Annotated in this window: 57 protein-coding genes, 1 pseudogene and 1 riboswitch (2 of these 59 running past the window's edge); of the genes and pseudogenes, 28 read left to right on the forward strand and 30 right to left on the reverse strand. The window is 72.0% G+C overall.

Features of this window, described 5'->3' with window-relative positions:
- Window positions 1-497, reverse strand: the beginning of a protein-coding gene (locus tag ACZ4TV_RS07435) for a glucosyl-3-phosphoglycerate synthase (RefSeq protein WP_468132248.1). It extends 562 nt beyond the left edge of the window; only the first 497 of its 1,059 coding nucleotides appear in the window; it begins with the start codon at window positions 495-497; the stop codon falls past the left edge of the window.
- A gap of 186 nt (window positions 498-683) precedes the next feature.
- Window positions 684-839, forward strand: a riboswitch (SAM riboswitch).
- A gap of 17 nt (window positions 840-856) precedes the next feature.
- Here ACZ4TV_RS07435 and thrC point away from each other — a divergent pair.
- The 6 genes from thrC (at window position 857) to ACZ4TV_RS07465 (ending at window position 6,102) form a co-directional block, all read left to right on the forward strand.
- Window positions 857-2,170: a threonine synthase gene (thrC, locus tag ACZ4TV_RS07440; RefSeq protein ID WP_468131690.1), complete on the forward strand. Its 1,314-nt coding sequence runs from the start codon at window positions 857-859 to the stop codon at window positions 2,168-2,170.
- A 37-nt stretch (window positions 2,171-2,207) separates the two neighbouring features.
- The gene (locus ACZ4TV_RS07445) at window positions 2,208-2,486 is read left to right on the forward strand and encodes a MoaD/ThiS family protein (protein WP_468131692.1); all 279 of its coding nucleotides are present in this window, start codon (window positions 2,208-2,210) and stop codon (window positions 2,484-2,486) included.
- A 378-nt stretch (window positions 2,487-2,864) separates the two neighbouring features.
- The gene (locus ACZ4TV_RS07450) at window positions 2,865-3,071 is read left to right on the forward strand and encodes a cold-shock protein (protein ID WP_030009783.1); all 207 of its coding nucleotides are present in this window, start codon (window positions 2,865-2,867) and stop codon (window positions 3,069-3,071) included.
- 313 nt (window positions 3,072-3,384) lie between these two features.
- Window positions 3,385-5,007, forward strand: coding sequence for a chaperonin GroEL (gene groL, locus ACZ4TV_RS07455; protein WP_468131694.1), 1,623 nt, complete (start codon window positions 3,385-3,387; stop codon window positions 5,005-5,007).
- 112 nt (window positions 5,008-5,119) lie between these two features.
- Entirely contained in the window at window positions 5,120-5,485 is a 366-nt protein-coding gene (locus tag ACZ4TV_RS07460) for a type II toxin-antitoxin system VapC family toxin (protein ID WP_468131696.1), read from the forward strand.
- Window positions 5,486-5,502: 17 nt separating this feature from the next.
- Window positions 5,503-6,102 carry a phosphoribosylanthranilate isomerase gene (locus ACZ4TV_RS07465; protein ID WP_468131698.1) on the forward strand — a complete coding sequence of 200 codons (600 nt, stop codon included), beginning with the start codon at window positions 5,503-5,505 and terminating at the stop codon, window positions 6,100-6,102.
- A gap of 27 nt (window positions 6,103-6,129) precedes the next feature.
- Here the strand turns inward: ACZ4TV_RS07465 and ACZ4TV_RS07470 are convergent, their stop codons facing one another.
- Complete coding sequence (locus ACZ4TV_RS07470) at window positions 6,130-6,492, reverse strand: protease inhibitor I9 family protein (protein ID WP_468131700.1); 363 nt, start codon at window positions 6,490-6,492, stop codon at window positions 6,130-6,132.
- 375 nt (window positions 6,493-6,867) lie between these two features.
- Here ACZ4TV_RS07470 and ACZ4TV_RS07475 point away from each other — a divergent pair, with 375 nt between their 5' ends.
- A complete protein-coding gene (locus ACZ4TV_RS07475) occupies window positions 6,868-8,046 on the forward strand; it encodes a S8 family peptidase (protein WP_468131702.1) in 1,179 nt (392 codons plus the stop codon).
- 69 nt (window positions 8,047-8,115) lie between these two features.
- Here ACZ4TV_RS07475 and ACZ4TV_RS07480 read toward each other — a convergent pair whose 3' ends face one another.
- The 3 genes from ACZ4TV_RS07480 to ACZ4TV_RS07490 form a co-directional block, all read right to left on the reverse strand.
- Window positions 8,116-8,514, reverse strand: a complete 399-nt coding sequence (locus ACZ4TV_RS07480) for a hypothetical protein (RefSeq protein ID WP_468131704.1) — start codon at window positions 8,512-8,514, stop codon at window positions 8,116-8,118.
- A gap of 213 nt (window positions 8,515-8,727) precedes the next feature.
- Window positions 8,728-8,982: a DUF397 domain-containing protein gene (locus ACZ4TV_RS07485; RefSeq protein ID WP_468131706.1), complete on the reverse strand. Its 255-nt coding sequence runs from the start codon at window positions 8,980-8,982 to the stop codon at window positions 8,728-8,730.
- Complete coding sequence (locus ACZ4TV_RS07490) at window positions 8,966-9,802, reverse strand: helix-turn-helix domain-containing protein (RefSeq protein WP_468131708.1); 837 nt, start codon at window positions 9,800-9,802, stop codon at window positions 8,966-8,968. Before ACZ4TV_RS07490 ends, ACZ4TV_RS07485 begins: the two co-directional genes overlap by 17 nt.
- Before the next feature lie 112 nt (window positions 9,803-9,914).
- On the opposite strand from ACZ4TV_RS07490, the gene ACZ4TV_RS07495 reads away from it, so the two are divergent.
- Window positions 9,915-10,133 (forward strand): hypothetical protein, encoded by a 219-nt coding sequence (locus tag ACZ4TV_RS07495; protein ID WP_468131710.1) that lies wholly within the window; start codon window positions 9,915-9,917, stop codon window positions 10,131-10,133.
- Entirely contained in the window at window positions 10,130-10,789 is a 660-nt protein-coding gene (locus ACZ4TV_RS07500; RefSeq protein ID WP_468131712.1) for a hypothetical protein, read from the forward strand. The genes ACZ4TV_RS07495 and ACZ4TV_RS07500 overlap by 4 nt, the downstream gene beginning before the upstream one ends.
- Window positions 10,790-10,952: 163 nt before the next feature.
- Here ACZ4TV_RS07500 and ACZ4TV_RS07505 read toward each other — a convergent pair whose 3' ends face one another.
- The 4 genes and pseudogenes from ACZ4TV_RS07505 to murQ form a co-directional block, all read right to left on the reverse strand.
- Window positions 10,953-11,558, reverse strand: a complete 606-nt coding sequence (locus ACZ4TV_RS07505; protein WP_468131714.1) for a GNAT family N-acetyltransferase — start codon at window positions 11,556-11,558, stop codon at window positions 10,953-10,955.
- Window positions 11,559-11,570: 12 nt separating this feature from the next.
- Window positions 11,571-11,816: pseudogene (locus ACZ4TV_RS07510) on the reverse strand (DNA-binding protein); the annotation flags it as partial.
- Window positions 11,817-11,851: 35 nt separating this feature from the next.
- On the reverse strand, window positions 11,852-13,345 hold the full coding sequence (locus tag ACZ4TV_RS07515; protein ID WP_468131716.1) for a PTS transporter subunit EIIC: 1,494 nt from the start codon (window positions 13,343-13,345) through the stop codon (window positions 11,852-11,854).
- 72 nt (window positions 13,346-13,417) lie between these two features.
- Complete coding sequence (gene murQ, locus ACZ4TV_RS07520) at window positions 13,418-14,353, reverse strand: N-acetylmuramic acid 6-phosphate etherase (protein ID WP_468131718.1); 936 nt, start codon at window positions 14,351-14,353, stop codon at window positions 13,418-13,420.
- Between the two features lie 490 nt (window positions 14,354-14,843).
- Between murQ and ACZ4TV_RS07525 the strand changes: the two genes are divergently transcribed.
- Together ACZ4TV_RS07525 and ACZ4TV_RS07530 are read left to right on the forward strand one after the other, a co-directional pair.
- Window positions 14,844-15,218 carry a hypothetical protein gene (locus ACZ4TV_RS07525; protein ID WP_468131720.1) on the forward strand — a complete coding sequence of 125 codons (375 nt, stop codon included), beginning with the start codon at window positions 14,844-14,846 and terminating at the stop codon, window positions 15,216-15,218.
- A 7-nt stretch (window positions 15,219-15,225) separates the two neighbouring features.
- A complete protein-coding gene (locus tag ACZ4TV_RS07530) occupies window positions 15,226-15,492 on the forward strand; it encodes a DUF4031 domain-containing protein (RefSeq protein ID WP_468131722.1) in 267 nt (88 codons plus the stop codon).
- 49 nt (window positions 15,493-15,541) lie between these two features.
- Here ACZ4TV_RS07530 and ACZ4TV_RS07535 read toward each other — a convergent pair whose 3' ends face one another.
- Both ACZ4TV_RS07535 and ACZ4TV_RS07540 read right to left on the reverse strand, forming a co-directional pair.
- Window positions 15,542-16,771, reverse strand: a complete 1,230-nt coding sequence (locus ACZ4TV_RS07535; protein WP_468132250.1) for a Cmx/CmrA family chloramphenicol efflux MFS transporter — start codon at window positions 16,769-16,771, stop codon at window positions 15,542-15,544.
- A gap of 121 nt (window positions 16,772-16,892) precedes the next feature.
- Window positions 16,893-17,567, reverse strand: a complete 675-nt coding sequence (locus tag ACZ4TV_RS07540; protein ID WP_468131724.1) for an HD domain-containing protein — start codon at window positions 17,565-17,567, stop codon at window positions 16,893-16,895.
- A 134-nt stretch (window positions 17,568-17,701) separates the two neighbouring features.
- Between ACZ4TV_RS07540 and ACZ4TV_RS07545 the strand changes: the two genes are divergently transcribed.
- Window positions 17,702-18,388 (forward strand): copper homeostasis protein CutC, encoded by a 687-nt coding sequence (locus ACZ4TV_RS07545; RefSeq protein WP_468131726.1) that lies wholly within the window; start codon window positions 17,702-17,704, stop codon window positions 18,386-18,388.
- A gap of 185 nt (window positions 18,389-18,573) precedes the next feature.
- Here ACZ4TV_RS07545 and ACZ4TV_RS07550 read toward each other — a convergent pair whose 3' ends face one another.
- On the reverse strand, window positions 18,574-20,547 hold the full coding sequence (locus ACZ4TV_RS07550) for a HelD family protein (RefSeq protein WP_468132252.1): 1,974 nt from the start codon (window positions 20,545-20,547) through the stop codon (window positions 18,574-18,576).
- Window positions 20,548-21,009: 462 nt separating this feature from the next.
- Between ACZ4TV_RS07550 and ACZ4TV_RS07555 the strand changes: the two genes are divergently transcribed.
- Together ACZ4TV_RS07555 and ACZ4TV_RS07560 are read left to right on the forward strand one after the other, a co-directional pair.
- Window positions 21,010-21,195, forward strand: a complete 186-nt coding sequence (locus ACZ4TV_RS07555; RefSeq protein WP_468131728.1) for a hypothetical protein — start codon at window positions 21,010-21,012, stop codon at window positions 21,193-21,195.
- Window positions 21,196-21,260: 65 nt separating this feature from the next.
- Window positions 21,261-22,091 carry a glycosyltransferase family 87 protein gene (locus ACZ4TV_RS07560; protein ID WP_468131730.1) on the forward strand — a complete coding sequence of 277 codons (831 nt, stop codon included), beginning with the start codon at window positions 21,261-21,263 and terminating at the stop codon, window positions 22,089-22,091.
- Here ACZ4TV_RS07560 and ACZ4TV_RS07565 read toward each other — a convergent pair.
- From ACZ4TV_RS07565 to ACZ4TV_RS07575, 3 genes are all read right to left on the reverse strand, one after another.
- The gene (locus ACZ4TV_RS07565) at window positions 21,993-22,274 is read right to left on the reverse strand and encodes a hypothetical protein (RefSeq protein WP_468131732.1); all 282 of its coding nucleotides are present in this window, start codon (window positions 22,272-22,274) and stop codon (window positions 21,993-21,995) included. The two genes, ACZ4TV_RS07560 and ACZ4TV_RS07565, sit on opposite strands and share 99 nt — an antisense overlap.
- Before the next feature lie 32 nt (window positions 22,275-22,306).
- Window positions 22,307-23,950: a DNA repair helicase XPB gene (locus ACZ4TV_RS07570; RefSeq protein ID WP_468131734.1), complete on the reverse strand. Its 1,644-nt coding sequence runs from the start codon at window positions 23,948-23,950 to the stop codon at window positions 22,307-22,309.
- 309 nt (window positions 23,951-24,259) lie between these two features.
- The gene (locus ACZ4TV_RS07575; protein WP_468131736.1) at window positions 24,260-26,761 is read right to left on the reverse strand and encodes a helicase-associated domain-containing protein; all 2,502 of its coding nucleotides are present in this window, start codon (window positions 26,759-26,761) and stop codon (window positions 24,260-24,262) included.
- A gap of 86 nt (window positions 26,762-26,847) precedes the next feature.
- Between ACZ4TV_RS07575 and ACZ4TV_RS07580 the strand changes: the two genes are divergently transcribed.
- The gene (locus tag ACZ4TV_RS07580; protein ID WP_468131738.1) at window positions 26,848-27,894 is read left to right on the forward strand and encodes a hypothetical protein; all 1,047 of its coding nucleotides are present in this window, start codon (window positions 26,848-26,850) and stop codon (window positions 27,892-27,894) included.
- Window positions 27,895-28,030: 136 nt separating this feature from the next.
- Here the strand turns inward: ACZ4TV_RS07580 and ACZ4TV_RS07585 are convergent, their stop codons facing one another.
- Both ACZ4TV_RS07585 and ACZ4TV_RS07590 read right to left on the reverse strand, forming a co-directional pair.
- Window positions 28,031-28,894 carry a hypothetical protein gene (locus ACZ4TV_RS07585; RefSeq protein WP_468131740.1) on the reverse strand — a complete coding sequence of 288 codons (864 nt, stop codon included), beginning with the start codon at window positions 28,892-28,894 and terminating at the stop codon, window positions 28,031-28,033.
- 10 nt (window positions 28,895-28,904) lie between these two features.
- The gene (locus ACZ4TV_RS07590) at window positions 28,905-29,405 is read right to left on the reverse strand and encodes a SigE family RNA polymerase sigma factor (RefSeq protein WP_468131742.1); all 501 of its coding nucleotides are present in this window, start codon (window positions 29,403-29,405) and stop codon (window positions 28,905-28,907) included.
- 190 nt (window positions 29,406-29,595) lie between these two features.
- On the opposite strand from ACZ4TV_RS07590, the gene ACZ4TV_RS07595 reads away from it, so the two are divergent.
- On the forward strand, window positions 29,596-30,216 hold the full coding sequence (locus ACZ4TV_RS07595) for an HAD family hydrolase (protein ID WP_468131744.1): 621 nt from the start codon (window positions 29,596-29,598) through the stop codon (window positions 30,214-30,216).
- 31 nt (window positions 30,217-30,247) lie between these two features.
- On the opposite strand, the gene ACZ4TV_RS07600 is transcribed toward ACZ4TV_RS07595, so the two are convergent.
- A complete protein-coding gene (locus ACZ4TV_RS07600) occupies window positions 30,248-30,499 on the reverse strand; it encodes a hypothetical protein (RefSeq protein ID WP_468131746.1) in 252 nt (83 codons plus the stop codon).
- A 179-nt stretch (window positions 30,500-30,678) separates the two neighbouring features.
- On the opposite strand from ACZ4TV_RS07600, the gene ACZ4TV_RS07605 reads away from it, so the two are divergent.
- A complete protein-coding gene (locus ACZ4TV_RS07605; RefSeq protein WP_322975534.1) occupies window positions 30,679-31,062 on the forward strand; it encodes a cold-shock protein in 384 nt (127 codons plus the stop codon).
- Window positions 31,063-31,182: 120 nt separating this feature from the next.
- On the opposite strand, the gene ACZ4TV_RS07610 is transcribed toward ACZ4TV_RS07605, so the two are convergent.
- The 4 genes from ACZ4TV_RS07610 to ACZ4TV_RS07625 all read right to left on the reverse strand — a co-directional run bounded on the left by ACZ4TV_RS07610 (window position 31,183) and on the right by ACZ4TV_RS07625 (window position 34,804).
- Entirely contained in the window at window positions 31,183-32,034 is an 852-nt protein-coding gene (locus tag ACZ4TV_RS07610) for a 1,4-dihydroxy-6-naphthoate synthase (protein ID WP_468131749.1), read from the reverse strand.
- Window positions 32,021-32,767 (reverse strand): futalosine hydrolase, encoded by a 747-nt coding sequence (locus tag ACZ4TV_RS07615; protein ID WP_468131751.1) that lies wholly within the window; start codon window positions 32,765-32,767, stop codon window positions 32,021-32,023. The genes ACZ4TV_RS07610 and ACZ4TV_RS07615 overlap by 14 nt, the downstream gene beginning before the upstream one ends.
- A gap of 13 nt (window positions 32,768-32,780) precedes the next feature.
- Window positions 32,781-33,269, reverse strand: a complete 489-nt coding sequence (locus ACZ4TV_RS07620; protein ID WP_468131753.1) for a DUF2771 domain-containing protein — start codon at window positions 33,267-33,269, stop codon at window positions 32,781-32,783.
- Window positions 33,270-33,433: 164 nt separating this feature from the next.
- The gene (locus ACZ4TV_RS07625) at window positions 33,434-34,804 is read right to left on the reverse strand and encodes an MFS transporter (RefSeq protein WP_468131755.1); all 1,371 of its coding nucleotides are present in this window, start codon (window positions 34,802-34,804) and stop codon (window positions 33,434-33,436) included.
- Between the two features lie 327 nt (window positions 34,805-35,131).
- On the opposite strand from ACZ4TV_RS07625, the gene ACZ4TV_RS07630 reads away from it, so the two are divergent.
- Entirely contained in the window at window positions 35,132-36,049 is a 918-nt protein-coding gene (locus tag ACZ4TV_RS07630) for a DUF3027 domain-containing protein (protein ID WP_468131757.1), read from the forward strand.
- Between the two features lie 107 nt (window positions 36,050-36,156).
- Here ACZ4TV_RS07630 and ACZ4TV_RS07635 read toward each other — a convergent pair whose 3' ends face one another.
- On the reverse strand, window positions 36,157-37,200 hold the full coding sequence (locus ACZ4TV_RS07635) for a WD40 repeat domain-containing protein (RefSeq protein WP_468131759.1): 1,044 nt from the start codon (window positions 37,198-37,200) through the stop codon (window positions 36,157-36,159).
- A 76-nt stretch (window positions 37,201-37,276) separates the two neighbouring features.
- Between ACZ4TV_RS07635 and ACZ4TV_RS07640 the strand changes: the two genes are divergently transcribed.
- Together ACZ4TV_RS07640 and ACZ4TV_RS07645 are read left to right on the forward strand one after the other, a co-directional pair.
- Window positions 37,277-37,978, forward strand: a complete 702-nt coding sequence (locus ACZ4TV_RS07640) for a GDSL-type esterase/lipase family protein (RefSeq protein ID WP_468131761.1) — start codon at window positions 37,277-37,279, stop codon at window positions 37,976-37,978.
- Between the two features lie 60 nt (window positions 37,979-38,038).
- On the forward strand, window positions 38,039-39,028 hold the full coding sequence (locus tag ACZ4TV_RS07645) for an aldo/keto reductase (protein WP_468131763.1): 990 nt from the start codon (window positions 38,039-38,041) through the stop codon (window positions 39,026-39,028).
- A gap of 181 nt (window positions 39,029-39,209) precedes the next feature.
- Here the strand turns inward: ACZ4TV_RS07645 and ACZ4TV_RS07650 are convergent, their stop codons facing one another.
- Window positions 39,210-39,359 (reverse strand): hypothetical protein, encoded by a 150-nt coding sequence (locus tag ACZ4TV_RS07650; RefSeq protein ID WP_468131765.1) that lies wholly within the window; start codon window positions 39,357-39,359, stop codon window positions 39,210-39,212.
- Window positions 39,360-39,576: 217 nt separating this feature from the next.
- Entirely contained in the window at window positions 39,577-39,867 is a 291-nt protein-coding gene (locus ACZ4TV_RS07655) for a hypothetical protein (protein ID WP_468131767.1), read from the reverse strand.
- A gap of 139 nt (window positions 39,868-40,006) precedes the next feature.
- Between ACZ4TV_RS07655 and ACZ4TV_RS07660 the strand changes: the two genes are divergently transcribed.
- Window positions 40,007-40,999 carry a helix-turn-helix transcriptional regulator gene (locus tag ACZ4TV_RS07660; protein ID WP_468131769.1) on the forward strand — a complete coding sequence of 331 codons (993 nt, stop codon included), beginning with the start codon at window positions 40,007-40,009 and terminating at the stop codon, window positions 40,997-40,999.
- 398 nt (window positions 41,000-41,397) lie between these two features.
- Window positions 41,398-42,861 (forward strand): FG-GAP-like repeat-containing protein, encoded by a 1,464-nt coding sequence (locus ACZ4TV_RS07665; protein ID WP_468131771.1) that lies wholly within the window; start codon window positions 41,398-41,400, stop codon window positions 42,859-42,861.
- 56 nt (window positions 42,862-42,917) lie between these two features.
- Here ACZ4TV_RS07665 and thpR read toward each other — a convergent pair whose 3' ends face one another.
- From thpR to ACZ4TV_RS07680, 3 genes are all read right to left on the reverse strand, one after another.
- Complete coding sequence (gene thpR, locus ACZ4TV_RS07670; RefSeq protein WP_468131773.1) at window positions 42,918-43,481, reverse strand: RNA 2',3'-cyclic phosphodiesterase; 564 nt, start codon at window positions 43,479-43,481, stop codon at window positions 42,918-42,920.
- A 130-nt stretch (window positions 43,482-43,611) separates the two neighbouring features.
- A complete protein-coding gene (locus ACZ4TV_RS07675) occupies window positions 43,612-44,970 on the reverse strand; it encodes an MFS transporter (RefSeq protein WP_468131775.1) in 1,359 nt (452 codons plus the stop codon).
- A gap of 25 nt (window positions 44,971-44,995) precedes the next feature.
- On the reverse strand, window positions 44,996-45,433 hold the full coding sequence (locus ACZ4TV_RS07680; protein WP_319728456.1) for a MarR family winged helix-turn-helix transcriptional regulator: 438 nt from the start codon (window positions 45,431-45,433) through the stop codon (window positions 44,996-44,998).
- A 129-nt stretch (window positions 45,434-45,562) separates the two neighbouring features.
- Here ACZ4TV_RS07680 and ACZ4TV_RS07685 point away from each other — a divergent pair, with 129 nt between their 5' ends.
- Window positions 45,563-45,748 carry a ribbon-helix-helix protein, CopG family gene (locus ACZ4TV_RS07685; RefSeq protein ID WP_468131778.1) on the forward strand — a complete coding sequence of 62 codons (186 nt, stop codon included), beginning with the start codon at window positions 45,563-45,565 and terminating at the stop codon, window positions 45,746-45,748.
- Window positions 45,749-45,796: 48 nt separating this feature from the next.
- On the opposite strand, the gene ACZ4TV_RS07690 is transcribed toward ACZ4TV_RS07685, so the two are convergent.
- Window positions 45,797-47,278: an NCS2 family permease gene (locus ACZ4TV_RS07690; RefSeq protein ID WP_468131780.1), complete on the reverse strand. Its 1,482-nt coding sequence runs from the start codon at window positions 47,276-47,278 to the stop codon at window positions 45,797-45,799.
- A gap of 175 nt (window positions 47,279-47,453) precedes the next feature.
- Here ACZ4TV_RS07690 and ACZ4TV_RS07695 point away from each other — a divergent pair, with 175 nt between their 5' ends.
- From ACZ4TV_RS07695 to ACZ4TV_RS07705, 3 genes are all read left to right on the forward strand, one after another.
- Entirely contained in the window at window positions 47,454-47,750 is a 297-nt protein-coding gene (locus tag ACZ4TV_RS07695) for a DUF2530 domain-containing protein (protein ID WP_468131782.1), read from the forward strand.
- 135 nt (window positions 47,751-47,885) lie between these two features.
- Entirely contained in the window at window positions 47,886-50,351 is a 2,466-nt protein-coding gene (locus ACZ4TV_RS07700; RefSeq protein WP_468131784.1) for an HAD-IC family P-type ATPase, read from the forward strand.
- Between the two features lie 92 nt (window positions 50,352-50,443).
- Window positions 50,444-52,111 (forward strand): FG-GAP repeat domain-containing protein, encoded by a 1,668-nt coding sequence (locus ACZ4TV_RS07705; RefSeq protein WP_468131786.1) that lies wholly within the window; start codon window positions 50,444-50,446, stop codon window positions 52,109-52,111.
- Window positions 52,112-52,182: 71 nt separating this feature from the next.
- On the opposite strand, the gene ACZ4TV_RS07710 is transcribed toward ACZ4TV_RS07705, so the two are convergent.
- On the reverse strand, window positions 52,183-52,596 hold the full coding sequence (locus ACZ4TV_RS07710) for a nuclear transport factor 2 family protein (RefSeq protein WP_468131788.1): 414 nt from the start codon (window positions 52,594-52,596) through the stop codon (window positions 52,183-52,185).
- 121 nt (window positions 52,597-52,717) lie between these two features.
- Between ACZ4TV_RS07710 and ACZ4TV_RS07715 the strand changes: the two genes are divergently transcribed.
- Together ACZ4TV_RS07715 and ACZ4TV_RS07720 are read left to right on the forward strand one after the other, a co-directional pair.
- On the forward strand, window positions 52,718-53,290 hold the full coding sequence (locus ACZ4TV_RS07715) for a PadR family transcriptional regulator (RefSeq protein ID WP_468131789.1): 573 nt from the start codon (window positions 52,718-52,720) through the stop codon (window positions 53,288-53,290).
- On the forward strand, window positions 53,274-53,704 hold the 5' portion of the coding sequence (locus tag ACZ4TV_RS07720) for an SGNH/GDSL hydrolase family protein (RefSeq protein ID WP_468131790.1). 364 nt of this gene lie beyond the right edge of the window; the window shows 431 of its 795 coding nt (coding positions 1-431); it begins with the start codon at window positions 53,274-53,276; its stop codon lies beyond the right edge, outside the window. Before ACZ4TV_RS07715 ends, ACZ4TV_RS07720 begins: the two co-directional genes overlap by 17 nt.

Below are 53,704 nucleotides of genomic sequence, written 5' to 3' on the forward strand. Positions count from 1 at the left end.
GTACCGAGCGGGCGGTCGTACATCGCCTTGACGAACTGCACGTCCGGTTCCGTCAGCAGCGGCCCGACGATCCCCGAGACGAAGGCGGCCGAGAAGTCCCGCAGGTCGGCGTCGACGAAGCAGACGATGTCCCCGGTCGTGGCTAGCAGCGAGCGCCACAGCACCTCGCCCTTGCCGGGCAGCGCCGGGATCCTCGGGAGTATCTCGTCGCGGTGCACCACCCGGGCGCCGGCTTTCGCCGCGACCTCCGCGGTCCGGTCGGTCGAGCCCGAGTCGATCACGACCAGTTCGTCCACCAGGGGGACGGGCAGCCCCTCGATCAGCTCACGCCGGATCACCTCGACGATCGCGCCGACCGTCGCCTCCTCGTCGAGCGCGGGCAGCACCACGCTGACCGTGGTACCGGCCGCCCGTTTCCGGTCGAGCAGCTGGTCGAGCGGTCGGTCGGCGGCGGACCAGGAGCGGTCGGCCAGCCATCGCTCCACCTCTTCCAGCACCCTCAGTACTCCCTGCTCGTCGGCAATATCTGCCGTTATGTGATCCATCTCGCGGTTCGGACGCCTGTCTCACCCGCCCGGGCCTTCAGTTACAGTCTTGAACAACGCGAAGGACCGCCGCATGCCGGGGGCCCTTCGCGCACAAACGCCCGGGTGCGCCACAGAGCGCGTCGCCCGGTGCCATACCGCTCATCCAGAGGGGCAGAGGGACACGGCCCGTTGAAGCCCCGGCAACCCTCCAGTCGGTTCTCGCGATCGCGCACCAGCGACGTAGCGAGGTCCCCGGCTAGGGAAGGTGCCAATTCCGTCTCATGGCGAAGTGCGCCATGGGGAAGATGAGGAGAAAGGGCCTCGCCATCATGGCTGCACAGACTGTCGACACCGACACCGTCACCGCCACCTCTGCCGGAACCGGAACCGGAACTGTCGATCTCGGACCCGCCACCGGACTTTCCTGTCGCGAGTGCGGCACCCGCTTCGAGCTCGGCCCCATCTTCGCGTGCGCCGAGTGTTTCGGACCGCTGGAAGTCGCCTACGACCTCCCGACCGGCGACGCCGAGGCCCTGCGCGCCGCGATCGAGGCCGGCCCCAACAACATCTGGCGCTACGCGCCGCTGCTGCCCGTCCCCGCGGACGTGGCCTCCAAGCCGAGCCTGAACCCGGGCTTCACCAAGCTCGTGGACGCGGCCAACCTGGCCAAGGAGCTCGGCGTCAGCGGCAAGCTCTACGTCAAGGACGACTCCGGCAACCCGACGCACTCCTTCAAGGACCGCGTCGTGGCCATCGCAGTCGAGGCCGCCCGCGCCTTCGGCTTCACCACCCTGTCCTGCTCCTCGACCGGCAACCTGGCCGGCGCCGTCGGCGCCGCGGCCGCCCGGGCCGGCTTCCGCTCCTGCGTGTTCATCCCGCACGATCTGGAGCAGGGCAAGGTCGTCATGGCCGGCGTGTACGGCGGCGACCTGGTCGGCATCGAGGGCAACTACGACGACGTCAACCGCTTCTGCTCCGAGCTCATCGGCGACCCGCTGGGCGAGGGCTGGGGCTTCGTCAACGTCAACCTCCGCCCGTACTACGGCGAGGGCTCCAAGACCCTCGCGTACGAGATCTGCGAGCAGCTCGGCTGGCAGCTGCCCGACCAGATCGTGATCCCGATCGCGTCCGGCTCGCAGCTGACGAAGATCGACAAGGGTCTGCAGGAGCTCGTGAAGCTCGGCCTCGTCGAGGACAAGCCGTACAAGATCTTCGGTGCCCAGGCCGAGGGCTGCTCCCCGGTGTCGACCGCCTTCAAGGCCGGTCACGACGTGGTCCGCCCGCAGAAGCCGAACACCATCGCCAAGTCGCTGGCCATCGGCAACCCGGCGGACGGCCCGTACGTCCTGGACATCGCCCGCCGCACCGGCGGCTTCGTCGAGGACGTCAACGACGAGCAGGTCGTCGAGGCGATCAAGATCCTCGCGCAGACCGAGGGCATCTTCGCCGAGACCGCGGGCGGCGTGACCGTCGGCGTGACGAAGAAGCTCATCGAGAACGGGCAGCTCGACCCGACGCTGACCACCGTCATCCTCAACACCGGTGACGGCCTCAAGACCCTGGAGGCGGTGGCCGCGGACAGCGGCCAGACCGCCACCATCCGCCCGAGCCTGGACGCGTTCCGCGCCGCCGGCCTGGCCTGACCATCTCCTCCTGCTCTACCGGAAAGGCAGTAGCGCCATGAGCGTCAACGTCCGCATCCCCACCATCCTGCGCACCTACACCGGCGGTCAGGCCGAGGTCCCGGCCGAGGGCGCGACCCTCGCCGAGGTCATCGAGTCCCTGGAGAAGAACCACCCGGGCATCGCCGCGCGCGTCCTGGACGACCAGGGCAAGCTGCGCCGCTTCGTGAACGTGTACGTCAACGACGACGACGTGCGCTTCGAGGGCGGGCTGCAGGCGGCGACGCCGGCCGGCGCCGGCGTCTCGATCATCCCGGCAGTCGCGGGCGGCTGCTGAGTAAAACCGAAATTGCCCCCTCCGCTAAAAGCGGAGGGGGCAATTCTGCTTGATTGGGCACGGTACAGTTGGGGAAGTCCCCTCCGCTGTTCTTGCCCGCCGCATATGAACGGGCCGCGTGAGGGTCGACATCGGGCCAATGTGCAAGCGCGGTATGGGGCTTTGGCGAGATATGTCAGGCCCGAGTTGCCCGGGAATATTCCAAATTTTCACTCTATTTCAATGTTTCTCGGTGTCCTGAATTCTCGTCGGATTGACCTGTTGCAGACAGCACCCGCGCAGATACATTCAGCCTCGGTCGACGCGTTCCGGCGCAAGTTCTGACCCGGGAGCGCGAAGTGCGTTCCTGCGCAAGGGCCAGTAATAGGGGAGTTAGGCATGGCTCAGGGCACCGTCAAGTGGTTCAACGCGGAGAAGGGCTACGGCTTCATCGCGGTCGACGGTGGTGCGGATGTGTTCGTCCACTACAGCGCCATCCAGATGGACGGGTACCGCACCCTTGAAGAGGGTCAGCGGGTCGAGTTCGAGATCTCGCAGGGCCAGAAGGGTCCGCAGGCGGACATGGTCAAGCTCGCGCTCGGCTAGTCCTGGAGCGATCGACCACCGACGCACAGTGTTCATTGACCTACGAGGGGCCCACATCCTGGACACGGGATGGGGGCCCCTCGTACGTCTGCCCAGTCCAGCCGGGCCGTTGCCCCGAGCCGCTTGCACTCGGAGGGGTCGAGTGCTAATCATTGGCGTTAGCACTCTCCCGGTGAGAGTGCTTAAAAACGAGGACCGGGCCGGTGAGGCCCGCAGGGTCCGGCGGGAAGGAACCGCCGGGCACGCAGGCCGTCCGTCGCGGGCGCGGGCGCGGTCCGGAGCAATCCACCCCTGTCCGGGAGGACCACTTCAGATGGCCAAGATCATTGCGTTCGACGAGGAGGCCCGGCGCGGTCTCGAGCGTGGGATGAACCAGCTCGCCGACGCCGTCAAGGTCACCCTTGGCCCCAAGGGTCGCAACGTCGTCCTTGAGAAGAAGTGGGGCGCCCCCACGATCACCAACGATGGTGTCTCCATCGCCAAGGAGATCGAGCTCGAGGACCCGTACGAGAAGATCGGCGCCGAGCTGGTCAAGGAAGTCGCCAAGAAGACGGACGACGTCGCGGGCGACGGTACGACCACCGCCACCGTGCTGGCCCAGGCTCTCGTCCGCGAGGGCCTGCGCAACGTGGCCGCCGGCGCCAACCCGATGGCCCTCAAGCGTGGCATCGAGAAGGCCGTCGAGGCCGTCTCCGGCGCCCTGCTGGAGCAGGCGAAGGATGTCGAGACCAAGGAGCAGATCGCTTCCACGGCCTCCATCTCCGCCGCTGACACCCAGATCGGCGAGCTCATCGCCGAGGCCATGGACAAGGTCGGCAAGGAAGGCGTCATCACCGTCGAGGAGTCCCAGACCTTCGGTCTGGAGCTTGAGCTCACCGAGGGCATGCGCTTCGACAAGGGCTACATCTCGGCGTACTTCGCCACCGACATGGAGCGTATGGAGGCGTCGCTCGACGACCCGTACATCCTGATCGTCAACTCCAAGATCGGCTCGGTCAAGGACCTGCTGCCGCTCCTGGAGAAGGTCATGCAGTCCGGCAAGCCGCTGCTGATCATCGCCGAGGACGTCGAGGGCGAGGCCCTGTCGACCCTGGTCGTCAACAAGATCCGCGGCACCTTCAAGTCCGTCGCCGTCAAGGCCCCGGGCTTCGGCGACCGTCGCAAGGCCATGCTCGGCGACATCGCCATCCTCACCGGTGGCACGGTCATCTCCGAGGAGGTCGGCCTCAAGCTGGAGAACGCCGGTCTCGACCTGCTCGGCCGCGCCCGCAAGGTCGTCATCACCAAGGACGAGACCACCATCGTCGACGGTGCCGGTGACAGCGACCAGGTCGCCGGTCGCGTGAACCAGATCCGCGCCGAGATCGAGAACTCCGACTCGGACTACGACCGCGAGAAGCTCCAGGAGCGCCTCGCGAAGCTGGCCGGCGGCGTGGCCGTCATCAAGGCCGGCGCCGCGACCGAGGTCGAGCTCAAGGAGCGCAAGCACCGCATCGAGGACGCCGTTCGCAACGCGAAGGCGGCCGTCGAGGAGGGCATCGTCGCCGGTGGTGGCGTGGCCCTGCTCCAGGCCTCCTCGGTCTTCGAGAAGCTCGACCTCTCGGGTGACGAGGCGACCGGCGCCAACGCCGTGAAGCTCGCGCTGGAGGCCCCGCTCAAGCAGATCGCCGTCAACGGTGGTCTCGAGGGTGGCGTCGTCGTGGAGAAGGTCCGCAACCTGACCGTCGGCTGGGGCCTGAACGCCGCGACCGGCGAGTACGTCGACATGATCGCCGAGGGCATCATCGACCCGGCGAAGGTCACCCGCTCTGCCCTGCAGAACGCGGCGTCCATCGCGGCCCTCTTCCTCACCACCGAGGCCGTCATCGCCGACAAGCCCGAGAAGGCCGGCGCCGGTGCCCCGGGCGGCATGCCGGGCGGTGACATGGACTTCTGATCGCCCCAGGGCTCCGGCCCCGGCTCGATCGGCTGTTCTCGAACGAGGGCGGCACTCCCCGGCAAGGGGGGTGCCGCCCTCGGGCGTTTCCGCTTCCGTTCCCCTCAGGATCGTGAAGCTGGTCCACGCCGAATCCGAGTCGCAGGCACTGCGCGACTGGCTCGACGAGAGAGCCGAGACCGGATGGGTCAGCTCGGTCCTGGCGGAGGTGGAGTCCTTCCGGGCGTTGGCCCGCCATGCGCCGCAGGCCGCCGTGCGGCTCCATCTCGTCCTGGACCTGATCGATCTGATCGACCTCGATCCCGGCATCCGCATCCTGGCTCAGACCGTTCCGCCGGCAGCCGTGCGCGGCCTCGATGCCGTCCATCTGGCGACGGCGCTCGGCATCGGCGCGCGACTGACCTCGTTCGTCACGTACGACAAGCGCCTGGCCGACGCTGCCCGCGATGCGGGACTGACCGTCGACATGCCCGCCTGACCTGCTTGACTGCTGGTATGGCTGACGTGTTCATCAAGATCTGCGGTCTGCGGACCGCCCAGGACGTCGACGTGGCCGTGGCGGCCGGGGCCGACGCCGTCGGCTTCGTCTTCGCCCCCGGCAGCCCGCGTACGGTCGACGCCGCCACCGCGCGGGAGCTGGCCGCGCGGGTGCCGGACGGGGTGCTCACCGTCGGGGTGTTCCGGGGACAGCCGGTGGACGAGGTGCGCCGGTTCACCGAGGAGAGCGGCGTACGGGGCGTGCAGCTGCACGGCGAGGAGGGCCCCGAGGACTTCGCGGCGCTGCGCGCGGACGGCCGGACGCTGCTGCGGGCCACCGCCGAGCACGTGCGGCGCTGCGGCGAGTACGGCGAGGACCTGCTGCTGCTCGACGCCCCCGACCCGGGCTCCGGCAAGCCGTGGAACTGGGGAGCGGCGGATTTCACCGCGCCCGAGGGGCGGTGGCTGCTCGCGGGCGGGCTGAACCCGGGCAACGTGCGCCGGGCCCTCGAAGCCACCGGGGCGTGGGGCGTGGACGTCTCCAGCGGGGTGGAGCGGGAGCGCGGGGTGAAGTCCCCCGACCTGATCCGCGCCTTCATCGGGGCGGCGCGGGGCTAGCTCGTCCGCTCGTCCGCTCCTGCGGCCTCAGGAGGTTCCGAAGCCGGGGCCGGCGGCCCGGCCGTCCTCCTCGATGGCCTCCACGCCCGGCATCGCGTGCAGCGCCGCGACCTGGGCCGGGGAGAGCCGCGCGGCGAAGCCATGCAGGGCGGTGCGGAAGACGTGCACCGGCGCGACCCCGACCAGGTGCGCCACATCGGCCGGGTCGAGGTCCCTGCGGACGGTGACGATGTACGTGGGGTGATCGGCCGGAGCGCTGTGGGCTACGGGCTCCCGCGCGGTGGCAGGGGTGGCGGCGGTGGCCGCGGACGCGGGCAGTGCGGCGACGGCGGCCAGCACGGCGGCTACGGCTACGGCTGTGGGCAGGGCCCGGCTCAGGCTGTTGCGCATGGGCCGAGGTCATCACGCACGCCCGGCCCGGTCAACGACGTCCGCAGGTGTGGCGGGTGCACGGGAGCGCCCTTCGCCGTGCGCCCCCTGATGTGGGGGCGGGCCGTACGGGTGATCTTGCCGTCCGTCCCGGTCGCGTACGGACACGGGCCGGGCGGCGACACCACCTCGGCGGGGGACGGGGTTAACCCTTTCTGCAGCGTGCGGGGAACGCCGTGTTGACGGGCCAATCGGACGATCGGCCAGGCGGGGGCGGTGGTTCAAGCCGCGCGAGGTGGCACCCGATGGAAGGGAAGCCGTCACCCGCCGAGGCACGTGCCGTCACGGGGGCGGCTCCCCCATGTCGCGCGTCACGCCCTCCAGGGAGTCCCTTTCATGCGCCTGTTCGCACGTCTGGCCACCGCCGCCCTCCTCACCGTCACCCCGGTCGTGGCCGGCTCGGCTTCCGCCGCCGCCCCGGAACCGACCCCGGCCCCGCTGCTCACCGCCGCCAACCCGGTGCCCGGCAAGTACATCGTGACCCTGGACAAGGGGGTGGACGCGGCCAAGCTCGCGACGGCGCTGAAGCTGAAGCCGAGCTTCGTCTACGGCTCCGCGATGAACGGCTTCGCCGTGGGCCTGAGCCCGGTCCAGCTGGACCTCGTACGCAAGAGCCTCGGCGTGCAGATGGTGGAGGAGGACGCCTCGGTCCAATCCGTACCGAAGCAGACCTCCCAGGGGATGCGGGCTCCGTCGAAATCGTGGGGCCTGGACCGGATCGACCAGAAGAGCCTGCCGCTGAACAACGACTTCAGCACGTCCGGCAACGGCGCCGGCGTGACCGCGTACATCCTCGACACCGGCATCGACTACGTCCACGACGAGTTCGGCGGGCGGGCCACGTTCGGTTTTGACGCCGTCGGGGACGGGCGCAGGGGCCAGGACTGTCAGGGCCACGGCACGCACGTCGCGGGCACGGTGGCGGGCAGGACGTACGGGGTGGCCCGCAAGGCGAACCTGGTCAGCGTCCGCGTCCTCGGCTGCGACGGCCGCGGCACGTGGTCGGGCATCATCGCGGGCATGGACTGGGTGGCCAGGAACGCCAAGCAGCCGGCGGTGATGAACGGCTCCCTGGGCGGCGACAGGTCGGAAGCGGTCAACAACGCCGCGACGGCGCTCTCCGACGCGGGCGTACTGCCGGTCATCGCGGCGGGCAACTCCGCGGTCGACGCCTGCAACATCTCGCCGGCGTCCGCCGCGCGCGTGGTGACGGTCGGCGCGACCAACCGGTGGGACGAGGAGACGGACTTCTCCAACTACGGCCAGTGCGTCTCCCTCTACGCACCGGGCCAAGCCATCGTCTCGGCCAAGCTCGGTGGCGGCAGCGTGGCGCTCGACGGCACGTCGATGGCCGCGCCGCACGTCGCCGGTGTCGCCGCCCTCTACAAGCAGGCGCACCCGTCCGCGGACCCGGCGGAGATCAACGACTTCCTCGACGACGAGTCCACCAAGGACATGCTGAACAGCGTCAGCAAGTCCTCCCCGAACAAGCTGCTGTTCAGCGCCGGTCTCTGACCCGCAGGGTCGCGGCGAAGACGGCCCGGGCCCGCGCGTGGCACACCACGTGCGGGCCTCGTCCTCTTCCTAGCAGAACTGCTCCAACGCGGCCTTCGCGCCCGCGTTGTAACCCTTCACGAAGTTCGGGTCCAGGGGTACGACGCCCTGCGGCGGGGCATCCGCCTTGCAGTCGGCCTTGGTGTCGGCGAGCCCCTTGCGGTAACCCGCGGCGTACTGGGCCTGGGCCTCCTGCTCTTCGGCCTCCTTGACCGTGCCGCACTTGACCGGGCTCCCACCCTCCTGCTGCGCGGTCACGGGGCCGACCGGGATGAAGCCGCTGGTGGTGGCCACGCCGTCGTCATCCGCCACGCTGGTGGCGGTGAACTGCTGCTCGGGGGTGCCGCCCTTGATGATCACCTTCACTCCTGGCTGAGCCCCGGTGACGCGGACGTCGTACTTGCCGGCGACACTCGGGGTCTGCTTCACACTGCATGTGATGCTGGGCACCGCCGCCTGCGCGGAACTCGTCAGGAGCGGTACCGACCCGAGTGCCAGGGACGACACGACCAAAGGCGCCAGTAGGGCATGCCGAATGCGTCGGTTCACTGCTCGTCCTTCCCTCGGCCCATTGGGCCCCCCGCGCGCCTTTCCATCGTCCGGCGGACACCTTCCGGTGTCCACCGGACGCTGGAGCGCCTGTCAGAGGGCGCTGACGAAGGCGGCCCAGGCGGGGCCGTTGAAGGTGAGGTGCGGGCCGTCCGGGACTTTGGAGTCCCGGACGGGGACGAGGTCGGGGTGGCCGTCGGCGACTTCGAGGCAGTCGCCGCCGCTCCCGCCGCTGTACGTCGACTTCCGCCAGGTGGCCATCTCGACGCAGCTGCCGCCACTGCCGTCGCTGTAGCTGGACTTGTGCCAAGTGGCTATCGACAGGTCGTACTCAGGATGCTGCTTCATGTTCGTACCCCTCCGCCACGGACTCGATCAGGGCCAGCGATTGCGCGGGAGACAGCGCACCGGCCGTGAGCAGATCGTAGGTCAGGAAATGACGAGACACTGTGGCCGGATCATCGAACAGCTGGCCCGTGCCGTTGCCTTGCACATAGGCGAGCGTGGGAGCGTCCTCGAAGGACAACAGCTGAAGGGAACCGCCCATGGCCGCGTGGGCGCCTGCGCTGAACGGGATGACCTGGACGATGATCCGGTTAGACCGAATCAAAGACGTGATCTGGCGAAGGGCTCCTGCCATCACGGCCGGTCCGCCGACCTCGCAGCGCAGCACCGCCTCGCCGAATACGGCCCAGAACAGCGGGGTTGTTGGGTCTGCAAGGAGGGACGCGCGGGCGAGCCGGTGTTCAACCAGCTCATCAATCACCAGGTCAGGCGCGGTCGGCTGGTACGCGCGGAAGACGGCCCGCGCGTACGCCTCCGTCTGCAACAGCCCCGGGATGGTTAGCGGCGCGTACTCGCGGATGGCCGTCGCCAGAGCTTCGGCCTCGGCCGCCTCCGCGAAGTGGTCCGGGTACTTCGACTTGGCCGCCGCGTCGCAGTTGCGGGTGAAGAAGCCCTTCGTACCGAGGATGTCGTCTATCTGCCGGGCAAACTCGATGTGCATGCGGCGGGTGCCCGCTTCCAGCTGGCCGATGAACGAGCCGCTGACGAAGAGCGGTTCGCCCAACTCGACCTGGCTGAGACCGGCGCGTTCGCGCGCCACGCGGAGTTCGGCGCCGAGGAGGGCGCGGGGTGAGGAGGAGGGATCGAGGTTCTTTCCTGCCATGGCGACTCCCTGAACACGTGCGGTTGTTGCGGTGTCCGCATTGAAAGGCTAGCGAGCGGGTCGCCACTCTGTGTGTCGAAGTTGAATACGCAGAGTAGAAAGGTGACATGTCATGGTGCTCACGTCGAAGGAGCGGATGCTGGCGGCCGAGGAGGCCGTCCAGCAACTGAGGGAATCCCTGGCGGGGGTGGGGGTCCTGTTCCCCTCGCTCGGGGTGGACGTGGTCTCGGCCGCCGGTACGTACGGGCTGCCCCTGGTCGACCTGGGCCGCTGCAACCTGGACACCGCGCTGCGGCTGGCCGCCGTCCTGCACGAGCGGGCGCGGGCGTGAGCGAGGCGATCGAGGCGGCGGAGTTCGCCTTCGAACTCGGGTGGAAGCTGCGGGGGTTGGAGACGGTCCTGGGCGGTGGCGGATGGAGGCGTGGAGGTATGGGGCTTTCCGTGCGGGCGAGGCACGAGGCCGGTAGCGGGCTCTGGGTGGCCGTCGGGGACGACGGGGCGCGGCGGGAAACGCGGACGGCGGACACGGCGGACGAGGCGACGGCGCTGGTCCATGAGGCCTTCGGGCTGGAGGCCTGGCGGCCGCAGCCGCCACCGCCGCCGGGGTGGCAGCGGTTCACGCTGATCCACTGCCCGGTGGGGGAGTGTCCGAGCTACGACCGGATCAGGGCGAGCCCGCCGCAGGGGTGCGTGGTCGAGGACGTCGGCGGGTACTTCGGGCTGCGGTGCGAGCGGCCGGGGGCGCGGCTGCTGGACGCGGTCGCCGAGACGTGCAGGGAGATCCGGGACGAGTACGGGCTGCTCATGAACGACCTCGGTATCGAGAAGCTGTGGGAGTGGTCGGCCGACGGTACGGACGGCTGGGGCGCGGAGATCGTGGGCCAGTTGCTGCTGATGGCGGCCGAGCGGGGGCCGAAGCTCGGCTACGCCGTGGACGACCTGGCCCGTTTCCTGCGGACGGCCGCCGGAGCCGATGCCGTGGCGTGACCGCTCGGCACGTTCCGCAGGCCCGTGCCGTCTGCTTGGCGAGGCGGCTCCGAGCGCGGCCCAGGTGCTCGGGGCGGCCCGGCCCCAGAGATCGGGGCTCCGCCCCGCACCCCGCGTCTCGAACGCCGGCGAGGCTGGATGGTGCGGCCGCCCGTGGGGAGCTTTATGCGGGGGCGTCGGTGCGCAGGCGGGCGTGGAGGTGTTCGTCGTGCCAGCCGTCGGCGTGGAGGAGGGCGCCGCGCATCGTGCCCTCCTGCCGGAATCCGGCCTTCGTCGCGATGGCGCAGGAGGCCGGGTTGGCCACGGAGTGGGTGATGCGCAGGCGGTGCAGGCCGAGGTCCTCGAAGGCCCAGCGGCTGATGCGGTCCGTGGCCGTGACCATGACCCCGGTGCCGCGGCCGGCGGGCAGCAGCCAGTACAGGAACTCGCCGCTCCCGCCGGGCAGATCGAGGTCGGCCAGGCCGATCAGGCCGACGGCCGGGGCGGGGCTGTCCGGGGCGCGGGTGGCCGGGGCTATGGCCCAGATCGCGGCCTCCTCGGCCTGCCAGCGGTGGTGCCAGCGGGTGATCTTTTCTTCGGCCCCGGCCAGGGTGAGGAGGCCGGGCCGGTTCCAGTGCTGGATCTCCGGGTCGAGGCAGGACGCGACGAGCGCGGGGGCGTCGTACGGCTCCCAGGGCCGCAGCAGCATTCCGCCGGGGAGGGCGAACTCCGGCTGGGGCAGCGCGCGCATCCGGCCGGGCGGGACCACGGGGGGTATGGCGTTGATCATCCCCGCAGGGTGTCAGACCTTCATGGCAGTGAGGCGCTTGCCGCACAGTGCCGTCAGGTCCTCGGGGTCGGAGGTCAGTACGGTGACGGGGCCGGGGCCGGGAGCGGTGAGTGCGGTGGCGGCGAGCATGGCGTCGATCGCGTACTTGTGCCCGTGCAGGCCCGCCTCGCGGAGGAGTTCGGTCGCCCGGAGCGCGATCTCTTCCGTGGCCGGCTGGATCACCACGCGGGACAGTGCCCACCTGAGCGCCGGTTCCGATGCCACCGCGTACCGCTCGGGCTGTGTCCGGTCGGTTAGGGCAGCGCCGGTTCCTTCTCGGGCTCCGGGCGGTGCGGGGTGGTGGTGGTCGAGCCCGGGTCCGGGTCCGTGTTCAGGTCGGTGAGCATGTGGTTCGTGAAGCCGAAGAAGTAGGTGGCGGCGAAGCCCACCAGGTAACCGACGGCCAGGCCGCCCGCGTAGATCGCGAGGGTGAGGCCCGGGCTCGACCTGCCGTCCAGCAGGGGGAAGAGGGCCCAGCCCGACGGGCCGATGGCGGTGGAGCCGAAGGCGACGCCCAGCTGGTTGCAGAGGCCGACGAAGGCGCCGCCGGCCGCTCCGCCGACGCAGGCGGTGACGAAGGGGCGGCCGAGGGGGAGGGAGACCCCGTAGATGAGGGGCTCGCCCACGCCCAGGAAACCGGCCGGGAGCGCGGACTTGATGGTCGTACGGAGGGAAGGGTTGCGCGGGAGGCGGTAGTAGACCGCGATGGCCGCGCCGACCTGGCCCGCGCCCGCCATGGCGAGGATGGGCAGCAGGACGGTGTAACCGGACTGCTCGATGAGCGTGGTGTGGATGGGGATCAGGGCCTGGTGCAGGCCCAGCATGACGAGCGGGAGGAACAGCCCGCCCAGGACCAGGCCCGCGAAGGCGCCGCCGCTGGCGAGCAGCCAGTCGGCGAAGGCGCCGATGGCGGCGGAGGCCTCACCGGCGAGGAACATCAGGCCGAAGATGGTGACCAGGCCCGAGACCAGGACCGTGAGGGTGGGGGTGACCAGGACGTCCAGGGCCTCGGGGACCCACCTACGGCACCACTTCTCGACGTGCACGGCGAGGACGGCGGCCGCGAGCGCGCCGAGGACGCCGCCCTGGCCCGGGGAGAGCTGCTGGCCGAAGGCCTCGATCTTGGTGATGCCCGGGAACACGATGATCGCGGCGACCGCGCCACCGAGTACGGGCGTACCGCCGAACTCCTTCGCCGTGTGGTAGCCGACGAAGACGGCGATCAGCGACAGGAAGCCGGAGGCCATGGCGGCGAGCGCGGGGACGACGGAGGGCAGCCAGCCCATGTTCATCAGCAGGCCGTTGAGGCCCGCGATGATGCCGCAGCCGATCAGCGCCGGGATCAGCGGGACGAAGATGTTCGCGATCCGGCGCAGGAACAGCTTGAAGGGGGTGGCGTTGCGCGCCTTCTGGGCCTCCTTCAGCGCCGCGCCCTGGGAGGCGAGGTCCTCCGCCGTGATCACGCGGGGCGCGGCGCCCGCCGAGCGGCCCTCCGCGACCAGGGCTTCGAACTCCGGGGTGACGCGGGCGACGGTCCCTGGGCCCAGCACGATCTGGTAGGTGGTGTCGTCCTCGACCACGCCCAGGACCGCGGGAAGGGCCCGCAGGGCCTCGTCCTGGACCAGCGAGCGGTCGCGCAGGGAGATGCGCAGGCGGGTCATGCAGTGCGCGATCGAGGTGATGTTGTCCGGGCCGCCGACCAGAGGAAGGATCGCGGCGGCTGTGGCGCGGTTCTTGTCCGTGGGCATGTGCGGGTCGCCTTGCGTCGGGGGGTGGGGGCGGGGCGGGGGCGGGGGCAGCCGGCGGCCGGCGGCCGGCGGTCAGGAGGTCCGGGCGTGGGCGTGGGCGAGGGCCGCGCGGAGGTGGCCTTGCGAGGCGGCGAGCAGTTCGGCGGCCTCGGGGCCGCCGACGCCGCCGAGGACGACGAGGATGGCGTTCTTGACCTCGCCGTCGGTGGCGGCCAGCGCGGCTTCGATCTCCTCGTCGGGCGCGCCGGTGGCCAGGGCGACGATGCGGCGGGCGCGGGCGCGCAGCTTCTCGTTCGAGGAGCGCATGTCGACCATCAGGTTCCCGTACGTCTTCCCGAGCCGGATCATCGTGATGGTCGAGATGAGGTTGAGGACGAGCTTCTGCGCGGTGCCGGCCTTCAGGCGGGTGGACCCGGTGAGGAGTTCGGGTCCGACGACGACCTCGATGCCGTGGTCGGCTGCCGCGGCGAGGGCGGAGCCGGCGTTGCAGGAGAGCCCGACGGTGAGCGCGCCGCGCGTACGGGCGAACTCGACGGCGCCGATCGCGTACGGGGTGCGGCCGGAGGCGGAGATGCCGATGACCGTGTCCTCGGGGGTGAGGCGCAGTGCGGTGAGGTCATCGGCGGCCAACTCCTCGGAGTCCTCGGCTCCTTCGACGGACCTGACCATCGCGGAGGGGCCGCCCGCGATCAGGCCGACGACTTCGGCCGGGTCGGTGTTGAAGGTGGGCGGGCACTCGCTGGCGTCCAGGACGCCCATCCGGCCGGCCGTGCCGGCGCCCGCGTAGACCAGCCGGCCGCCGCGGGCCATGCGCTGCGCGATCGCGTCGATGGCGGCGGCGATCCGCGGGAGCTGGGCGGCGACGGCGGCCGGGACGGTGGCGTCCTCGGCGTTCATGGTGCGGGCGATGTCGAGGGTGGGCAGCCGGTCGATCTCGGCGAGTTCGGGACGGAAGGCCTCGGTGGTGAGCGTCTCCAGCTGGGCGCGGAGTTCGGCGTACGCGGTCATGGGCGGGGCGCGCTCCTGACGGGTCGGCGGTGGCGGTCGGCTCGGGGGTTTGGCGTACGGCGGGGGTGATCAGTACGAGGTCGGCGTACCCGGAGGGGCTCGATCACGTCGCCCGTGGAACCGGAGTGGGTGATGGCGACGGCGACGGCGACGTCGCCGGGCGGCGCGGGCCCGGCACGATCCGAACGAGACGGCCTGAGCGGGGGTCGCTGTCGGCGTGGCGGGTGTGCTCGGCGAGCGCGGGGACGGTGAGCCGGGCGCAGCCGGCCGGGTCGGAGGCGACGGCTCCGGCGACCGCCCGAACGAAGGGGGTCATGGACGGGCCCGGGCTACGGACTCGGCGCGGCCCGCCGTGAAGGTCTTCTTCGCGTTCTCGATCACGCTTGGACACGCTTGGAATCTATTTTCAGTGACGGGGCGGGTCAATACGCCATAAGGCGCCCGAAAGAGGGCCTTCGTCGCCGGGCCCTTGCGGGGTCACAATGGGCGCATGGACCACGCAACCCCACTGGAACAGGCGCTGCACGTCGCCCGTGCACTTGTTCTCGCCGATCTCGCCGCCGGCGAGGTCGCCGAGGCCGACGTCGTCTCCCTCGTCGAGGACTCGGTCACGCACCGCCGGTGGTGGGTGGAGCAGTGGCCGGAGGGGGTCGACTACCTGGCCGGACTCGTCGCCCAGGACGTACAGGACGCGCTGCTGGCGAAGTACGGGCGCTGGCCGCTGTGCCCGGTCTGCGCGCACGGCGACCCGCACGCGCTGGCCGTGGAACCGGAGCTGGGACCCGACCCGCACTGGGTGTGCTCGGAGGCGGGCGTGAAGGTGGCGGCGGTCGGCAGCCTGGGCCCCGTCCTGGGCCGCCGGTGAGCCGCCCGTGACCGTCTACATCGATCCGCCGACCTGGCCGGGCCACGGCCGGATGTGGTCGCACCTGGTCAGCGACGTCTCGTACGAGGAGCTGCACGCCTTCGCGGCGGCCATCGGCTGTCCCCCGCGGGCCTTCGAGCGGGACCACTACGACGTGCCCTCGTACCGCTACGCGGACGCGGTCGGCGCGGGCGCGGTGGAGATCGGCAGCAAGGAACTCGTCCGCCGCCTCACCGCGGCAGGCCTCCGCCGCCCGAAGAGCCGGCCCTCCTAGGGAGTGTCGGCTGAGGAAGGCGGGTCGGGCGGCGGGCTGGTCGGGCGGGTCAGGCGAGCCGGGCTTCGGCGGGCCGTTCCGCCGGGGCTGCGGCGACGGCGCCCGAGGTGACCACGCGGGTCGCGGGGGGCGGCGTACGGCGGTCCAGGCGGAGGGCGATCACGGCGAGGGCGATGGCGGCGGCCGTCATGGCGGCGCCCGCCCAGGCGGTGGAGGCGAAGCCCAGGCCCGCGTCGATGACGGTGCCGCCGAGCCAGGGGCCACCGGTGTTGCCCAGGTTGAAGGCGGCCGTGGTGGTGGCGCCGGCCAGGGTCGGGGCGGCGCCCGCCACGTTGAACATGCGGGCGTTGAGCGCCGGGGCGGTGAAGAAGGCCGAGAAGCCGATCAGGAAGGCCAGGGCGACCGCCGCGACCTGCGACGACGCCAGCAGGGCGAGCGCGGCCAGGAGGACGGTCGACGCGGTGACGCCCCAGATCATCACGCCGAACAGGTGCGCGTCGGCGACCCGGCCGCCGACGGTGGTGCCGGCCAGCGCCCCGATGCCGAAGAGGCCGAGGATCCACGGGACCGCCCGCGAGTCCAGCCCGGCCACGTCCGTGAGCAGCGGAGACAGGTAGCTGAAGGCGCAGAAGACGCCGCCCGCGGCCAGTGCCGTGATGCCGATGGAGAGCCACACCTGGCGGTCGCGGTAGATGCGCAGCTCGCGCCCGAGCGACGGCTTCTCGGCGGGCAGCGGGATCTTCGGGATCAGCCCCAGGATGCCGACGAGGGCGATCGCGGACGCGGCGGCGACCGACCAGAAGGCGGAGCGCCAGCCCAGGTGCTCGCCGAGGAAGGCGCCGGCGGGGACGCCGAGGACGTTCGCGATGGACAGGCCGCCGATCATGACGGCCATCGCGCGGGCCCGCTGGTCCTTGTCGACCATGGCGATGGCGACGGCCGCGCCGACGGCCCAGAAGCCGGCGCAGGCGAAGGCGGAGACCACGCGGGAGGCGAAGAGGAGCTCGTAGGAGGGCGCGAGCGCGCCCGCGACCTGCCCGAGCCCGAAGAGGCTGATGAGCGTGATGAGGGTCGTGCGGCGCGGGAGGCGCAGGGTGGCCACGGCCAGCAGCGGCGCTCCGACGACCATGCCGATCGCGAAGGCGGATATGAGCAGGCCCGCCTGCGGGATGCTGACGTCCATGTCGTCGGCGATGGGCGGCAGCAGTCCGGAGAGCATGAACTCGCTGGTGCCGAGCGCGAAGACGGACAGTCCGAGGATGTAGACGGCGACGGGCATGCGGGGGCGTGCGGCATCTGCGGGCATGACTGTGACCAACCATGACGAACGCGGCCACATTCCCCCCGCCCGGTGCGGGTGTGTCAGCTGTGAGATCGGGGGGTGAGGTCGGGGGGTGAGGTCAGCCGGACGTCAGCGTGGCGAGTTCCGCGGTGAGGTTGGCGCGGGCCGGGTCCTCCCAGTGCGTGGCGCCGTAGGGGGTGCGGAAGAGCCGCGGCAGGTCGAGCAGCTGGCGCAGTACGGCGGCGCGGCCGGTGCGGAAGGCCTCGTCGGGGACGAAGCCGTACTCGGCGCGCACGGCGGCGACGTAGGCGGCGTAGGCCTCCGGCGCCCCTGCCAGGACCGCCAGGTCGGCGTCGCAGAGCGCCTCGCCGTTGGTGTCGCCGGGGGCGGGGTCGTGGGTGACGGTGAGCCGGACCAGGCGGGCCACCTCGGCGGTGCGCGCGGGGTCCATGCCGAGCTCGGGGAGGGCGCGCTCGGCCAGGGCGGCGCTGCGCTCCTCGTTCTCGGAGCGGTCGGGGCGGTAGACGGCGTCGTGGAACCAGGCGGCGAGCTGCACGGCGGCGGGATCGGCGGCGTACGGCGCGAGTACGTCGATCCGTGCGAGGACGTCGGCCAGGTGCGCGGTGGTGTGGTACCGGCGCTGCGGCTCCGCCCAGGCGGTGAGGAGGCGGTCGGCGTAGGGGGCGGGATCGCGGTCGGCGGGGGCGCCGGCGGCGGTGACGGTCGCGCGCCAACGGGCTTGCAGGGCCGCGGTGTCGGGGTGGATGTCGCGGGGCGGGGTGCCTGTGTCCATGGGCACATTGTGGGGGTGGCGTGATTGTGCTGGTGGAGGGAGGTCGGAGGCCCGTACCCTGGATATTGGACTAGACCTATTTCCCGAGCTGCTTTCAAGCTGTTCCCGAGCTGTCTTCCGAAGGATGGGATCGAATGAGCAACCGTGCGCTCCTGGAGGTGATCGCCCTCGACGTGGAGGACGCGATCGCGGCCCAGGCCGGTGGGGCGGACCGACTCGAACTGGTCACCGACATGGCCGCCGACGGGCTCACCCCGCCGCGCGAGACCTTCGCGGCGATCAGGGCGGCGGTCGACATCCCGCTGCGCGTGATGCTCCGCACGACGGACGGGTTCGCGGCGGGTGACGTCTCCGTCCTGGTCGAGGCGGCGCGGGAGCTGCGGGCGGAGGGCGCGCGGGAGTTCGTCCTCGGCTTCCTGAACCCGGACGGAAGCCCCGACCTGGCCGCCGTCGAGGCGGTCGTCGCGGAGCTGGACGGCTGCCGCTGGACCTTCCACCGGGCGATCGACCGGGCGGCGGACCGGGACCAGCTGCGCAAGGCGCTGGCCGACCTGCCCGGTCTGGACACGTACCTGACGGCGGGCTCGGCGGCGGGGGTCGACGAGGGGCTGCCGGTGCTGCTGGCGGAGGCGGCGCGGAGCGGCGAGCCGGGGTACGGGGCGCGGATCCTGGTCGGCGGCGGCCTGACGCTCTCGCACCTGCCGGTGCTGCGCTCGGGCGGCATCGACGCCTTCCACATCGGCGGCGCGGCGCGGCCCTCCGGGTGGGGGCGGCCCGTCTCGGCGGCGGCCGTCGCCGAGTGGCGAGCCGCCCTGGCCTGACCGGCGACGGCGCGGCCGCGCCGCCGCGCCGCCGCTGCCGGGGCCACGCCGCCGTGCGGCCGCGCCGCCGCTGCCGGGGGCCAGCCCCCGGACCCCCGCGCCTCAAACGCCGGCGGGGCTGAAAGAGCGCCTCAAACGCCGGCGGGGCTGAAAGAGCGCCGGAGCCCCGGCAGACGGCCCGCGGGTCAGGACAGGGCGGCGGGCAGCGCGGCCCCGTGCAGCACGCAGAGGCCCGAGACGGCCCGGGTCAGGCAGACGTACAGGCGGCGCAGGCCCGTACGTTCGTCCGGCTCGCCGTCCACGATCGCCGCGGGCTCGTCCAGGACCACGTAGTCGTACTCCAGACCCTTCGCCAGCGACGCCGGCACCAGCGTCAGCCGGGCCTCCGCCGTGGTCTCCTCGCCCGGCGCCAGGTACGCCAGTCCCGCCGCCCGCAGGGCCTGCGCCAGCACCGGGACACGGGCGTCCGCCGCGATCAGGCCGATCGACCCCTCGTGCGTGAGGAACCCGCGGCACGCCGACAGCACCTCCGCCGTCAGGTCCGAGGTCTCCTCGATCCGCAGCGACCCCGGGGTCTCGCGGACCGAGGAGACCGGAGCCAGACCCGGGGAGATCGACGGCAGCAACCGGGAGGCGTACGCGATGACCTCGCGCGGCACGCGGAAGCCCGCCGTCAGCTCCTCGACCACCGCCCGCGGCTTGCCCAGGTGCGCCAGCGCCTCGTCCCAGCTGCGCGTGGCCCACGGCGTGGTGCCCTGCGCGAGGTCGCCCAGTACCGTCGCCGAGCCCGTCGTGCAGCGCCGCCCCACCGCCCGGTACTGCATCGGCGACAGGTCCTGGGCCTCGTCGAGCACGACATGGCCCAGCGAATGCGTCCGCTCCACCAGATCGGCCGCCTCGTCGATCAGGACCAGGTCCGCCGCCGACCACTTCGCCGACTTCACGCTCCGGAACGGCTTCGGCCACAGCAGCAGCTTCTGCTCGTCCGCCGTCAGGACGTCCGCCGCGTGCAGCGCGAGGAAGTCCGGGTCGGACAGCAGCCGCAGCACCAGCTTGGCCGGTTCGACCGGCGGCCAGATCTCCTTCACCGCCGCCTTCACCGCGGCGTTGCGGGCCACCGCGTCCTGCACGCGGTCGTCCGGCGCCTCACCCGCCTGCTCCATCCGTACGAGCACCGCGTGCGCGATCCGCTGCGGCAGCGCGTCGCGGGCCGCGCCGTAGCGGATGTCGCGGTTCTGCAGCTCCTCGACCATCTCGGCCAGCTCGTACGCCGGCACCCGCCAGCGGCGCGAACCGCGGACCACCATCAGCGCCTCGGTGGGCGCCGTGACGTGCGAGGCGAGCGCGCGGCGCAGCACCTGCGCCATCCGGGCGTCGCCCTTGACCACGGCGGTTTCGGCCGCGTCCGTGCCGCGTACCTCCAGACCGTCGCGCGCCACCAGGTCGTCGACCGTGGCCTGCTTGACCTCCAGCTCGCCCAGGGCGGGCAGGACCTGCTCGATGTAGTGCAGGAAGGAACGGTTCGGCCCGATGACGAGCGTGCCCGTGCGGGCGAGGCGCTCGCGGTGCGCGTACAGCAGGTACGCGACCCGGTGCAGGCCGACCGCCGTCTTACCCGTGCCGGGGCCGCCCTGCACGCAGACGGAACCGGTGAGGCCGGAGCGCACGATCTCGTCCTGCTCGGGCTGGATCGTCGCGACGATGTCCCGCATCGGGCCGACGCGCGGCCGCTCGATCTCCTGCTGGAGCAGCTTGCTGACCGCGGCCCCCTCGGCGGGGTCGGAGAGGTGCTCGTCCTCGTACGCCGTCAGCTCGCCGCCGGTGTAGCCGAAGCGGCGGCGCAGCGCGATGTCCTGCGGGTCGGCCTTTGAGGCCCGGTAGAAGGGCTGCGAGACGGGCGCGCGCCAGTCGATGACCATCGGGTCGCCGTCGGCGTCGTGGACGTGGCGGCGGCCGATGTAGAACTGCTCGCCCTCCGCGCCCTCGGCGAGCTCCGCGCCGGGGGCGTGCAGATAGTCCAGGCGGCCGAAGAAGAGGGGGGTGTGGGTGAGGTCGGCGAGGGCCTTGATGCGGTCGTCGATCTGGGCCTGGAGGACGATCGCGTTGACCCAGTTCGCGGTGACGTCGCGGATGTCGAGGGCCTCGACGTCCTCGCGCATGGCGCGCAGGGCGGAGCGCGAGGCGGCGAGGTGGGCCCGCTCGCGGCCCAGCGGATCGGTAGTCGCGGTCGCGGTGTCGGGGGCGTCGTCGTGTGCGGTCTCGATCGCGGGCGCGGTGTCGGGGGCGTGCGCGGGCACGGAACTGCCTCCAGCTGCTGATCTGAGTGATCGGTACGGAACAGATGCCCGCCGGTTTCCGGCCGGCGGGCGGCTCTCCCCGATGAGGCGGCGGGAGGCGGCAAGAGCGGAGATTCTAGCCACCGGGGCGCGGCGGCGCGAACGAATTCCGCGGCCTTGAAGTCCCTCCCGACCGGGACCTCCGTACGGGTGTCATACCTGGGAGTGTCAGACCTGAGGGAGGGCCACTAGGGGGTCGCATGGGCCGGGAGGAGGAGGCGGGAGGCCTTGCGGTTCCGCCCGCAGGGCGATGCGGCGCGCACGCGGAAAACGCACCATGGATACATGAGCACCGCAACCTTCACCCCGATCCAGGGCGGCCGCCCGAGCGGCGCCACCGCCACTTCCGACTCCCCTCCCCGCCACCACCTCGGCAGCATGCTGCGCGCCGCCAAGGTCTTCGCGACGGCCGCCGTGAGCGTCGTCGTGCTGGGCGAATACGCCGAGGACGCGGGCGTCATACGCCGCTGACCGCCGGGCCGGACGGGACCGTACGGGCCGCGCGGTGAGTTGACTGATCCACTAGGGTCACGCGCGTGACCCGGAGTCCTGCCCTCAGCCGCTCGCCGTCGTCTCTCGCCGGTGTGCTGGTGACGGGCTCGCTGCTCGTGCTGGGCGTGCTCTGCATCGCCCTGCGCGTCCCGATGGCCGACGCTCTCGTCGACGGCTTCTCCGCCGCCGAGTGGGGCCCGCCCGCCGCGTATCCGCCGTTCGCGGCGATCCTGTTCACGCCGGCCGCCTGGCTGCCGACCGGCGCACTGAAGGCCGTGCTCGTCCTCGGCAACGCCGGCCTGCTCGCCCTGCTGATCACACTGTCCTGCCGCCTCGCGGGGCTGCCGGCCAGGCCCGGGCCCGTCCTGGCCGCCACCACCGCCGGGCTGTGGCTGGAGCCGCTGTTCCAGGCGCCGCTCCCGGGCCAGATCAACCTGGCCCTCGCCTGCCTGGTCCTGTGGGACCTGGGCCGGCCCGGCGCCGCGCTCGGCAAGGGCTTCGCGCTGGGCATCGCCGCCGGGATCACCCTCACCCCGGCGGCCTGCGTCCCGTACCTGCTGCTGACCGGCCGCGTCCGGGCGGGGCTGACGGCGCTGGCCGCCTTCACCGCCACCGCCCTGCTCGGGCTGCTCGTGCTCCCGGAGGCCTCCGCCGAGTTCTGGACCCGGCACCTGCCCACCGCCGCCCGGGCCCTCGTACTGGACTGGCCGGCCCTGTGGGTCTGGTGCGTCCCGCTGCTGGCGGTCCTGATCGCCCGGCGGACGCCCTCGCCGAGGTCACCCCTCGGGCAGCAGGATGTCCGCGTCGTCGAAGACTCGCAGGGCCACGAGCAGCAGGCGCCCGCGCGACACCATGTACTCCGCCACGATCTGTGAGGTGAGCCGGATCTCGCGGTCCTGCTCACCTGCTCCTATCGGCCGCGACAGCTCCGTGTACGGATCGCGGGCCAGGATTTCGAGCGCCTTGTCGAAGGAGGCGCGGCGTACGGGTTCCAGACGGTCACGATCGCGGCCCGCCGACTCCGTGAACAGAACCTCGTAGATCTCCTGGTGGGTCATACGGCCACCGTAGGGCTCGGCCACGGTGTCCGTCAGTCCGCGGCCAGCAGCTCGTCGGCGTCCATGATCCGGTAGGCGTAGCCCTGTTCGGCGAGGAAGCGCTGGCGGTGCGCCGCGAAGTCCTGGTCGATCGTGTCGCGCGCGACGACCGAGTAGAACCGCGCCTCGTGACCGTCCGCCTTCGGCCGCAGCACGCGGCCCAGGCGCTGGGCCTCCTCCTGGCGGGAGCCGAAGGTGCCCGACACCTGGATGGCGACCGTGGCCTCCGGCAGGTCGATGGAGAAGTTCGCGACCTTCGACACGACCAGCACGCTGATCTCGCCCTGGCGGAAGGCGTCGAAGAGCTTCTCGCGCTGCGCGTTGGAGGTCTCGCCCTTGATGACGGGGGCGTCCAGGTGCTCGCCCAGCTCGTCGAGCTGGTCGATGTACTGCCCGATGACCAGGGTCTGCTCGCCCCTGTGCTTGGCGACCAGCGCCTCGGTGACCTTCCGCTTGGTCGCCGTCGTCGCGCAGAAGCGGTACTTCTCCTCCGTCTCGGCGGTCGCGTACGCGAGCCGCTCCGACTCCGTCAGATTGACCCGGACCTCGACGCAGTCGGCGGGCGCGATGTAGCCCTGCGCCTCGATCTCCTTCCACGGCGCGTCGAACCGCTTCGGCCCGATGAGCGAGAAGACGTCCGACTCGCGGCCGTCCTCCCGTACGAGCGTGGCCGTCAGGCCGAGACGCCGGCGGGCCTGGAGGTCGGCGGTGAACTTGAAGACCGGCGCGGGCAGCAGGTGCACCTCGTCGTAGACGATCAGCCCCCAGTCCCGGGAGTCGAAGAGCTCCAGGTGCGGGTAGACACCCTTCCGCTTCGTCGTCAGGACCTGGTACGTGGCGATCGTGACGGGCCGGATCTCCTTGCGCGTGCCGGAGTACTCGCCGATCTCCTCCTCCGTCAGCGAGGTCCGCTTGACCAGCTCGTGCTTCCACTGGCGGGCCGAGACGGTGTTCGTGACCAGGATCAGCGTGGTCGCCTTCGCCATCGCCATCGCCCCGGCTCCGACCAGCGTCTTGCCGGCGCCGCAGGGCAGCACGACCACGCCGGAACCGCCGTGCCAGAAGCCCTCGACGGCCTGCTGCTGGTACGGCCGCAGCGCCCAGCCGTTCTCGGCCAGGTCGATCTGGTGCGCCTCGCCGTCCACGTAACCGGCGAGGTCCTCGGCCGGCCAGCCCAGCTTGAGCAGCGTCTGCTTGATCTGCCCGCGCTCGGAGGGGTGCACGGCCACGGTGTCGGGGTCGAGCCGCGCACCCACGAGCGGGGTGATCCGCTTCGAGCGCAGGATCTCCTCCAGCACCGGCCGGTCGGTGCTGGTCAGGACCAGCCCGTGCACGGGGTGCTTCGAGAGGGTGAGGCGGCCGTAGCGCGCCATGGTCTCGGCGACGTCGACGAGCAGCGCGTGCGGGACGGGGTAGCGGGAGTACTCGACGAGCGCGTCGACGACCTGCTCGGCGTCATGCCCGGCGGCCCGGGCGTTCCACAGCCCGAGCGGGGTGATCCGGTAGGTGTGGATGTGCTCGGGAGCCCGCTCCAGCTCGGCGAAGGGAGCGATGGCACGCCGGGCGGCTCCGGCGAGCTCGTGGTCGACCTCGAGAAGGAGGGTTTTGTCGCTCTGGACGATTAGTGGACCATTCACGCGCGGCGCCCCGTTTCACTCTGGTCAAACCTCCAGTGTGCCGTACGGCGCCGGGGCTGGGAACACGGCGCCCGGGGGCGTGGCCGTTCGCCGTTAGGGTTAGCGGCCCATGCCGTGCAGGAGCAGGGCGCGCGCGGCCGCGTCGTCCCCGGCCCTTCCAGCCTCGCTGGCGTTTGAGGCGCGGGGGTCCGGGGGCAGCGCCCCCGGCAACGGCGCGGCGCCAAAGATCGGGGCTCCGCCCCGGACCCCGCGCCTCACACGCCGGCGGGGCTGGATTCGGCCCGACGCGCCCCCGCCGGGCTGCGGGCGTTACAGGTGGTCCTCTGCCAGTTCTGCCACGCCCGTGATGCGGTGGAGGGCGTACGTGCGGACCTCGTCCGCCGTGTGGTCGTAGCCGGTGACGAAGCCGCCCTCCACGCGGACCGGTGCGATGACCCGCTGGCTGGCCGCGCCGTCCGCGTTCACGTAGCCGATCCATACCGCCGACCCGGTCAGCGCCGCCGCCTGCACCGTCGCCAGGGTCTCCGCCGCGCTCGTGCGCGGGAGTTCACCCGGCGCCCCGGCCCCGGCCCCGGTCGACGTCGACGGCGCCGGCTCCTTGCGCACCGCCGTCGCCGCCAGGTCGCCCGCGCGGATCGCGCGTACGGCCGCCCCCAGCAGCGTCGCGTCCGGCACCGGCGGACCCTCCGGCACCGGTACGGGCGCCGAGCGCGCCGGCGCGCGGTGGGCGTCGGCCCGCGCCACCAGGACGTCGCCGGTGCGGGACTCGGCGGCCGGCGCGTACCCCATCGCCCGCAACCCCTCCAGCAGCGCGGTCGGTTCGGCCTGCGCCGCCAGCACCGTCGGTGCGAGGCGGCGCAGCCCCAGCCCGGTCGAGCGCTTGTCGGCCAGGATCTCGCCGAGCATCGCGTCGTCGTCGCAGCGGACGTAGGACGAGGCCGCGCCGACCCGCAGGTGTCCGTGCCGCCGGGCGACGTCGTCGATCAGGTACGCGAGCGGCTGCGGGACCGGCGTACGGCTGTGCTCCTTGAGGAAGGCGTGCAGATCGGCGGCGGTGTGTCCGGCGTCCAGGGCCCGGCGCACCGAGCCGGGCGTGAAGCGGTACACCGTCGCCCCACCCTTCGACTCCACGTCCGCGAGCACCGCCAGGGTGTCGCCGAGCGGGCGGCGCAGCGGGCCGGGGGCCACCGCCGTCAGGTCGGCCTGGAGCAGCACGTGGTCCACCGGCTCCGGCAGCAGCGGGGCCAGCAGCGGCGCCGGGTCGCGGTGTTCCAGCAGGGCCCGGCCGGGCCCGGACAGGGCGCCCCGGCCGGTCACTCCGAGCACCTCGGCCTCGGTCAGCGCCCAGCGTGCGAGGCGGGCGCGCAGGTCGCTCGTACCGCGTACGGGACGCTCCCACGCGAGCCGGTCCAGCAGGGCCTGCGTGTCGGCGGACCCGCCCTCGGGCAGGGCGGCCAGGAGTTCCAGCACGCGCCGGCGCACTTCGGGGGCGGCGGAGCGGTCGAGTTCGGGGCCGAGCGCCGAGAGCGTGCGCCCCTTGGCGTCCTGTTCGCCGACCAGACCGGCGGTGCGGGTGGCCGGCAGCCAGGCGCGCGCGAGCACCGACCACCGCTCGGCGGGAGGCAGTTCGCACCAGTCGTCGAAGGCGGGGGTGGGCGCGTACCGCTCGTCCGCTTCCCCGTCGCTGGCCAGCAGCCCGGCCGCGTAGGCCAGTTCGATCCAGAAGGCCGCCGACTGCTCGGTGGCGTCCAGGGTGGCCGCGGCCCGCTTCAGGTCCCGTACGGAGAGCCCGCCCGCCCGCAGCACCGGCGGACCGGCGTGCTCCCAGGACTTCACCAGCTCCTCGACGGTGGACAGCGCGGCCAGCGCCTGCCCGGCGGCGTTCGCGTCCACAAGCTGTGGACGGTGCTCGCGGTGCGCGGGCACCGCCGGAGGCACCGGCGCGGTGTCCCGGTGCGCGAGGCCGCCCCGCAGGTGCAGCGCCACCTCGCGGGGCAGTACGACGGTCCGCGCCGTCGCGGGCAGCAGCAGCCCCCGGTCGCGCAGCCAGCGCACCGGCGGGGTCGGATTCGGGGTCACCTCGCCGTACGGCGGCCCCCACACGAGCCGCCCCAGCACCTGGTGCGCCTCCGCCGGGGCCTCGTCCAGCAGCGCCGACATCCGCTCCGGGTCGGTGAACAGCCCGGTCAGCGACGCCACAGCGGAGACCGGGTCATGGGTGGCGGGCAGCCCGACCGCCGCCACGATCTCCTGCACCCGCGTCGGCGACATCCCGGCCGTGGCCTCGGCGACGGTGGGCCCGAGGCCGGTCGGGGAAGGCCGCTGGGCGGAGGGCGCGAGCAGTTCGCGGGCGGTGCGCACCAGGCGCAGCCGGTCCTCGTCGCCCCACACCAGGGCCTGGTCGCGCAGGGTGCCCAGGGCCCGGGGGAGCGCGGCGCGGGCGCCGTTGTCCTCCCCGGTGGTGCCGTCCTCGCCGGTCAGCAGCGACTCCAGCACCGGGTACGGGCACGGGTCCGGGGCCACGGCGAGGGCCTCGGCGGTCTGCAGCGTGAAGCGGTCCAGGCGCTCCAGCGCCCGCACCACGGAGGCTCGGGTCCCGGCGCGGGTGGCCAGCTGGGTCACATCGCCGGGCACCGGGCTGAGCAGGTCCGGGCGCGCGCGCAGCAGGGTGGAGAGCGCCTCGTCGTCCCGCGCGCGCAGCGCCTCGGCGAGGGAGCGCGGGGCGCCGCTCGCGCCGGTTCCTCCCGCAGTTCTTGCCTCGGGCACAGTCGCCTCCTGGTCGCGTCGGCCGGTCAGTCGGCCGGTCCCCATCCGGCCAACGGTATCCGCTGCGCCCGGGGCGGCTCCATGGGCGCACGCGCTACCTTCGGGAGAGGCGGTACGGGAGGAGCCTGGGCGTGGGGATCGAAAGCGACCATCTGGTCTACGAATATCTGAGCCGCGTCGGGGACTTGGCGCAGCGGCGGCACCTGTCCTCGGGGGACCGGATGCGGCTGGTGGCGGGGCTGCGCGATGAGATCGACCGTCGGCGCGCCAAGTACGAGCCGGAGACCCCGGCCGCCGTACGCCGCATCCTGGAGCGGATCGGCACGCCGGAGGAGGTCCTGGACACCCTCGGCACCCTCGGCACCCTCGGCCACCGCTCGGGCTCCGCCGCCCCCGTGCCGTCGGAGTCCGGGCTGTCGGTACCCGCTCAGCGGGGGCCCGGCTTCCTGCGCCGCCAGGGCGCGCCGCCGCCGCCACGGCCGGCGTCGGCGGAGCCCGAGAACGTGCCGCCGCACCTGGCCGGCCTCGACGAACTCGGCCCTTCCGGCGGGGCCGAGCCCGACTGGTGGCGGGTGAGCCCGGGCGCGTACGGCGCGGGCCCGCAGGTCGAGGGCTTCGCGGGCGGCATCGAGATCCCGGACCTGTTCAAGGAGGGGCGGGCGGACGGGCCGGAGGAGGCGGCGGAGGCGGCGGAGGGGGACGCCGGGCAGGCGGCGCCGCCGCCCGGGCCGCCGCAGACGCGCGCGCGGACCCTCGTACGGTTCCTGCGCGAGCGGCGGCGCACGAAGAAGGAGGCGGCGGCGGCAGCGGCCGCGGAGCCCGAGGCCCCGGCCCCGGCGGCCCGGCCGCGGCCGAACGCCTTCCTGCTGATGGCCGCGGCCGTCCTCGTCGTCGGGGTGGTCACCGGCTACTGGCTGCTGCTCGTCGTCGGCTGGCTGCTGCCGTACGCCTCGCGGGTGCTGCGGCCGGCCGAGCGCAAATGGGCCGTCTTCGGTCCGCCCGGCGCGGTCCTCGCGGCAGCCGCGGTGTGGCTGTGGGGGCGGATGAACGACAAGTGGGGGCAGACCCTGGCCGACGACCAGCTGAGCGGGGCGCTGCACGGAATGTGGCCATGGCTCCTACGGGCCGCGGCACTGGCCTCTGTTCTGTACCTGGTCTGGCGAGCCCGCAGACGGTAGAAGCGCGCGCCGGACCGGCGCCTGCGCGGGCGGTACGGGCCTACGCGCGCGCAGGGGCGGACCGGTACGGGACCACGCGCGTGCGGGGCCGGTGTACCGCCCCCGCACGCGCGTGAGGCGGGGCCCCACGGGTCGGTCAGCCGCCGGCGATTGTCGTCTGGCCTTGTTCCATCGGCTGGCTGTCCGCGGTCTTGACCAGGTTCAGGAATGCGGGGGCCTTGGCGATGTCCAGGAGCTGGTCGTTCGTGATGGGCGCCGAGGTGTTCGAGGCCTCGTGCGCGCCGATGTACAGCTCGACGTTGCTCTTGCCGTAGTGGAAGGAGAGCCAGGACTCGGTGATCGTGTTGCCCATCGGCATGGTGGACGCATCGGCCTCGATGCCGCCAGGCAGGGTGGTCTTCTTGCAGGTGACGCCCTTGATCTCGCGGCACGGCTTGGGGGCCTGGTGCGACGGCCGTACCGAGAAGATGACGACGAACGTCTTCCCGTCCTTGGTGGCCCGGTACTGACGCACGTTGAGGTCCGTCCGCTGCACGGTGCCGAGCGCCGGCGGCAGCAGTTCCTGGAGCACGCCGACGGCCTGGTTCTGGAAGTTCTCCTGCCGGGCCCGCTCGGCGGGCGGCAGATCCGCCATCGAGGATTCGCCGGGGGTCGGTTCGATGTGGACCGGCGGCGGCGGCCCGGCGTCCGGCGGGGCCGCCGCCACCCCGACCACCCCGGCGGGACCGCCCGTCCCCTTGGCGTCGTCGCCCGGCAGGCCGACGACCCCGGCCACGGAGAGCGCGGCCACGGCCAGCACCCCGCCGCCGATCGCCGCGCGGACGCGCGCCTTGCGGCGCAGGCCCTGGACGCGGGCCGGGCCCGACAGGTCCACCAGCGCGGGAAGGTCCGCGGTGGCGCGGTCCATCGCGTCCCGGACCAGCAGCACGGCCCTCTCGTCCGCACGGTCCGTGAAGTCCGTGAGGCCCGTGAGGCCCGTGAGGTTTTCGTTGGTACCCATGACGCTCTCCTCAGCTCTCGGTGGCGTAGATGTGGGCCTCGCCCAGCTGCGTGCGAAGCTTGGCCAAGGCGCGCGAGCACTGGCTCTTGACCGTTCCCTCACTGCAGCGCAGCAGCGAGGCGACCGTCTCGACGCTGAGGTCCTCCCAGTAGCGCAGGACGACCATCGCCCGGGCCCGCGGCGGCAGTTGGGCTAGCGCGGCGAGCAGGGTGACGCGCAGCTCGGCGTGTTCGGGCAGGGGCGCCGGATCGGCGTGCCGGTGGGCCAGGAGGTCCCGCAGCCGCCGCCGTCGCTCGGCGAGGAAGGTACGGGTCAGCACCGTCCTGGCGTACGCCTCGGGATGGTCGGCGGCGGACACCCGCCCCCAGTGCTGGAACAGCTTCGCGAGCGTGGTCTGCGTCAGATCGCGTGCGCCGTCGGCGTTCCCGCACAGCAGGTACGCCGTCCGGTACAGCTTGCGCTGACTGGCCCGGGCAAAGGCCTCGAAGTCGTGCTCGGTGCCTGGCGGCATCCGCCCTCCCCTTCACATCGTGTCTCTCACCCCTGTCCTGAGTGCGGCCGCACGGAAAAGGTTGAACACGAATTCTGGAGGATGAGGGTTTCGGGGGATGCGATGCCGTCTCGACCGCCCGAGGCGGGCGTTCCCCCGGTGTACGCCCCGTGTCACCCTGCCGTTCGGTCGCCTCGGCACAATGGCCGGTATGAATCTCACCGTCGGCTTCGACCTCGACATGACCCTCATCGACTCCCGCCCGGGCATCAAGGCCGCCTACCAGGCCCTCTCGGCCGAGACGGGGACGTTCATCGACGCCGACGCGGCGGTCACCCGGTTGGGCCCGCCCCTGGACGAGGAACTCGCGTACTGGTTCCCGGAGGCCCAGATCGCGGCCGTGGCGGACCGCTACCGGGCGATCTACCCCACGTACGCCATCGAGCCGACCCCGGCCATGCCGGGCGCCCGCGAGGCGATCGAGGCCGTGCAGGCGCTCGGCGGCCGGGCGATCGTCGTCACGGCCAAGCACGAGCCCAACGCGCGCCTGCACCTGAAGCACCTCGGCATCGAGGCGGACGCGGTCATCGGCTGGCTCTGGGCGGAGGCCAAGGCCGGTGCGCTGCGCGAGTACGGGGCGCAGGTCTACGTCGGCGACCACGTGGGCGACGTACGCGGGGCCCGTACGGCCGGCGCGCTGTCCGTGGTGGTGCCGACCGGCCCCTGCCCGGAGTCGGACCTGCGCGCGGCGGGCGCGGACGTGGTCCTGCCGGACCTCACCGCGCTGCCGCAGTGGCTCGCCCAGTACGTGGCCGCGCAGCCGGCCTCCTAGGTCCCTCCCCGGCCGCCCCCGGGGCACCCGCTCACGCCTGTGAGGCCCGGGCCGCCTTGCGCTGCGCCGCGGCCGAGCGGAGCACGCCCGCCGCGGAGATGGCGAAGCCGACGCCCATGAGCATGCACACCGCCCACGCGTACGAGGGGAAGGGGTCGATGTCGAGGAACAGCGGGGCCATCGTCGCCAGGGTGGCCACGGCCCCGGCGATGAACACGATGCCGCCGGCCTTGACCAGCCCGTCGCCGGGCCGCGCTTCGTCGCAATGAGGAGTAACAGTCACCCGACCAGGGTAGTTGCCTGGCCGAAGGCAGCCGACGGTGAAGGACCGGGGAACGTCTTGTCACCCGGCCTCCGACCATTAGCCTTGGGGTGGCGGGTCACACATGGCCCGCTGCGCTGTTATCCGGAGCCGTTCCACGGCATCTCGGACCCCATCGAGCACAAGGACAGAGGACGGACGTGCCTACCGGCAAGGTCAAGTGGTTCAACAGTGAGAAGGGCTTCGGCTTTCTCTCCCGCGACGACGGCGGAGACGTCTTCGTCCACTCGTCGGTGCTCCCTGCCGGGGTCGATTCCCTCAAGCCCGGCCAGCGCGTCGAGTTCGGTGTCGTCGCGGGTCAGCGCGGTGACCAGGCACTTTCGGTGACGGTACTGGACCCGGCGCCGTCCGTCGCGGCGGCGCAGCGGCGCAAGCCCGACGAGCTCGCCTCGATCGTGCAGGACCTCACGACGCTGCTGGAGAACATCACTCCGATGCTGGAGCGCGGCCGCTACCCCGACAAGGTGCACGGCACGAAGATCGCCGGGCTGCTGCGCGCGGTGGCGGACCAGCTCGACGTCTGATCCGATCCGTACGCACGACTCCGTACGCACGACTCCGTACGCACGACTCCGTACGCACGACGGTGCCCCGCCACTCCCTCGACGAGTGGCGGGGCACCGTCGTACGACGACAGGGCCTAGCTAGGGGAAGGCCAGCGCGTCGGGCGCGATGGCCGGTACCAGTCCCTCGGCCGCCGCCCGGGTCAGCAGCCCGCGCACCGCCGCGTAGCCGCAGTCGCCGAGGTCGGCGGTGAACTCGTTGACGTAGAGCCCGATGTGCTGGTCGGCGACGGCCGGGTCCAGCTCCTGCGCGTGGGCGCGTACGTACGGGCGGGAGGCCTCCGGGTCGTCCCAGGCCATCCGGACCGACGTACGGGCCGACTCGGCCAGCGCGCGCAGCCGCCCGGCACCCAGCGAGCGCTTGGCGATGATCGCGCCGAGCGGGATCGGCAGGCCGGTCGTGGACTCCCAGTGCTCACCCATGTCGGCCAGGCAGTGCAGCCCGTAGTCCTGATAGGTGAACCGGGCCTCGTGGATGACCAGTCCGGCGTCCACCCGGCCGTCGCGGACCGCCGGCATGATCTCGTTGAACGGCAGGACGACCACCTTGCCGACGCCCTCCGGCAGAACGTCCGCCGCCCACAGCCGGAACAGCAGGTAGGCGGTGGAGCGTTCGCTCGGCACGGCGACGGTCCTGCCGGCCAGGTCCACCCCCGGCTCCCGGGTCAGCACCAGGGGGCCGCAGCCACGCCCCAGCGCCCCGCCGCACGGCAGCAGCGCGTACTCCTCCAGCACCCACGGCAGGACCGCGTACGACACCTTCAGCACGTCCAGCTCGCCGCGCTCGGCCATGCCGTTGGTGAGGTCGATGTCGGCGAAGGTGACGTCGAGGGCGGGCGCGCCCGGGACGCGGCCGTGCGCCCAGGCGTCGAAGACGAAGGTGTCGTTCGGGCAGGGCGAGTAGGCGATCTTCAGCGGTTCACCGGTGCTCATGGCGTTCTTCACGTTCTCCCCAGTTCGCGAGTACGGGCCCCAGCGCGCGGAAGCCGTCGGCGAGCGCGGTGAGCGCGTCCCCGATCCGCCAGGCGGCACGGTCGCGCGGGCCCACGGCGTTGGACACGGCGCGGATCTCCAATACGGGCAGCCCGTGCGCGGCGGCCGCCTCCGCGACCCCGAACCCCTCCATGGACTCGGCTCCGGCCAGCGGATGCCGGGCGGCGAGCTCGGCGGCGCGGGCGGCGGTACCGGTGACGGTGGAGACGGTCAGCACGGGCGCGAGCAGTGCCCCGGTCGCCTCGGCGGCGCGGGCGGCGAGCTCGGCGGGCGGCAGGTGCACGCTGTGCCCGAAGCCGAGCGCGGTCACGCTGAGGAAGCCCTCGGGGGTCTCGGCGCCCAGGTCGGCGGCGACGATCGCGTCCGCGACCACGAGGGAGCCGAGCGGGGCGGCGGGCGCGAACCCGCCGCCGATGCCGGCGGAGACGACGAGCGCGTAGCCGGTGTGGTCGGGGGGCACGGCCAGGGCCGTGGCGGTGCCGGCGGCGGCCGCCGCCGGCCCGACGCCCGCGACGAGCACGTCGAAGGCGATGCCCGGGAGGTCCCGGCGGGTGATGGGGTACCCGCCGGGGAGGGTGCGCGGCTCAGGACCGGGGGTGTCCGGATGAGGGGTCAGAGCGGTGATGACGGAGTCTGCCTCCGCCACCACCGCGGTCACGACGAGCGCGCGCACCGGTGTCGCCCGGTTACTTGAGCTTGAGGGTGAAGGACCAGACGGCGAGCGGCTTGCCGTCCTCGCCGATCTGGAGGAACGCCAGCTTCTTCGAGGCGGGGGCCTCGCCCTGGCCGCCGGTCGCGAAGACGTCGGCGCCGGGGAAGCTGCGGTAGGTGTGGGAGGAGGGCTCGGTGATCGGCTGGCCGTCCAGGACCGCCGACCACCGCTTGCCGTCCTCGACGACGTCCGGCTCGACCCCGAGACGCAGGGTGTCGCCGCGGCCGTACTCCACGGTCTTGGGGTTCTTGAGGTTGGTGAGGCACTCCTGGACCTGGTCCATGGAGAGCTCCTTGCCCTTGTTGTGGCAGGAGGCTTCGGCGGACACCGACGACGTGCCGACCGTCACGGTCGCCAGCGGTGTCGGCTTGTCGCAGGCGGAGAGGAGGAGGAGGCCGGCGGACACGGCTCCGAGGGCCGCGACGCTGCGGCGGGCCCTACCCGAGAAAAGCGGTGCGGTCATGAGCCGAAGGCTATCGGGCCGGTGGGCTGCGCCGCCGCACGGGGTCCCGCCGCCGCGCCGCTGCCGGGGCTCCGCCCCGGACCCCGCGCCTCAAACGCCGGCGGGTCTGAAAGATCGGGGCTCCGCCCCGGACCCCGTGCCTCACACGCCGGCGGGGCTGGACATCACGCCACCCGGGGGCGGGAGGCTCCCTGGGGGTGGCGGGGGGAGGAGAGGAGGCCGCGGATGGCCATCGTCGCGCCCAGGGCGACGATCGTCGCGGCGACGGACATGCCCAGTACGCCGTTCAGCGGCAGGGCGATGCCGATCGCGCCGCCCAGCACCCAGGCCATCTGGAGCAGCGTCTCCGAACGGGCGAAGGCGGAGGTGCGTACGGCCTCCGGGACGTCCCGCTGGATCATCGCGTCCAGCGAGAGCTTCGCCAGCGCCTGGCAGAAGCCCGCCGTCGCGCCCAGCACGGCCATCAGGAACCCGCTGAAGAAGAGCGCCGCGAACACGGCGGCCGTGAGGGTCAGGCACAGCACCGCCGCGATGATGCCCTCGGGTGCCCGCGCGCGCAGCCACGCCCCCACCGCCGTCCCGCACGCGTTCCCGACGCCCGCCGAGACGGCCACGATGCCGAGCGACACCGCCGCGCTCTGCCCCGAGAGGGGATGCTCGCGCAGCAGGAACGCCAGGAAGAAGATCAGGAACCCGGACAGCCCGCGCATCGCGGCGTTCGCCAGCAGCCCGCACAGCACCGAGCGGCTGACCGTGCGCAGGCCGGGCCGCTTCGAGTGCGCCTCGTGCGTGGACAGCCGGGCCCGGCCCTCGCCCTTCGCCTCGTCCACCTTGTGCGGCAGCGTGAAGGCCGCGAAGGTGCCGCACGCGAAGATCACGCAGGACCCGTACAGCGGCCACTCGGGCCCGATCGTGTGCAGAGCGGCCCCCACTGGCGCCGCCGCGCCCGTGGCCAGCAGGCCCGCCAGCGTGACCCGGGAGTTCGCCTTGACGAGTGAGAACGTGGGCGGCAGGAGGCGCGGGACCACGGCGCTGCGTACGACTCCGTACGCCTTCGAGGCGACCAGCACGCCCAGCGCCGCCGGATACAGCTCAAGGCCCCCCGTGGCCACCGCGCCCGACATCATCAGCGCCAGCAGCGCGCGGGTGAGCATCGCGGCCGCCATCGCGGCCCGGCGGCCGTGCGGGAGCCGGTCCAGCAGCGGACCGATCACCGGGGCCAGCAGGGTGAAGGGGGCCATCGTGATCGCCAGGTACAGGGCCACTCGGCCCCGTGCCTCGTCCGTGGGCACGGAGAAGAAGACCGTCGAGGCCAGGGCCACCGTGATCATCATGTCGCCGGCGCCGTTGATGCCGTGCAGCTCGATCAGCTTGCCGAGGCCCGATTCGCCGGCCCCCTGCGCGTGCGTGGCCCGCCGGATTCCGCGCGCCGTGCCGGTGATGGGCAGGTGCAGGGCACGCCCCAGGGCCCGGCCGGCCCGCCTGGCCGGTCCCGAGCCGTCGTCGGACGACCGTACGGGTGCCACACTCGACATAGTGCCCCACCCGGTCCCGCCGGGCGCCTCCCGGCGCGTCGCGGAGCCGGTCGCTTGTCCGCGAATCGGACCTTGCATGTGTGCCCGAGGCTTGAGAGGAGGTAGCGTGCGTAGCGCGCCACCGGCGGTTGCTCCTGGCCGCGCGCCTCTTCGTGATCCCGCAGAATGGATCGCATAAAGGTGCGCCCGGAGTCCGATCGGGTGCGGACGTCGACGCGGCCCTCTGGTCCGCTCCGCCCGCGCCACGTACGGACAGCACCGACGGGTCGTTGTGGACGACAGTACGGACGGCGCACACGTGAGACGGCGTAGGAGAGAACGAGACCAGTGAGTGCTGCGACGACGCGAAGCCGTACCCCGCGTACCCCCGACCGCCTGTGCGTCGAGGCGGTAGAACTCGCCCGTGCGGCGGCCGAGGAGGCCGCCTTCCCCGGTGTGGTGGGCGCTCACGTCTCCGCCGTCGCGGAGGGCGACCGGGTCGTCACCCACTTCTTCGAGTCCAAGGAACCGGGCTACCGGGGCTGGCGCTGGGCGGTCACCGTGACCCGCGCCTCCCGCGCGAAGAACGTCACGCTCGACGAAACGGTGCTGCTGCCCGGCGAGGACGCGCTGCTCGCCCCCGAGTGGGTGCCGTGGAGCGAGCGGCTGCGCCCCGGCGACCTGGGCCCGGGCGACCTGCTGCCCACCGCCGCCGAGGACCTGCGGCTGGAGCCGGGCTGGACGGGCGAGGACGCCCCGCCGCCGAACTCGGTGGTCTCCGAGGAGATGGCCGAACTGGTCGAGGCCGAGGACGCCGACGTCACCGACCGCACGGTGGTCCCCGTACGGGGCTCCATCACGTCGGTCGCCGAGGAACTGGGCATGCGCCGGGCGCGCGTGCTGTCGCGGTACGGGCTGCACAGCGCGGCCGACCGCTGGGACGAGGGCTTCGGCGCGAAGACCCCGATGGCGCAGGCCGCGCCGGCCTCGTGCGTCTCCTGCGGCTTCCTCGTCGCGATCGGCGGCTCGCTCGGCCAGGCCTTCGGGGTGTGCGCGAACGAGTTCAGTCCGGCCGACGGGCACCTGGTGTCGCTGTCGTACGGCTGCGGCGGTCACTCGGAGGCTGCGGTCATGCCGGCACCGCTGCGGCCGGCTCCGCCGGTGCTCGACTCGATGGCCTCGGACGAGTTCACCCTGCGCCCCGCCGCGGACACGGGCTCGGTCCCGGTCACGGACCTCCCGGCGCCGGACCTCGGCCACTCGTAGCCGTCGCCGGGGGCCCTTTGCCTGCGGCGCTGAAACTCCAGCCCCGCCGGCGTTTGAGGCGCGGGGTCTGGGGCGGAGCCCCAGGAGCGGTGGCGCGGCCGAACCGGTCAGTCTCGCGGCCGGCGGCGGAAGAGGCGCTTCGCGCCGAAGACCAGCACCAGGCCCGCCGCCAGGACCAGCGCTCCCTTGCCGAAGCTGCCCGTCGGCTCCGGCGAGACATCGGCCCCCGCCGGGGCGCCCGGCTGCGGAGAGCCGGTGGCGGAGCCGCCCTCCGCCGGGGCCGCGGTCACCGGGACCGCGATGACCCGGCTGCCCTCCCCTTCCGCGCCGAACATCAGCGTGGAGCCGTCCGCCGTGTACGTCACCGACTCCGCCTGCCCCTGCCACGGCGCGTCCACCCGCTCGCCCTCGCCCACCGGCCGGCCGTCCTTCCACGGGTACGTGCGGGCCGTGAAGTAGCCCCGCAGGGTCAGCCGGCTCCCGTCGGGGGAGAACGCCCCGTCCGTCACCCACGGCACGTCGGCGACCCGCCGGAACACGTTCGCCCCGCCCGTCGACAGCTGCGCGGGACCCTCGTACAGCCCGCCCTTGTTCTCGTCCTTGCTCGCGATGTAGACCCGCCCCGTCACCGGATGGACCATCAGCGCCTCCGCGTTGCGCGCCCCGTCCGCGTACCGCACCGTGAACTGCGTGGCCTTGACGGTGACATCGCCCAGGTGCTTCGGCTCCGGGAAGCGGTAGATCCACACGTGGTCCCAGGTCCCGTTCCGGTTGTCGCCGATGTCCCCGACGTAGAGCTGCCCGTCCGGCCCCAGCGAGATCGCCTCGACGTCGCGCGGTTTGCCGATCCCCGTCAGCGTCACCCGGGCCAGCGTCCTGCCCGTGGCCGAGTCCACCGCGTAGACGTACGGGCCGTCGTCGCTGTCGTTGTGCGTCCAGTACACGCCCGGGTGGATCCGGCTGGTCGCCAGCCCGCTCGACTCCCTGATCCGCGGATCGGAGATGGTGAACGAGGAGGCCTCGGAAGGCCCGGCCGCGGCGGCCGCACCCGGCAGCGGCACGGCGAGGGCGGCGGTAGCGGTAGCGGCAACGACAGCGGCAACGACAGCGGCGGCGGCAGCGGCGGCGGCGGACGGCAAGGGCAGGCGCATCCCCCCAGCCTGCCAGTACGCGGCGCGTGTCCGGCGTCACAGGCGTTCCTGTCGCGCGATCCGCGATGATGACCGGATGCGTTTCATGTTCGTCGGCGACTCCATGACCATCGGACGCGCCGGCGACTACACCTGGCGCTACCGGATGTGGCAGCACCTCAACTCGACGTTCGGCGGCCCCTACCGGATCGTCGGCCCGCGCAGCGAGCTCTACGACACCTCCGCCGGCGCGCCCACCAGCCACGCGTACGCCGACCCGGGCTTCCCGGAGCACGCCCGCCGCCACCTGGCCGGCTGGGGCGAGGGCTGGCAGCACATGGCCCCGCTCATCGGCCCCGCCGCCGGCTCCGCCGGGGCCGACGTCCTGCTCGTCTCCCTCGGCCTGATCGACCTGGGCTTCTACACCGACGCCGAGCAGACCGCCGCCAACGTCCGCCGGTTCGTCGCCGGGGCCCGCGCCGCCCGTCCCGGCGTCCGCATGGTCCTGCTGCCCGTCATCCCGAACAGCCGGGCCGAGGAGGACGCGCCCTTCGCGGCCGAGGTCGCCCGCTTCAACGAGCTCCTCGCGAAGGCGGTCGCCGACCTGACGACCGCCGCCTCGCCGATCCTGCTGGCCGCGCGCCCGGACTCGTACGACATCCACCAGGACACCTACGACGGCACCCACCCCAACGCCTCCGGCGAGCACCGGCTGGCGGGGGAGTTCGCGGCGGCCCTGCACCAGGCGTGGGGGATCGGCGGCCCCTACCGGCCCGAGCAGGGGCCGCGAGCGCGGTAACGGGCCCTTCGGGGAAGGGGTCTTGCTTCGAGCGCACTCCAAGCAGTTGGCTAGTGCCCCATGAAGTACACACAGCTCGGACGCACCGGCCTCAAGGTAAGCCGACTTGTACTCGGCACCATGAACTTCGGTCCCCAGACCGGGGAGCCCGAAAGCCACTCGATCATGGACTCCGCGCTCGACGCGGGCATCAACTTCTTCGACACCGCCAACGTCTACGGATGGGGCGAGAACAAGGGCCGCACCGAGGAGATCATCGGCACCTGGCTCGCTCAGGGTGGGCGGCGCCGCGAGAAGACGGTGCTCGCCACCAAGGTCTACGGCAGCATGGCCCCGGAGGGCGACTCCTGGCCCAACTACGACCGCCTGTCGGCGCTGAACATCCGGCGGGCCGTCGACGCCAGTCTCAAGCGGCTCCAGACCGACTACATCGACCTCTACCAGTTCCACCACGTGGACCGGCGGACCCCCTTCGAGGAGATCTGGCAGGCCGTCGAGGTCCTGGTCCAGCAGGGCAAGATCCTCTACGCGGGCTCGTCCAACTTCCCCGGCTGGAAGATCGCCCAGGCCAACGAGACCGCGGCGCGCACCGGACGGCTCGGACTGGTCAGCGAGCAGTGCCTCTACAACCTCGCCGAACGGCGCGCGGAGATGGAGGTCATCCCGGCCGCCGAGGCGTACGGGCTCGGCGTCATCCCGTGGTCCCCGCTGCACGGCGGCCTGCTGGGCGGGGTCATCAAGAAGGAGGCCGACGGCGGCCGCCGTGCCTCCGGGCGGTCGGCGGACGCACTGGCCAACAGCACCGTACGCGCGCAGGTGCAGGCGTACGAGAACCTGCTGGAGAAGCACGGTCTGGAGCCGGGCGAGGTCGGGCTGGCCTGGCTGCTGACGCGTCCCGGGGTCACCGGGCCGATCGTAGGGCCGCGTACGCAGGGGCAGCTCGACTCGGCGCTGCGCGCGGTGGAGCTGGATCTCCCGGAGGAGGTCCTGGCGGGTCTGGACGAGATCTTCCCCGGGCCGGGGCCGTCGCCGGAGGCCTTCGCCTGGTAGCTACTGGCCGACGGCAGCCGCCACGGCCACGACGAGGAACATCAGCACGAGCACACCGGCCATCACACGGTTTCTGGTCTTGGGATCCACCCGTCGAGCCTAACGCGGCAGCCCCCGCATCCTGGACGCGGGGGCTGTGCCGTGGCGCGGGTCACGCCGGCGTGGCAGCGGCCGTGGCGGCCTACTGCCAGCTCATGTCGTTCGTCGAGGCGACCGGGGGCTGGACCGTCGGGAGGTCGGCGGCGGAGGCCACCGCCGGGGTGGCGAGGGCGAGGGTGAGGGCGGCGACCGCGGCGGCCTGGGCGATGCGGGTGATGCGGGTGATGTCCATGGTGTCCGGTTCCCTTCGGGCAGAGCGGTACGGGTTACGGGTGGTCCCGGCCGGTCCTGCGCCCCGCGGTGGCGCCGTCCCTTTCCGGTGAGAGACAGCTAAGTCGGGCCCGCGCCGTGAATGAAGGGCCTACGGGTGGCCCAAACCGTCCCTGGACGGATGCGGACAGGCATGGCCGGCTGCCGCCCCCTTAGGGGTGTCCGGCTAGGCCGCCCCTTCAGGCCAGCGATAGGGGCATCAGCGGGACACCGACCCCCAGCAGCCGCGACGGCGGCAGCGCGCCGGCCCCCAGGAGGCGCCGGCAGACGGTCTCCGCCCGCTGCTCGGCCTCCTCCAGGGAGTCCGACAGCAGGTAGAACCCGAGGGTGAAGTGGTGGGCGGGCTGTAAGTGCACCGCCAGGTGCTCGACACGGTCTCCGGGCGCCAGCCCCGCACGGGCCGCCGCGCGCAGGTCGTCGGGTACTTCGGCCGGAGGGATCGTACGCAGCCGTGCATGGACGAGGTACATGTCTTCTACGGTCACCCGCGCCGCACGCTCCAACCACCAACGGCCGTGGCCGGTTGCGGCCTTGACCGCTTCTGTCCAGTCCGCGCTCCCTCTGGGATGATCAAGGTGGCAGGCAGGCACTCAGGGTCGGGGGGACCACATGCTGACCGAACTCGGGCTCGACGTCAGAGCCGAAGCCGTCTATCGCGCCATGCTCGTGCGGCCCGCGTCGGGGGTGGCGGCCCTCGCCGCCGCGGTCGGGTACACCGAGGACGACGTACGCGGGGCCTTGGACCTGCTCAGCGAGCTGGCCCTGGTCCAGCCTTCCGCCGAGGACAGCGGGCGGCTGCGCGCGGTCTCCCCGGACATCGGCATGGAGATCCTCATGGCCCGGGGCCAGGCCGAACTCGCCGCTCAGCAGCAGCGGTTGGAGGCCTCGCGGGCGGCGGCGGCCCGGCTGATCTCCGAGTACTCGCAGCTGCGGCCCTCCTCCAGCCATCCCGGAGTGGAGCAGCTCATCGGCCTCGACGCGGTGCGCGACCGGCTGGTCGCGCTGACCCGTGAGACCCAGGAGGAACTGCTCGCGTTCTCGCCGGACGCCACGCTCAGCGCGTCCGCCCTCGCCGCCTCCCGCCCGCTCAACCGGCAGTTGCTGGAGCGCGGGGTGCGGATGCGTACCGTCTACCTGGACAGCGTTCGCAACAACCGCCCCTCCATCGAGCACGCCAACTGGCTCGCGGAGCTGGGCGGTCAGGTGCGTACGGCGCCGTCGCTGCCGACCCGGATGCTCATCGTGGACCGCCGGACGGCGCTGATCCCGGTGAGTGACGACTCCTCCGCCGGGGCGGTCGTCCTCACCGGGCACGGGATGCTCGTGGCCTTGTGCGCCCTCTTCGACTCGACGTGGGCTTCGGCGCAGCCGCTGGCGGAGGTGGCCGTACGGGGCCCGCACGGGCTGACGGCGCAGCAGGCGGCGGCCGTGCGGCTGCTGGCGGAGGGCCACACGGACGACGCGATCGCCAAGCGTCTCGGGGTGTCCTCGCGTACGGCCCGGCGCATCGCCAACGAGTTGATGGACCGGCTCGGCGCCCGCAGTCGCTTCCAGGCCGGCGTCCGCGCGGTCCAGCAGGGCTGGCTGCCCGCGCAGGTGTAGCCCCCGGCCCCGTACGCAACCACCCGAGCCGCCCGGCCGGATCACGAAAGGTGATCCCGCCGGGCGGTTTTCGTTCGGGGCAATGGGGGTGGGCGGCGGGGTGGCCGACCGTTCTGGCCGGGTCCGTCCAGGGCCGGTTGGGGCCAGCCGATCTCTCTTCCGGTGGGTCCGGGCAGCGGCGAATCTGGTGCTCGTCCACCGGGGCGCAAGCCCACCGACTACTCACCGGACGCACTTCCTTTCGCCTCACCCGGACCGCTGCACCTGCAGGGCAGCTGTCCACCGCAGCACATCACCGAAGTCCCCGTTTCTCCGCCGCTGGTCGAGCGTCCCCGCTCCCAACGGCCACCCACCCGAGCCCGAAGTGGAGCACAGCCATGTCCCGCCACACCCGAAACATGCGAAATGTGCGGAACACCAGAAATACCCGCCACGCTGCGGTTGCCGCGCTGCTCGCCGGCGCCGTCGCCGCAGGCCTGGTCGGCACCATGGGAACGGCGGCGGCCGCCCCCGCCGCGAGCGCCGTCGAATCCGAGCACCTGCACGCCGACCTGACCCCGCTGACCGCTGCGGAGCTGGGCATCACGGAGCCTTCCGGGGCCACCACCGCCTCGACGTCGGTCGCCAGCGAGCGGCCGCTGTTCCAGATGCCGTTCCGGTGCGGCGAGACCTGGCTGGGTTCGTCCCGCGCAGACCACAGCCCCACCCCCTATGCCATCGACTGGACCCACGGCAGCACGACCTACGGTGCTCCGGTGGTGGCCAGCGAGGGCGGTGTGGTGACGCTCACGGACCTGGGCGGCACGAGCTACGGCAAGTACGCCCGCATAGACCACGGCAACGGCTACATGACCCTGTACGCACACCTGAGCAGCTTCAGCGTCTCCAGCGGCACCTACGTGGAGCGGGGCGATCAGATCGGCGCCGTGGGCAGCACCGGCAACTCCAGCGGAGCGCACCTGCACTACGAGCAGCGCCTCAACGGCGAGTTGGTGGCCAACACCTTCGACGGCGCCACCTTCAGCGGCTCCGGCGACTGGTCGAGGTCGCTGACCAGCAACAACTGCGAAGCCCCCGAGCCGGTCGATGTCGGTATGACCGATCTGGCGTCCGCCGATCTGAATGGCGACGGGATCATGGATGTCGTGGCGGTGGAGGTCTCGTCCGGCAAGCTGTGGCTTTACAGGGGGACGAGCACGGGCACCATCGCGTCCCGTGTGGAGATCGGTTCGGGTGGTTGGAACGGGATGTCCAACCTTGTGGGCGGTGATTTCAGCGGTGACGGCAAGGACGACATCGTGGCGATGGAGGAGTCCAGCGGAAAGCTGTGGCTGTACAAGGGTGCCAACAACTCGACTCTCACGAGCGGTGGTTCGCGTGTGGAGATCGGTTCGGGTGGTTGGAACGGCATGTCGGACCTGACGGAGCTCAACCTGAACGGTGACGGGTGGCCCGACCTCGTGGGGGTGGAGAAGTCCACCGGCAAGCTGTACCTGTACCCGGGTGACGGCAGTGGTGTGAGTGCCCGTCAGGAGATCGGTACCGGGGGTTGGAACGGGATGTCCAATCTGACCGGGATGGACTTCGACAACGACGGTACCGAGGACTTGGTGGCGGTCGAGGAGTCCACCGGGAAGCTGTTCCTCTATCGCGCTGCCCTCCCCGGTGTGCTGGCTTCTCGTGTGGAGATCGGTTCGGGTGGCTGGAACGGCATGTCCGACCTGATCGGTGGGGCCCTGATGAACGCCAACGCGGCGGACGATCTGGTGGCGGTCGAGGACGCGACCGGCAAGCTCTTCGTCTACCCGGGCACCGGCACGGCCCTGGGCGCCCGCAAGGAGATCGGCACCGCCGGCTGGTAACCGGTACTACGAGGCGGCCTCCCCCCAGGGGCGGGCCGCCTCGCGCCGTACGGGGTTCAGCCGCCCTGGCCCTCCAGCGGCCAGGCGCCGACCACCTCGTACCGCGGCTGTTCCCCGGGAATCCCGGACACCGGCAGCCGGCTCCGCACCAGGCTCAACTCCGTGACTTGCCACGGCGAACCCTCGAAGGGGCCGAGCGCCGCCACGTACGGCCGCAGGTCCATGTCGGTGCGGGCGCGGGCCAGGCTCAGGTGCGGGACGTACCTGCGGTGCTGCTCCATCGGTACGCCGGCCCGCCGGGCGGCGGCCTCGGCCCGTTCGGCGAGCGTCCGCATCGCGTCGATCCCCCCGGCGGCCCCGACCCACAGCGCGCGGGCCCCGAAGTGCCCGGAGCCGTGGAGGCGCAGCGTGAAGGGGGCCGACCGGTGGGCGGCCCGGGCGAGCCGGGCGTGCAGGTCCGGGAGTACCTCGTCCCGTACCTCCCCCATGAAGGCGAGGGTGAAATGCCAACCCGCCTCCTGGGTCCAGCGCAGCCGGTCGTCGCCGGGCAGTGCCCGTACGGCCTCCCGCAGCTCGGAAACGGCCGCCTCGGGCGGCAGGACGGCGGCGAACAGTCTCATACGCCGAGCCTACGTCGGCGCGCGCGGCGGCCCGCCCGCGGCGCCGCTGCCGTGGGCTCCGCCCCGGACCCCGCGCCTCAAACGCCGGCGAGGCTGAATTGGCGGAGCCCCAGGGGCCGGTGCAGCCGGATTACGCTGCCCTCACCAGTTCACGGGACCGCACCGACGGGACGAACGCCACCCCCCGCCGATCCACCCGCAGGCGGAGGTTCCCGACCCGCGCCAGGACCACCGCGATCCCCACGGACGCGGCCAGCGAGAACAGCCCGCCCGCGGCCATGCCGACCCGCGCGCCGTAGGTGTCCGTGATCCAGCCCACCAGCGGAGCACCCAGCGGGGTGCCGCCGGTGAAGACCATCATGAACAGGGCCATGACCCGGCCCCGCATCTCGGGGTCGGTCGCCATCTGCACGCTGGAGTTGGCCGTGACGTTGACCGTCAGGCCGAAGACCCCGATCGGCACCAGCAGCGCCGCGAACAGCCAGAAGCCGGGCGCGAAGGCCGTCACCAGCAGCAGGACGGAGAACAGCACGGCCGCGGCGACCAGCAGCCGCAGGCGGGAGTGTCCGCGCCGGGCCGCGAGCAGGGCGCCCGCGAGGGAGCCGGCCGCGATCAGGGTGTTGAAGAGCCCGTAGGTGCCCGCGTCCCCGTGGAAGACGTCGCTCACGAACGCCGACAGCCAGATCGGGAAGTTGAACCCGAACGTGCCGATGAAGCCGACGAGGACGATCGGCCAGATCAGCTCCGGGCGGCCCGCGACGTAGCGCAGACCCTCGCGCAGCTGTCCCTTGGCGCGCGGCTGCGGTTCGACCGGGTGCAGTTCCCGCGTCCGCATCAGCAGCAGGCCGGCGATGGGCGCGGCGAAGGACAGCCCGTTCAGCAGGAAGGCCCAGCCGGAGCCCACGGCGGTTATCAGCACACCGGCGATCGCGGGGCCGACCAGCCGGGCGGACTGGAAGTTGGCCGAGTTCAGACTGACCGCGTTGGCCACCTGCTCCTTGCCGACCATCTCGGAGACGAAGGTCTGGCGGGCCGGGTTGTCCACGACGGTGACCATGCCGAGCAGGAAGGCGGCGAGGTAGACGTGCCAGACCTGGACGTGTCCGGCCAGGGTGAGGACGGCGAGTGCGACACCGGTCAGGCCCATCGCGCTCTGGGTGGCGAGGAGCAGGGGCCGCTTCGGCAGCCGGTCGGCGAGTACGCCTCCGTAGAGGCCGAACATCAGCATCGGCAGGAACTGCAGGGCGATGGTGATGCCGACGGCGGAGGCGGAGCCGGTCAGCGAGAGGACCAGCCAGTCCTGGGCGATGCGCTGCATCCAGGTGCCCGTGTTCGAGACGACCTGGCCGGTCGCGAAGAGCCGGTAGTTCCGGATCTTCAGCGAGCTGAACATCGAATTCTTGCCCGCGGGGCCTGAGGGTCCCGCGGGGGTGGTGTCGGGGGTGGATATGTGGCCGGGTGCGGAGTCTGCTCCGTTTCCCGTACTCAAAAGCGTTCGCCTCCTGGCGTCGTTCCTACAGGTGCGCGAGCTTCTCCAGGACGGGTGCGGCCTCGCGAAGCTTGGCCCATTCGTCCTCGGTCAGCTCGGCCGCGAGCCCGGCCAGGAAGGCGTTGCGCTTGCGGCGGCTCTCTTCGAGCATCGCTTCGGCCTCCTCCGTCTGGCGGACCACCTTCTGGCGGCGGTCGTCGGGGTGCGGTTCCAGCGTGACCAGACCCTTGGCCTCCAGCAACGCGACGATGCGTGTCATCGAGGGCGGCTGGACGTGTTCGCGCCGGGCCAGCTCGCCGGGCGTGGCCTGGCCGCAGCGGGCGAGGGTGCCGAGGACCGACATCTCGGTCGGGCTCAGCGACTCGTCGACGCGCTGGTGCTTCAGGCGCCGCCCCAGCCGCATGACGGCGGAGCGGAGGTCGTTCACGGCGGCAGCGTCGTCGCCATGGGAAAGGTCAGGCATGTATTTAGAGTAACTCATTACTCTCCCTAAGGAAAACCGCTTTTCGCGCCACACCCGTCGTCACTCGTACGGGTGAGTTGGCGGCGGAAAGTGACACGCGTACGCGCCCTGTGCCCCGACTCTTTCGGCATGGGGACACATGTGCTGAGCATGCGCATAGACGGGGAGCTCCTCGACAGGCTCCGGATCCATGCCGCCAAACGCGGAATGAGCGTCCAGGACTATGTGGTCCGGACGCTCATTCGCGACGACTTCGACGAGCGCTTCAAGGCGGCCGTCGACGAGACGGAGAAGTTCTACGGGGCCACGGGCTGACGTAAGCCCGTGGCCCGGTCCGCCCGGGTCCGCCCTGCCCCGCCCCGGTCAGCCGAGGCCGAGCGCCGGCATCGCGTAGGAGAAGACGAACACCGCCGACACGACGTACAGGGCCACCGGGACCCCGCGGCCCCGGCCGGTCGCCAGGCGCAGCGCGCAGAAGCTCACGAAGCCGATGCCGATGCCGTGGGTGATCGAGTAGGTGAAGGGCATCATCACCATGGCCAGGAAGGCCGGGACGGCGATGGTGAAGTCGCTCCAGTCGATGTCCTTGACCGAGCCCGCCAGGATCAGGAAGCCGACCGCCACCAGGGCGGGGGTGGCCGCCTGGGACGGGACCATCGTGGCGAGCGGGGTGAGGAACAGCGCCACGGCGAAGAGGCCGCCCGTCACGACGTTCGCCAGGCCCGTACGGGCGCCCTCGCCGACCCCGGCCGTGGACTCCACGAAGCAGGTGGTGGCCGAGGAGGACGTGGCGCCGCCCGAGGCGACGGCCAGGCCGTCGACGAGCAGGACCTTGTTGATGCCGGGGAACTCGCCGGTCTTCTTGTCGATCAGCTTCGCCTCGTCGCCGACGCCCAGGATGGTGCCCATGGCGTCGAAGAAGCAGGACAGCAACACGGTGAAGACGAAGAGGGCGCCGGTCAGCATGCCGACCTTCTCGAAGCCGCCGAACAGGCTGACCTGACCCACGAGGCCGAAGTCGGGCGTGGCCACCGGATTGCCCGGCCACTCGGGGACGGTGAGGCCCCAGGCCGTGCCGGGCAGCTGCGCGATCAGCTGGACGACGACCGCGACGACGGTCATGGCCACGATGGAGATCAGGATCGCGCCCGGCGTCTTGCGGATCAGCAGGGCGAGGGTCAGCAGTACGCCGATCACGAAGATCAGGACGGGCCAGCCCTCCAGGTGGCCGTTGCCGCCGAGCTGGAGCGGGACCGTGGTGTGCGCGGCGTCCGGGATGCGGGAGACGAAGCCCGAGTCGACCAGGCCGATCAGCATGATGAAGAGGCCGATGCCGATGGCGATGCCCTTGCGCAGGCCCAGCGGCACGGCGTTCATGACCCGCTCGCGCAGGCCGGTGGCGACCAGCAGCATCACCACGAAGCCGGCCAGGACGACCATGCCCATGGCGTCGGGCCAGCTCATGCGCGGGGCGAGCTGGAGGGCCACGACGGTGTTCACGCCGAGGCCGGCGGCGAGCGCGATCGGGACGTTGCCGATGACACCCATGAGGAGGGTGGAGAAGGCGGCCGTCAGGACGGTGGCCGTGACGAGCTGACCGCTGTCGAGCTGGTGCCCGTACATGTCCTTCGCGCTGCCGAGGATGATCGGGTTCAGCACGATGATGTAGGCCATCGCGAAGAAGGTCGCGAAGCCGCCGCGGACCTCGCGGGCGACGGTCGAGCCGCGCTCGGAGATCTTGAAGTAGCGGTCCAGTCCGCCGGAGGGTTCCTCGGAGGAAGGCTCCGGGGCGGTGACTGCGCTCGCTGCGGGGGCGCTGGCGGGGGCGGGGGCCGGGGTGCTCATACGGTCCTCATTGGGTGGTTCATACGAAGAAAATGGGCCGCGCCCAAACCGTTTCAGTATGAACACATGAACGAAGGGCCGTCCATCTCCGCGCGTAGACCCGCGTAGACCTGCGTAGACCTGCATGGACCTCACTCGTTGAAAGCAGACCGGCCCCGCCGCCTAGACTTGCCGCATGGCGAAATGGACTGCGAAGCATGAGGCGCCCGAGCCCCTTGAGGGCCCCGTCGTCGCGACCGTCACGGGTGGCACGATCCTGTGGTTCGCCCTCTTCCTCGTCCAGCTGCCCTTCTACGGGTGGTTCGCCGACCGTGGCCAGCTGTGGTGGGTCTGGACCTGCGCGGCCGGCGGCTTCCTCGGCCTGATCGGCATCTGGTACGTCCGCGGCCGCGACGCCGCCCTCAAGCGCCAGGCCGCCGCGCTGGCGGAACGGGACGAGCAGCCGGACCGGCAACCGGGCCAGACCCCGTAGCCCTGGCTCCGCGTCGGTGGACGGGCCGTGGCCCCGCCCCACCCCACGACCATGGGACGATTCGCCTCATCCCCAAGTCGTATCTTCGGACTTCTCGGCGGGTAAAGCGTTCGAACCCCCCTTACCGTCGAAGGCATGACGCAGCGGGCGAGGATCGACCAGGACGGGCCGGAGCCAGGCGGCGGCGGCCCCGGCACCGCCATCGACGCAGGCGCGGAGCTGGACCCCGTACACCCGGTGCAGCCGCCCGCGCCGCTGTTCAAGCCGGGCGGCCTGAGCACCGCCGAGGTCGCCGAACGCGTCGCCCGCGGAGACGTCAACGACGTCCCGGTGCGCTCCTCGCGCTCCACCACCGACATCATCCGCGCCAACGTCTTCACCCGGTTCAACGCGATCATCGGCGTGCTCTGGGTGATCATGCTCTTCGTCGCGCCGATCCAGGACAGCCTCTTCGGCTTCGTGATCATCGCGAACACCGGCATCGGCATCATCCAGGAGCTTCGCGCCAAGAAGACCCTCGACGGTCTCGCCGTCATCGGCGAGGCGAAACCGAGCGTGCGCCGCGACGGCAGGACCGCCGAGATCTCCACCTCCGAGATCGTCCTCGGCGACGTCATCGAACTCGGCCCCGGGGACAAGGTCGTCGTCGACGGATCCATCGGCGAGGCCGACAACCTGGAGGTCGACGAGTCGCTGCTCACCGGCGAGGCCGATCCCGTCCTGAAGAAGCCCGGCGACCAGGTCATGTCCGGCTCCTTCGTGGTCGCCGGCGGTGGCGCGTTCACCGCCACCAAGGTCGGCCGCGCGGCCTACGCCGCCCAGCTGGCCGAGGAGGCCTCCCGTTTCACGCTCGTCCACTCCGAGCTGCGCTCCGGGATCTCCACCATCCTCAAGTACGTCACCTGGATGATGGTCCCGACCTCCATCGGCCTGATCATCAGCCAGTTGATCGTCAAGGACTCCAACCTCAAGGACTCCATCGCCCGGACCGTCGGCGGCATCGTCCCGATGATCCCCGAGGGGCTGGTCCTGCTCACCTCCGTGGCCTTCGCGATCGGTGTCATCCGGCTCGGCCGCAAGCAGTGCCTGGTCCAGGAGCTGCCCGCCATCGAAGGCCTCGCCCGGGTCGACGTGGTCTGCCTCGACAAGACCGGCACCCTCACCGAGGGCGGCATGGACGTCACCGAGCTGCGCCCGCTCGGCGGCGCGGAGGCGGCGTACGTCAAGAAGGTCCTCGGCGCCCTCGGCGAGTCCGACCCCCGCCCCAACGCCAGCCTCCAGGCGATCATCGACGCCTACCCCGACAGCGCGGACTGGCGCTGCACCGAGTCCCTGCCCTTCTCCTCTGCCCGCAAGTACAGCGGCGCCAGCTTCAGCGAGGGCGACGGCGAGAACAACACCTGGCTACTCGGCGCCCCCGACGTGCTGCTCCCCGCCGGGGACCCGGCGCTGGAGGAGATCAACGACCTCAACGAGCAGGGCCTACGGGTCCTCCTGCTGGCCCGCTCCGCCCGTGAGCTGGACGACGAGGCCGTCGCCACCGGGGTCAGGCCGACCGCCCTCGTCGTCCTGGAGCAGCGGCTGCGCGCCGACGCCGCCGACACGCTGCGCTACTTCGAGGACCAGGACGTCAGGGCCAAGGTCATCTCCGGTGACAACGCGGTCTCCGTGGGCGCCGTCGCCGGCAAGCTGGGGCTGCCGGGCGCCGAGAACACCGTCGACGCCCGCAAGCTCCCGGCCGAACGGGCCGACATGGCGCAGGTCCTCGCCGCGAACTCCGTCTTCGGACGCGTGAGCCCGCAGCAGAAGCGGGACATGGTCGGGGCCCTCCAGTCCAAGGGCCACACCGTCGCGATGACGGGCGACGGCGTCAACGACGTCCTCGCCCTCAAGGACGCGGACATCGGCGTGAGCATGGGCTCCGGCTCGGAGGCCACCAAGGCCGTGGCCCAGATCGTCCTCCTCAACAACAGCTTCTCGACCCTCCCCTCGGTGGTCGCCGAGGGCCGCCGGGTCATCGGCAACATCACCCGCGTGGCCACCCTCTTCCTCACGAAGACGGTGTACTCGGTGCTGCTGGCCATCCTGGTGGTGTGCTCGCAGGTCGAGTACCCCTTCCTGCCCCGCCACCTGACGCTGCTGTCCACCCTCACCATCGGCGTCCCGGCCTTCTTCCTGGCCCTGGCGCCGAACAAGGAACGCGCGAGGCCGCACTTCGTAAAACGGGTGATGCGGTACGCGATCCCCGGCGGCGTGATCGCGGCGACGGCCACCTTCGTGACGTATCTGATCGCCCGCCACCACTACACCGGAGCCGACGCCCTGAAGGCCGAGACCAGCGCGGCGACGCTCGCGCTGTTCCTGACCTCGATGTGGGTCCTGGCGATCATCGCCCGCCCGTACACCTGGTGGCGGGTGGGCCTGGTCGGCGCGATGGGCGGCGCGTTCCTGATCGTCCTCGTCGTGCCGTGGCTGCAGGACTTCTTCCAGCTCAAACTGGAGGGCGCGGCAATGCCGTGGATCGCGGTAGCCGTCGCGGCGACGGCCGCGACCCTCATCGAGTTCACCTTCAGATGGGTCGACCGCAAGTTCCCGGCCTAGGTGGCTCGTTGTTCGCTTGTCAGTGCGAACTGGTTTTCCTTCTGAAACATTACGACTGATCCACAGTCGTATTCCCAGGGGGGAACCAGCACATGTCACCTGCTCGCGCACTACCGGCAGCGGCGCTGGCCCTGGCGCTCGGCCTCGCGGCCGCAGCGCCGGCGGCCGCCGCCACGCTCCCGGCGGCCCCCGAGGTCACCGCACCCCGAACCAGCCCCACGCCCGGCTTCGCCGGCGAGGACCGGTACTCCAGCTGTGACACGGGCCCGTATTCCGGGTCCGGCGCCGGCTGGGTCGGCCCCTCCGACGTCACGGCCGGCGTCACCGCCACCTCACCCGCGGGAGCGCAGCTCCAGACGACGTTCCAGCTCTGGGACACCTCGTACGGGGGCAGCCGGACCGACCACCCGACCTCCTGGTCGACGTACCCCGAGGCCAGCACGGTCATCACCCGCGACCTGCTGAAGGACGGCGGCCAGTACGCGTGGCGTGCTCGCAGCACCGACGGGAAGCTGACCAGCCCGTACACGGCCTGGTGCTACTTCCGGGTGGACCACACGCCGCCGACCGCCGAAGTCACCACGGACGCGTCCCCCAAGAAGGTCGGCGAGGAGGCGACCTTCACCCTGAAGGGCACCGACACCGGCTCGGAGATCGCCTGCGCCCGCTGGCAGACGACCGGGACGTTCAGCGTCGGCTGGCGCTGCTCGGACGAGGCGAGCGACTCCCATGTCGTCCGGCTGACGGACGGCGCGCTCGACATCAAGGTCAAGCCCGCCACCTGGGGCAGCCAGTCCGTCCACCTCCAGACCATGGACAACGCGGGCAACCTCTCCCAGCCCGCCAGGGTGGACTACTACGCGCAGCCGGATTCCGCCCCGGCCCGCTTCGGCGACATCGATGCCGACGGCAAGCCGGACGTCCTCGTCCCGGATGCCGCCGGCAACCTCCGTAAGCAGGGCTCGAACCCGCAGGACACCGCGAGTGCGCGCGCCGGGGCCGCTCCAGGCGCCAGCGGAAGCTGGGCGGGGGTCCAGTACACCCACCGCGGCACTCTGGGGTACCAGCAGGTGGACGACCTGCTGGCCCACGCTCCCGGGGGCTCGGCCCTGTACCTGTTCCGGAACGACGGGGCCGGCCGGTTCACGGAGCAGGCGCCGATCTCCGTCGGCAAGCCGGCCGTCTGCCGGAACACGGCGCGCCTGATCATCGACTGCCGGCAGCACGGTCTCGGCTCCGACTGGTCGAAGGTCACGCAGGTCGCTGCGTACGGCTCTCCCCGGGGTGACAGCGCCGTCCAGGGGATCCTGCCCCCCACGTCGGTGCTGTTCGTGGAGAACGGCCGTCTGTGGCTGGCCGAGCGCGGCCTCACGAACCGCCTGGACGACGAGGCGATCCTCGTCTCGACCAACGACACCCGCTGGGCCGGTTACGAGCTGCTCACTCCGGGCCGGGCACAGGGCACGGACTTCCCCACCCTCTGGGCCCGTTCCATGAAGGACGGCACCATCCGCGCCTTCTCCACCACCGGCACCCCGGACGCTCCGGTGTTCGCCGCCTTCACCGACCCGGCAGCGGGGCCGGTCCTGACCACCCTGGCCCCGGCCGCGCACCCGCGCGTCGGCTCCGACGGCGACCTCACGGGTGACGGCCTCCCGGACCTCTGGTCCGCGGACGCCTCCGGCAAGGTCACCGTCTTCCCGGGCACGGGCACGGCAGCCCCGTACCCGACGGTGACGGGCTTCGGCCCGGCCGTCTGACGGGCGGGAAGCGCACCAGCACACCCCTCCGGCGCCCCGTAGCGGGCGCCGGAGGCGTTCCCGGACACGGCCTAGGCGAGGCCGTCGGCGGTCAGGCCCGTGAGGACGGCTTGGCCCAGGGCCTGTACTGCGGACTGGGGGCGGACCATCACCGTGAACTCCTTGATGCGGCCCGCCCCGTCGAACTGGAGCAGGTCGATGCCGTGGATCTGCTTGCCGTCCACGGTGGCCCGGAAGGGCAGGATCGCCGACGGGGCCTCCTTGCCGTCGGCGCTGGTCTCGGCCACGCCCTCGAAGCGTCCGACGTAGCGGAGGTCGTCGAAGACGCGCAGCAGGACCCCGAAGAGCCCCAGCACCATGGGTCTGCCCTCGAACGGGGTGAACTTCACCGGGCTGTAGAGCCGGATGTCCTCGGTGAACAGGTCCTCCAGCGCGGACAGATCGCGCTTCTCCACGGCGGCGCGGAAGCGTTCGGCGGTTTCCATGACTCCTCCTCATACGGATACGGGTACGGGTACGGATACCTGTGTGGTAGTCATCGATTTGACTAGTCAGATTCATGAGTATGATGCGGGGAGGGACGAGGAAAGGGAAGGGGCTGCTGCGATGGCCTTGCGACATGCCGTACTCGCGGCGCTGCTGGACGGCGAGTACAGCGGATACGAGCTGGCGAAGTCGTTCGACATCGGCGTCGCGAACTTCTGGCACGCCCTGCCCCAGCAGCTGTACGCCGAGCTGGCCAGGCTGGAGAAGGAAGGGCTCGTCGAGGGCCGCCAGGTGGTGCAGGAGACCCGGCCCAACAAACGCCTGTTCCAGGTCACCGAAGCCGGCCGGGCCGAGCTGGAGGGATTCGCCGCGGCCGCCGCGAAGCCCTCGGTCATCCGGGACGACCTCCTCGTCAAGGTCCAGACCGCCGACCGGATCGGTACCGCGCCGGTCATCGAACAGCTCGAAGAGCGGGCGTCCGCGGCCGACGCCAAGATCGAGCTCCTCGGCAAGGTGCTGCGGAAGATGCGCGGCGACGTGGACGAGGAGGAGTTCCTGCTCCGGGGCGAGAGGATCGGCGGGTACCTGACCTGCCTGCGCGGCATCGCCTTCGAGCAGGGCCACCGGGACTGGTGCCGCCGCAGCGCGGCGATCCTGAGGGAAAGGCAGAAGACCCGTGCCGAAGAACGGTGAATACCTGCGCTACGTCGCCCTGGGCGACAGTCAGACCGAAGGCCTCGGCGACGGGGACGACACCGTCGGCCTACGGGGCTTCGCCGACCGGTTCGCCGGGCACCTCGCGGCCGTCAACCCCGGCCTCCAGTACGCCAACCTGGCCGTCCGGGGCCGTCTCGCCGGCCAGGTCCGCGCCGAACAGCTGGGCCCCGCCCTGGCCCTGCGCCCCGACCTGGCCACCGTCGTGGCCGGAGTCAACGACATGCTCCGGCCCCGCTTCGACGCCGCGGAGGTCGCCGGGCACCTGGAGGAGATGTTCGCCGCGCTCACGGCCGCCGGGGCCCGCGTGGTGACCGTGACCTTCCCCGACCTGGGCAGGATCGTGCCCCTGGCCAGGCCCGTCGGGCCCCGCGTGGCCGACCTCAACGACCG

It is taken from the genome of Streptomyces sp. NPDC028910 (assembly GCF_055564955.1).

Coding starts and splice junctions, on each gene's coding strand:
- ACZ4TV_RS07505 (WP_468131714.1), bottom strand. CDS start 11,558: ATGATCAACGCCATACCCCCCGTGGTCCCGCCCGGCCGGATGCGCGCG.
- ACZ4TV_RS07525 (WP_468131720.1), top strand. CDS start 14,844: ATGGACCACGCAACCCCACTGGAACAGGCGCTGCACGTCGCCCGTGCA.
- groL (WP_468131694.1), top strand. CDS start 3,385: ATGGCCAAGATCATTGCGTTCGACGAGGAGGCCCGGCGCGGTCTCGAG.
- ACZ4TV_RS07490 (WP_468131708.1), bottom strand. CDS start 9,802: ATGGCAGGAAAGAACCTCGATCCCTCCTCCTCACCCCGCGCCCTCCTC.
- ACZ4TV_RS07535 (WP_468132250.1), bottom strand. CDS start 16,771: ATGCCCGTCGCCGTCTACATCCTCGGACTGTCCGTCTTCGCGCTCGGC.
- ACZ4TV_RS07660 (WP_468131769.1), top strand. CDS start 40,007: ATGCTGACCGAACTCGGGCTCGACGTCAGAGCCGAAGCCGTCTATCGC.
- ACZ4TV_RS07445 (WP_468131692.1), top strand. CDS start 2,208: ATGAGCGTCAACGTCCGCATCCCCACCATCCTGCGCACCTACACCGGC.
- ACZ4TV_RS07690 (WP_468131780.1), bottom strand. CDS start 47,278: ATGAGCACCCCGGCCCCCGCCCCCGCCAGCGCCCCCGCAGCGAGCGCA.
- ACZ4TV_RS07540 (WP_468131724.1), bottom strand. CDS start 17,567: ATGGACACAGGCACCCCGCCCCGCGACATCCACCCCGACACCGCGGCC.
- ACZ4TV_RS07685 (WP_468131778.1), top strand. CDS start 45,563: ATGGGGACACATGTGCTGAGCATGCGCATAGACGGGGAGCTCCTCGAC.
- ACZ4TV_RS07450 (WP_030009783.1), top strand. CDS start 2,865: ATGGCTCAGGGCACCGTCAAGTGGTTCAACGCGGAGAAGGGCTACGGC.
- ACZ4TV_RS07635 (WP_468131759.1), bottom strand. CDS start 37,200: ATGCGCCTGCCCTTGCCGTCCGCCGCCGCCGCTGCCGCCGCCGCTGTC.
- ACZ4TV_RS07545 (WP_468131726.1), top strand. CDS start 17,702: ATGAGCAACCGTGCGCTCCTGGAGGTGATCGCCCTCGACGTGGAGGAC.
- ACZ4TV_RS07610 (WP_468131749.1), bottom strand. CDS start 32,034: ATGAGCACCGGTGAACCGCTGAAGATCGCCTACTCGCCCTGCCCGAAC.
- ACZ4TV_RS07680 (WP_319728456.1), bottom strand. CDS start 45,433: ATGCCTGACCTTTCCCATGGCGACGACGCTGCCGCCGTGAACGACCTC.
- ACZ4TV_RS07550 (WP_468132252.1), bottom strand. CDS start 20,547: ATGCGCGAGGACGTCGAGGCCCTCGACATCCGCGACGTCACCGCGAAC.
- ACZ4TV_RS07665 (WP_468131771.1), top strand. CDS start 41,398: ATGCGAAATGTGCGGAACACCAGAAATACCCGCCACGCTGCGGTTGCC.
- ACZ4TV_RS07620 (WP_468131753.1), bottom strand. CDS start 33,269: ATGACCGCACCGCTTTTCTCGGGTAGGGCCCGCCGCAGCGTCGCGGCC.
- ACZ4TV_RS07585 (WP_468131740.1), bottom strand. CDS start 28,894: ATGGGTACCAACGAAAACCTCACGGGCCTCACGGGCCTCACGGACTTC.
- ACZ4TV_RS07715 (WP_468131789.1), top strand. CDS start 52,718: ATGGCCTTGCGACATGCCGTACTCGCGGCGCTGCTGGACGGCGAGTAC.
- ACZ4TV_RS07565 (WP_468131732.1), bottom strand. CDS start 22,274: ATGACCCACCAGGAGATCTACGAGGTTCTGTTCACGGAGTCGGCGGGC.
- ACZ4TV_RS07515 (WP_468131716.1), bottom strand. CDS start 13,345: ATGCCCACGGACAAGAACCGCGCCACAGCCGCCGCGATCCTTCCTCTG.
- ACZ4TV_RS07710 (WP_468131788.1), bottom strand. CDS start 52,596: ATGGAAACCGCCGAACGCTTCCGCGCCGCCGTGGAGAAGCGCGATCTG.
- thpR (WP_468131773.1), bottom strand. CDS start 43,481: ATGAGACTGTTCGCCGCCGTCCTGCCGCCCGAGGCGGCCGTTTCCGAG.
- ACZ4TV_RS07470 (WP_468131700.1), bottom strand. CDS start 6,492: ATGCGCAACAGCCTGAGCCGGGCCCTGCCCACAGCCGTAGCCGTAGCC.
- thrC (WP_468131690.1), top strand. CDS start 857: ATGGCTGCACAGACTGTCGACACCGACACCGTCACCGCCACCTCTGCC.
- ACZ4TV_RS07700 (WP_468131784.1), top strand. CDS start 47,886: ATGACGCAGCGGGCGAGGATCGACCAGGACGGGCCGGAGCCAGGCGGC.
- ACZ4TV_RS07695 (WP_468131782.1), top strand. CDS start 47,454: ATGGCGAAATGGACTGCGAAGCATGAGGCGCCCGAGCCCCTTGAGGGC.
- ACZ4TV_RS07485 (WP_468131706.1), bottom strand. CDS start 8,982: ATGAAGCAGCATCCTGAGTACGACCTGTCGATAGCCACTTGGCACAAG.
- ACZ4TV_RS07465 (WP_468131698.1), top strand. CDS start 5,503: ATGGCTGACGTGTTCATCAAGATCTGCGGTCTGCGGACCGCCCAGGAC.
- ACZ4TV_RS07655 (WP_468131767.1), bottom strand. CDS start 39,867: ATGTACCTCGTCCATGCACGGCTGCGTACGATCCCTCCGGCCGAAGTA.
- ACZ4TV_RS07650 (WP_468131765.1), bottom strand. CDS start 39,359: ATGGACATCACCCGCATCACCCGCATCGCCCAGGCCGCCGCGGTCGCC.
- ACZ4TV_RS07495 (WP_468131710.1), top strand. CDS start 9,915: ATGGTGCTCACGTCGAAGGAGCGGATGCTGGCGGCCGAGGAGGCCGTC.
- ACZ4TV_RS07595 (WP_468131744.1), top strand. CDS start 29,596: ATGAATCTCACCGTCGGCTTCGACCTCGACATGACCCTCATCGACTCC.
- ACZ4TV_RS07625 (WP_468131755.1), bottom strand. CDS start 34,804: ATGTCGAGTGTGGCACCCGTACGGTCGTCCGACGACGGCTCGGGACCG.
- ACZ4TV_RS07475 (WP_468131702.1), top strand. CDS start 6,868: ATGCGCCTGTTCGCACGTCTGGCCACCGCCGCCCTCCTCACCGTCACC.
- ACZ4TV_RS07640 (WP_468131761.1), top strand. CDS start 37,277: ATGCGTTTCATGTTCGTCGGCGACTCCATGACCATCGGACGCGCCGGC.
- murQ (WP_468131718.1), bottom strand. CDS start 14,353: ATGACCGCGTACGCCGAACTCCGCGCCCAGCTGGAGACGCTCACCACC.
- ACZ4TV_RS07645 (WP_468131763.1), top strand. CDS start 38,039: ATGAAGTACACACAGCTCGGACGCACCGGCCTCAAGGTAAGCCGACTT.
- ACZ4TV_RS07555 (WP_468131728.1), top strand. CDS start 21,010: ATGAGCACCGCAACCTTCACCCCGATCCAGGGCGGCCGCCCGAGCGGC.
- ACZ4TV_RS07575 (WP_468131736.1), bottom strand. CDS start 26,761: ATGGGGACCGGCCGACTGACCGGCCGACGCGACCAGGAGGCGACTGTG.
- ACZ4TV_RS07705 (WP_468131786.1), top strand. CDS start 50,444: ATGTCACCTGCTCGCGCACTACCGGCAGCGGCGCTGGCCCTGGCGCTC.
- ACZ4TV_RS07590 (WP_468131742.1), bottom strand. CDS start 29,405: ATGCCGCCAGGCACCGAGCACGACTTCGAGGCCTTTGCCCGGGCCAGT.